50 protein-coding genes (1 of these 50 running past the window's edge) are annotated in these 57,671 nt (G+C 40.8%); 19 read left to right on the top strand and 31 right to left on the bottom strand.

The window, feature by feature from the left end; genetic code table 11:
• Positions 1-113 precede the first annotated feature (113 nt).
• Together GLIP_RS13955 and GLIP_RS13960 are read right to left on the bottom strand one after the other, a co-directional pair.
• Positions 114-3,242 (bottom strand): efflux RND transporter permease subunit, encoded by a 3,129-nt coding sequence (locus GLIP_RS13955; protein WP_008845295.1) that lies wholly within the window; start codon positions 3,240-3,242, stop codon positions 114-116.
• Positions 3,243-3,249: 7 nt separating this feature from the next.
• Positions 3,250-4,416 (bottom strand): efflux RND transporter periplasmic adaptor subunit, encoded by a 1,167-nt coding sequence (locus tag GLIP_RS13960; protein WP_008845296.1) that lies wholly within the window; start codon positions 4,414-4,416, stop codon positions 3,250-3,252.
• A 360-nt stretch (positions 4,417-4,776) separates the two neighbouring features.
• Here GLIP_RS13960 and GLIP_RS13965 point away from each other — a divergent pair, with 360 nt between their 5' ends.
• From GLIP_RS13965 to GLIP_RS13975, 3 genes are all read left to right on the top strand, one after another.
• Positions 4,777-5,310, top strand: a complete 534-nt coding sequence (locus tag GLIP_RS13965; protein WP_008845298.1) for a DsrE family protein — start codon at positions 4,777-4,779, stop codon at positions 5,308-5,310.
• Positions 5,311-5,445: 135 nt separating this feature from the next.
• Positions 5,446-6,381, top strand: a complete 936-nt coding sequence (locus GLIP_RS13970) for a hypothetical protein (protein WP_008845299.1) — start codon at positions 5,446-5,448, stop codon at positions 6,379-6,381.
• 131 nt (positions 6,382-6,512) lie between these two features.
• Positions 6,513-7,385, top strand: a complete 873-nt coding sequence (locus GLIP_RS13975; RefSeq protein WP_008845300.1) for an ATP-grasp domain-containing protein — start codon at positions 6,513-6,515, stop codon at positions 7,383-7,385.
• 33 nt (positions 7,386-7,418) lie between these two features.
• On the opposite strand, the gene GLIP_RS13980 is transcribed toward GLIP_RS13975, so the two are convergent.
• Positions 7,419-7,868, bottom strand: coding sequence for an Lrp/AsnC family transcriptional regulator (locus tag GLIP_RS13980; RefSeq protein ID WP_008845301.1), 450 nt, complete (start codon positions 7,866-7,868; stop codon positions 7,419-7,421).
• 143 nt (positions 7,869-8,011) lie between these two features.
• On the opposite strand from GLIP_RS13980, the gene GLIP_RS13985 reads away from it, so the two are divergent.
• Together GLIP_RS13985 and GLIP_RS13990 are read left to right on the top strand one after the other, a co-directional pair.
• Complete coding sequence (locus GLIP_RS13985) at positions 8,012-8,764, top strand: tryptophan 2,3-dioxygenase family protein (protein WP_008845302.1); 753 nt, start codon at positions 8,012-8,014, stop codon at positions 8,762-8,764.
• Positions 8,761-9,897, top strand: coding sequence for an aminotransferase class V-fold PLP-dependent enzyme (locus GLIP_RS13990; protein WP_008845303.1), 1,137 nt, complete (start codon positions 8,761-8,763; stop codon positions 9,895-9,897). Before GLIP_RS13985 ends, GLIP_RS13990 begins: the two co-directional genes overlap by 4 nt.
• 76 nt (positions 9,898-9,973) lie before the next feature.
• Here the strand turns inward: GLIP_RS13990 and GLIP_RS13995 are convergent, their stop codons facing one another.
• From GLIP_RS13995 to GLIP_RS14020, 6 genes are all read right to left on the bottom strand, one after another.
• Positions 9,974-11,617 carry a response regulator gene (locus GLIP_RS13995; RefSeq protein ID WP_008845304.1) on the bottom strand — a complete coding sequence of 548 codons (1,644 nt, stop codon included), beginning with the start codon at positions 11,615-11,617 and terminating at the stop codon, positions 9,974-9,976.
• A 371-nt stretch (positions 11,618-11,988) separates the two neighbouring features.
• Positions 11,989-13,455 (bottom strand): DUF3300 domain-containing protein, encoded by a 1,467-nt coding sequence (locus GLIP_RS14000; RefSeq protein ID WP_008845305.1) that lies wholly within the window; start codon positions 13,453-13,455, stop codon positions 11,989-11,991.
• Between the two features lie 134 nt (positions 13,456-13,589).
• The gene (ribA, locus tag GLIP_RS14005) at positions 13,590-14,228 is read right to left on the bottom strand and encodes a GTP cyclohydrolase II (protein ID WP_008845306.1); all 639 of its coding nucleotides are present in this window, start codon (positions 14,226-14,228) and stop codon (positions 13,590-13,592) included.
• A gap of 70 nt (positions 14,229-14,298) precedes the next feature.
• Entirely contained in the window at positions 14,299-17,109 is a 2,811-nt protein-coding gene (locus GLIP_RS14010; RefSeq protein ID WP_008845307.1) for an EAL domain-containing protein, read from the bottom strand.
• 135 nt (positions 17,110-17,244) lie between these two features.
• Positions 17,245-17,547, bottom strand: coding sequence for a DUF3630 family protein (locus GLIP_RS14015; protein ID WP_008845308.1), 303 nt, complete (start codon positions 17,545-17,547; stop codon positions 17,245-17,247).
• Entirely contained in the window at positions 17,535-18,971 is a 1,437-nt protein-coding gene (locus tag GLIP_RS14020; RefSeq protein ID WP_008845309.1) for a protein adenylyltransferase SelO, read from the bottom strand. Before GLIP_RS14020 ends, GLIP_RS14015 begins: the two co-directional genes overlap by 13 nt.
• Positions 18,972-19,088: 117 nt before the next feature.
• Here GLIP_RS14020 and GLIP_RS14025 point away from each other — a divergent pair, with 117 nt between their 5' ends.
• Both GLIP_RS14025 and GLIP_RS14030 read left to right on the top strand, forming a co-directional pair.
• Positions 19,089-19,409 carry a c-type cytochrome gene (locus GLIP_RS14025; protein ID WP_008845310.1) on the top strand — a complete coding sequence of 107 codons (321 nt, stop codon included), beginning with the start codon at positions 19,089-19,091 and terminating at the stop codon, positions 19,407-19,409.
• 123 nt (positions 19,410-19,532) lie between these two features.
• A complete protein-coding gene (locus GLIP_RS14030) occupies positions 19,533-20,195 on the top strand; it encodes a glutathione S-transferase (protein WP_008845311.1) in 663 nt (220 codons plus the stop codon).
• Between the two features lie 14 nt (positions 20,196-20,209).
• On the opposite strand, the gene recQ is transcribed toward GLIP_RS14030, so the two are convergent.
• A complete protein-coding gene (gene recQ, locus GLIP_RS14035) occupies positions 20,210-22,039 on the bottom strand; it encodes a DNA helicase RecQ (RefSeq protein ID WP_008845312.1) in 1,830 nt (609 codons plus the stop codon).
• Between the two features lie 124 nt (positions 22,040-22,163).
• On the opposite strand from recQ, the gene GLIP_RS14040 reads away from it, so the two are divergent.
• Positions 22,164-22,637, top strand: a complete 474-nt coding sequence (locus GLIP_RS14040; RefSeq protein ID WP_040523044.1) for a thioesterase family protein — start codon at positions 22,164-22,166, stop codon at positions 22,635-22,637.
• A gap of 354 nt (positions 22,638-22,991) precedes the next feature.
• On the opposite strand, the gene GLIP_RS14045 is transcribed toward GLIP_RS14040, so the two are convergent.
• From GLIP_RS14045 to GLIP_RS14060, 4 genes are all read right to left on the bottom strand, one after another.
• A complete protein-coding gene (locus tag GLIP_RS14045; RefSeq protein WP_008845314.1) occupies positions 22,992-23,945 on the bottom strand; it encodes a transposase in 954 nt (317 codons plus the stop codon).
• Between the two features lie 195 nt (positions 23,946-24,140).
• Positions 24,141-25,190, bottom strand: a complete 1,050-nt coding sequence (locus GLIP_RS14050) for a mechanosensitive ion channel family protein (protein ID WP_008845315.1) — start codon at positions 25,188-25,190, stop codon at positions 24,141-24,143.
• 13 nt (positions 25,191-25,203) lie between these two features.
• On the bottom strand, positions 25,204-26,541 hold the full coding sequence (locus GLIP_RS14055; protein WP_008845316.1) for an ABC1 kinase family protein: 1,338 nt from the start codon (positions 26,539-26,541) through the stop codon (positions 25,204-25,206).
• A gap of 4 nt (positions 26,542-26,545) precedes the next feature.
• Positions 26,546-26,920 carry a hypothetical protein gene (locus tag GLIP_RS14060; protein WP_040523026.1) on the bottom strand — a complete coding sequence of 125 codons (375 nt, stop codon included), beginning with the start codon at positions 26,918-26,920 and terminating at the stop codon, positions 26,546-26,548.
• 402 nt (positions 26,921-27,322) lie between these two features.
• On the opposite strand from GLIP_RS14060, the gene GLIP_RS14065 reads away from it, so the two are divergent.
• Positions 27,323-27,778 (top strand): DUF3010 family protein, encoded by a 456-nt coding sequence (locus tag GLIP_RS14065; RefSeq protein ID WP_008845317.1) that lies wholly within the window; start codon positions 27,323-27,325, stop codon positions 27,776-27,778.
• Between the two features lie 203 nt (positions 27,779-27,981).
• Entirely contained in the window at positions 27,982-28,881 is a 900-nt protein-coding gene (gene rarD, locus GLIP_RS14070; protein WP_008845318.1) for an EamA family transporter RarD, read from the top strand.
• A gap of 14 nt (positions 28,882-28,895) precedes the next feature.
• Here rarD and GLIP_RS14075 read toward each other — a convergent pair whose 3' ends face one another.
• Together GLIP_RS14075 and uvrD are read right to left on the bottom strand one after the other, a co-directional pair.
• The gene (locus tag GLIP_RS14075; RefSeq protein ID WP_008845319.1) at positions 28,896-30,161 is read right to left on the bottom strand and encodes a diguanylate cyclase; all 1,266 of its coding nucleotides are present in this window, start codon (positions 30,159-30,161) and stop codon (positions 28,896-28,898) included.
• A gap of 14 nt (positions 30,162-30,175) precedes the next feature.
• Entirely contained in the window at positions 30,176-32,344 is a 2,169-nt protein-coding gene (gene uvrD / locus GLIP_RS14080) for a DNA helicase II (protein ID WP_008845320.1), read from the bottom strand.
• A 211-nt stretch (positions 32,345-32,555) separates the two neighbouring features.
• On the opposite strand from uvrD, the gene cysE reads away from it, so the two are divergent.
• The gene (gene cysE / locus GLIP_RS14085) at positions 32,556-33,338 is read left to right on the top strand and encodes a serine O-acetyltransferase (RefSeq protein WP_008845321.1); all 783 of its coding nucleotides are present in this window, start codon (positions 32,556-32,558) and stop codon (positions 33,336-33,338) included.
• A 49-nt stretch (positions 33,339-33,387) separates the two neighbouring features.
• Here cysE and GLIP_RS14090 read toward each other — a convergent pair whose 3' ends face one another.
• The 8 genes from GLIP_RS14090 to GLIP_RS14120 form a co-directional block, all read right to left on the bottom strand.
• Positions 33,388-34,110, bottom strand: a complete 723-nt coding sequence (locus GLIP_RS14090; protein WP_008845322.1) for an HAD-IA family hydrolase — start codon at positions 34,108-34,110, stop codon at positions 33,388-33,390.
• Positions 34,111-34,164: 54 nt separating this feature from the next.
• Complete coding sequence (gene xerC, locus GLIP_RS14095; RefSeq protein ID WP_008845323.1) at positions 34,165-35,061, bottom strand: tyrosine recombinase XerC; 897 nt, start codon at positions 35,059-35,061, stop codon at positions 34,165-34,167.
• Between the two features lie 2 nt (positions 35,062-35,063).
• Positions 35,064-35,762, bottom strand: coding sequence for a DUF484 family protein (locus GLIP_RS14100; RefSeq protein WP_008845324.1), 699 nt, complete (start codon positions 35,760-35,762; stop codon positions 35,064-35,066).
• Positions 35,759-36,589 carry a diaminopimelate epimerase gene (dapF, locus tag GLIP_RS14105; protein WP_008845325.1) on the bottom strand — a complete coding sequence of 277 codons (831 nt, stop codon included), beginning with the start codon at positions 36,587-36,589 and terminating at the stop codon, positions 35,759-35,761. Before dapF ends, GLIP_RS14100 begins: the two co-directional genes overlap by 4 nt.
• A gap of 131 nt (positions 36,590-36,720) precedes the next feature.
• Positions 36,721-37,971 carry a diaminopimelate decarboxylase gene (lysA, locus tag GLIP_RS14110; protein WP_008845326.1) on the bottom strand — a complete coding sequence of 417 codons (1,251 nt, stop codon included), beginning with the start codon at positions 37,969-37,971 and terminating at the stop codon, positions 36,721-36,723.
• Entirely contained in the window at positions 37,972-38,130 is a 159-nt protein-coding gene (gene lptM / locus GLIP_RS21955) for an LPS translocon maturation chaperone LptM (protein WP_008845327.1), read from the bottom strand. It lies immediately after the preceding gene.
• A gap of 762 nt (positions 38,131-38,892) precedes the next feature.
• A complete protein-coding gene (locus tag GLIP_RS14115; RefSeq protein WP_008845328.1) occupies positions 38,893-39,957 on the bottom strand; it encodes an MJ1255/VC2487 family glycosyltransferase in 1,065 nt (354 codons plus the stop codon).
• A 9-nt stretch (positions 39,958-39,966) separates the two neighbouring features.
• Entirely contained in the window at positions 39,967-40,479 is a 513-nt protein-coding gene (locus GLIP_RS14120) for a phosphatase PAP2 family protein (protein WP_008845329.1), read from the bottom strand.
• Between the two features lie 196 nt (positions 40,480-40,675).
• Here GLIP_RS14120 and rraA point away from each other — a divergent pair, with 196 nt between their 5' ends.
• The gene (gene rraA / locus GLIP_RS14125; RefSeq protein WP_008845330.1) at positions 40,676-41,161 is read left to right on the top strand and encodes a ribonuclease E activity regulator RraA; all 486 of its coding nucleotides are present in this window, start codon (positions 40,676-40,678) and stop codon (positions 41,159-41,161) included.
• A gap of 78 nt (positions 41,162-41,239) precedes the next feature.
• On the opposite strand, the gene GLIP_RS14130 is transcribed toward rraA, so the two are convergent.
• The 3 genes from GLIP_RS14130 to mpl are packed head-to-tail and all read right to left on the bottom strand — an operon-like array spanning position 41,240 to position 44,016.
• The gene (locus GLIP_RS14130; protein ID WP_008845331.1) at positions 41,240-42,037 is read right to left on the bottom strand and encodes a S1/P1 nuclease; all 798 of its coding nucleotides are present in this window, start codon (positions 42,035-42,037) and stop codon (positions 41,240-41,242) included.
• Positions 42,038-42,056: 19 nt separating this feature from the next.
• Positions 42,057-42,671 carry a flavin prenyltransferase UbiX gene (locus GLIP_RS14135; protein ID WP_008845332.1) on the bottom strand — a complete coding sequence of 205 codons (615 nt, stop codon included), beginning with the start codon at positions 42,669-42,671 and terminating at the stop codon, positions 42,057-42,059.
• Positions 42,661-44,016 (bottom strand): UDP-N-acetylmuramate:L-alanyl-gamma-D-glutamyl-meso-diaminopimelate ligase, encoded by a 1,356-nt coding sequence (mpl, locus tag GLIP_RS14140; RefSeq protein WP_008845333.1) that lies wholly within the window; start codon positions 44,014-44,016, stop codon positions 42,661-42,663. Before mpl ends, GLIP_RS14135 begins: the two co-directional genes overlap by 11 nt.
• Positions 44,017-44,219: 203 nt before the next feature.
• Here mpl and GLIP_RS14145 point away from each other — a divergent pair, with 203 nt between their 5' ends.
• Positions 44,220-45,188 (top strand): class 1 fructose-bisphosphatase, encoded by a 969-nt coding sequence (locus GLIP_RS14145; RefSeq protein ID WP_008845334.1) that lies wholly within the window; start codon positions 44,220-44,222, stop codon positions 45,186-45,188.
• A gap of 545 nt (positions 45,189-45,733) precedes the next feature.
• Here the strand turns inward: GLIP_RS14145 and GLIP_RS14150 are convergent.
• Positions 45,734-47,737 carry a sodium-translocating pyrophosphatase gene (locus GLIP_RS14150; protein ID WP_008845335.1) on the bottom strand — a complete coding sequence of 668 codons (2,004 nt, stop codon included), beginning with the start codon at positions 47,735-47,737 and terminating at the stop codon, positions 45,734-45,736.
• Positions 47,738-48,072: 335 nt separating this feature from the next.
• On the opposite strand from GLIP_RS14150, the gene ppa reads away from it, so the two are divergent.
• From ppa to GLIP_RS14165, 3 genes are all read left to right on the top strand, one after another.
• Positions 48,073-48,621, top strand: a complete 549-nt coding sequence (gene ppa, locus GLIP_RS14155; RefSeq protein ID WP_008845336.1) for an inorganic diphosphatase — start codon at positions 48,073-48,075, stop codon at positions 48,619-48,621.
• Positions 48,622-48,772: 151 nt separating this feature from the next.
• Complete coding sequence (locus tag GLIP_RS14160; RefSeq protein WP_008845337.1) at positions 48,773-50,017, top strand: MFS transporter; 1,245 nt, start codon at positions 48,773-48,775, stop codon at positions 50,015-50,017.
• Between the two features lie 13 nt (positions 50,018-50,030).
• A complete protein-coding gene (locus tag GLIP_RS14165) occupies positions 50,031-50,489 on the top strand; it encodes a DUF3299 domain-containing protein (RefSeq protein ID WP_008845338.1) in 459 nt (152 codons plus the stop codon).
• A gap of 10 nt (positions 50,490-50,499) precedes the next feature.
• On the opposite strand, the gene GLIP_RS14170 is transcribed toward GLIP_RS14165, so the two are convergent.
• The 3 genes from GLIP_RS14170 to uvrA are packed head-to-tail and all read right to left on the bottom strand — an operon-like array spanning position 50,500 to position 54,454.
• Positions 50,500-51,195 carry a 2OG-Fe(II) oxygenase gene (locus tag GLIP_RS14170; RefSeq protein ID WP_008845339.1) on the bottom strand — a complete coding sequence of 232 codons (696 nt, stop codon included), beginning with the start codon at positions 51,193-51,195 and terminating at the stop codon, positions 50,500-50,502.
• Entirely contained in the window at positions 51,192-51,602 is a 411-nt protein-coding gene (locus GLIP_RS14175; protein ID WP_008845340.1) for an acyl-CoA thioesterase, read from the bottom strand. Before GLIP_RS14175 ends, GLIP_RS14170 begins: the two co-directional genes overlap by 4 nt.
• Positions 51,603-51,619: 17 nt before the next feature.
• Positions 51,620-54,454 carry an excinuclease ABC subunit UvrA gene (gene uvrA, locus GLIP_RS14180; RefSeq protein WP_008845341.1) on the bottom strand — a complete coding sequence of 945 codons (2,835 nt, stop codon included), beginning with the start codon at positions 54,452-54,454 and terminating at the stop codon, positions 51,620-51,622.
• A 269-nt stretch (positions 54,455-54,723) separates the two neighbouring features.
• Between uvrA and GLIP_RS14185 the strand changes: the two genes are divergently transcribed.
• The 3 genes from GLIP_RS14185 to ssb all read left to right on the top strand — a co-directional run.
• Positions 54,724-56,064, top strand: a complete 1,341-nt coding sequence (locus GLIP_RS14185; protein WP_040523030.1) for an MFS transporter — start codon at positions 54,724-54,726, stop codon at positions 56,062-56,064.
• 91 nt (positions 56,065-56,155) lie between these two features.
• Positions 56,156-57,028 (top strand): HpcH/HpaI aldolase/citrate lyase family protein, encoded by an 873-nt coding sequence (locus GLIP_RS14190; protein WP_008845344.1) that lies wholly within the window; start codon positions 56,156-56,158, stop codon positions 57,026-57,028.
• Between the two features lie 303 nt (positions 57,029-57,331).
• Positions 57,332-57,671, top strand: the 5' portion of a protein-coding gene (ssb, locus tag GLIP_RS14195; protein ID WP_008845346.1) for a single-stranded DNA-binding protein. It continues 230 nt past the right edge of the window; the window shows 340 of its 570 coding nt (coding positions 1-340); it begins with the start codon at positions 57,332-57,334; its stop codon lies beyond the right edge, outside the window.

The raw sequence follows: 57,671 nt of genomic DNA on the forward strand, positions 1-57,671 counted from the left end.
GTTGTCATTTTGGGATTTTGTAGCACGGGATTTATCCCGTGGAGGGTATCGTGGTCCTCAGGGGTAAAGCCCCTGCTACAGGTGATGTTATTCGGGGTTTTGTAGCACGGGATTTATCCCGTGGAGTGTTCTACTTCTGCTCTGAACAACCGTGTTTTTAGCCATCTAAAAGGCACTCTTATATCTTCTAAAATAAGATACATACAAGGAATCAATATTAAGGTTACTACGGTGGCATACAAAACCGCGTAGCCAAGAGCAATCGCCATGGGTATGACAGAGCGTGCCTGAGTACTGGTTTCAAACATGATCGGCAAAACACCTACAAATGTCGTAATAGAAGTTAGGGTGATAGCTCTGAATCGAGCACAACCTGCATCTAAAACAGCTTGTTTTAGATGGATACCTTCTTTGCGTCGGGAGTTAATAAAGTCTGTCATTAACAATGAGTCATTGATTACCACACCTGCGGCTGCGATTAACCCAAATGTAGACATAGTGCTCAAGTCGACCCCATATATAAAGTGGCCCCAAATTGCACCTGTAAAGCTAAAGGGGATAACCAGCAATATCATAAATGGTTGCATATAGCTCTTTAGTGGCACAGCGAGCAATATATACATCATGATGAGTCCAGCAATAAAAAACAGGACTTGTTCATTTTGCTGAGCTTGCGTTTCCTCGATCGAGCCACCTAATTGTGTTTTCACTGATGGATAGCTCTTTTGAATCTCTGGAAGTAAGCTTTCAGCAATTCTGCTCACCACTTCATTGGGTTCAACCGCTTCTTCATCAATGTTGCCAAACACGTAAACGCTACGGTATCCGCCTTCTCGTCTAATATAGCTAATTCCGGGTTTCTCGGTTAACTCAACAACGTCTCCAAGCATGACTTCTTTTCCTGCTGGCGTGGTGATCACCGCATATTTTAGCTCGGCAAATCGTTCCCTCGTCAACCTAGGGTAACGCACCATTACGCGTACTTCTTCACCGTCGCGAATTACCCGCTGCGCTTCGCCGCCGTAAAAGCTAGCGCCTACTTGTGAGGCTATCGTTGAGAGGTTCAAGCCTAAGTCATATGCCACCGGCAACAAGGTCATTTGAATCTCTTTGCCTGCAGGATCTATAGTTGAACTGATATCAAACAAGCCCTTTTCTTGTTGTAAAAGTTCGATAAACTTTCGACCTGCGGCATTTAACGTTTCAATGTCAGGCCCAAACAGTAAATAACCAAAATCACCGTCATTTCCCCCTGTCATGGGTTCATCACGAACGGTAAACGATTTCATTCCGGGAATTTCAGGAATTTCTGCACGCCATCTCCGCGCTAACTCGAAGGTATCGAAGTGTCGTTCTTCTTCAGGCACAAGGGCTATTAAAATCCGTCCTTCAGTGCGGCCTTGGTTAAATGACAATAAATCCCGAATTAAGCCTGTGCCATACTCCTTGGTCACTTCATTTTCAATTTTATAAATAACCTTTTCGATTAGTTGTAAAGCTTCAATGGTGGCTGAATCTGATACGGTTTCATTCATTTCGATTTGAATGCTTGGAAAGTCATGGGGTACCTTGGGAGAAGGCACCATGCGTACGAAGTTGCCTAACACTAAACCAATACTTATCATCAAAAAGGCGATAAACGTACCTAAAACTGCCCAACGGAAACGCGTGCACACTTCTACAAAATTGCGATAGGGGCCATTCACAAAACCGAAAAAACGTGTGTTAAATCTATCTCGCCAGCTACCCACTTTGATAGGTTTGAAGTTGGTATGTGCCAGGTGAGCAGGTAAAATCAGTTTTGATTCGATTAAACTAAAGGCTAAGCAAAATATGGCAACACCGGCGACATTCCACATCATTGTGCCTTGGAAACCACTTCCTTGAGTGAAAGGTAAAAAGACCGCTATGGTGGTTAATACGCCAAATGTTGCAGGCGTGGCAACACGCTTAGCACCTTTAACCACATTCTCTACGCCACCGCCATATTTTTCGATTTCAGTATAGGCACTTTCACCTATGACAATGGCGTCATCCACCACAATCCCTAACACCATAATAAAAGCGAACAATGACAATATGTTCACGGTGATACCGAACATACTCATTGATAAAATAGCGCCTAGAAAACACACGGGCAGCCCGATCATAACCCATAGTGCTAATCGAAATCGTAGGAATAAAGTCAACATAAACGCAACTAAAATTGAGCCTTGAAATAAGTTGCTTAGCATCATGTTCAGGCGGTCAGTCACGTACATCGTCATATCGATTAGGATCTCTAATCTGATCCCCTCTGGCATGGTTTTGTTGCGCTCTTCAACATATGCTTTTACCGATTCGGCAACTGGGATCATATTTTGGTCTTTAGTTGCATTTACTGACATGTAAATTGCATTTTCGCCAGAAAACTTAAAGTAACGCTCTCCTTCGGTGAACCCATCCTCAATTATGGCCACGTCTTCAAGCAGCACTTGTGCGCCATTAGCGCCAATTTTGATTGGTATGCGACGGAATTCTTCGCCTTTGTAAAATTGGTTTTCAACCCGCACGGAAATAATGCCGGAGTCGGTACGCAATTGCCCAGCCGAGTAATTGGCTGAAAAACGCCGAATTGCCATTCGCACATCATCAAGGGTAATGTTGTATTTACGTAATTCGTCGGGTTGGATTTCAACGGCAATTTCGTCATCGGGTGCATACAAATCAACCAGAGAAACATTATTCAATTGCAGTAATTCGTCTTCTACTTTCTTCGCCATCGGCTTCAAGTCACCCAGTGGGAAATCACCCACTACTGCCATTTCGATAACGTCTTGATTAAACTCTTCTTGGTAAACTGTGACTGGCTCCATTCCGGCAGGGAAGGTCGCTATACCATCAACTCGCAGTTTTACTTTGTCGAGCACATAGGCCAGATCTTCATCGGGATCGATTTCCAGAGTGACACTGCCGCTATTTCTGAATGCTCTGGAGATACTGCGCTTGATTTCAGTCACATCTTTAAGCGCTTCATCAATTTTTATCAGAATGCCTTCTTCAATTTCTTGTGGAGAGGCACCGGGATAATTTGCTTGAATGGTGATGTAGTTAATTTCTAAACTTGGGAACATCTGTCGAGGTAAAGAGGTATAACTTACAGCTCCCATGACCGCGATAAAAATCATCAGTAAGTTAGCGGCAACAGAATTATTCGCAAAATAGGCGATCAAACCAGTTTGTTTGGTTTCATTAGTCATCATATTTAGCCTACAGGTTAGTCTGTTGAACGACTAAATCGTCTTCTTTGTGTTCGCTGGATAAGCGTACTTCCATATTTTTCTGGGGATATTCAGGAACTGTTGTTACGACACGATCATTTTCTTGAAGACCACTTTTGACGATAAAGAAAGTGCCTTCTTCACGAATGATTTCAACCGGCTTAGGTTGCAATTTGTTGTATTTGTCTACTACCCAAACCTGCCTATTAGTCACCAAATCTTGCGGCAATCGATACACATTTTGCAATGTTTGACCTGAAATATTTACTTCTACGTAGCTACCAAATTTGAGCGCTGGAACTTGGCTTTTTAGGCCATAAGGATCGGTTATGCGCACCACTATATGACTCATTCGTGTTGATTGATCAATAACACCCGTGTCACGCGCTATTTTACCAACACGGGAAAAGGTTTTAACCCCTTTATTTATCACGATTGCTTCTTGGTTTTCTAACCGGGAGGGTAAAAACGCGCTGTCGAAACCTGCGATGGGGAATAAAACTTCGGCATATTCGATACTGTTAAGTCTACCGGCGACCATTCCACTGTTAACGAAATCACCAAGACCAATAGAGCGTTCAATTACTAAAGCGTCATAAGGTGCTGTAATGTCGCAATTATTCAGATCTCGTTGGGCGATTTTTATTCTAGCCTGAGCTGATTTAACGGAAGCTTGTGCACTTAACAATTGCGGTTTACGTAAATACAAATCACTAACTTGACTAGACGGCAGATTTTTTGCCTCCCGCTTTGCAACTTCGGCGCGAGCTTGTTCTTCTATTAAGGATGCTTGCGCTTGTGTTAGCTCGGCTTCAGCTTGCAATAGAGCGGCTTCATAAGCATCTTTTTCGATGCTGAATAGGGTTTCACCTCGTTTTATCAATCCCCCAGCGACAAATTTGGGATTCCAACTAACCACTTCACCGGAAACTTGTGCAGCTAAATTGGTGCTTTCTAAAGGCGTAACTTCGCCAAAGCTATGAATGAGTACCTGATAATTAATTGATTCGGCGGGAACTATTTTGACCAGCGGTCGCGTATCTATTATTTCGTTTTCTGTTTCTTCTTGGCCAGAAGCGCTGATGGTCATCATTGCGCCTATTCCCAAGACAATAATCACTACAAAAAGTAGCGCCTTTATCCATGGATTGTTCATACTAACTCACATCTTATTATTATATTTCATTGGTATTTTTTGCGGTTTACAGCGTTTGCTATGCAATACACGAGCATAAATTTGGCTCACTGATATTCCATTTCTTAGTTGAACCCATTCGAAGGAATAAACACGATAGCCTAAAATACCTACCACATTGTCTAATGTTACCTGTTCTAATTCGAATAAAGAAGATTTAACATTTTTTAGTTTGTTAAATAAGCAACTTTATTTCCTCAAGTCAGTTAGATAGGTGATATACAAACACATATTTTCGCGATTGATTGTTTAAATTGAGATTCATAAAACTGCATATAATAAGTTAGAATCCGGTAAGTGGGTTTTTCTGGGAAAAGTGCAATGAAAAAGCAATTTTATACTTTGGTTTTAATAATGGTCAGTTTGCAATGTTTTGGTAATGATGTATTTAAGTCAGGCCCTGTTATTCAAGAATTTGGCAAGCATGCAAAAGTTCAACTAGACCAAGAAGTTAGTAGCGATACTGAATTTAAAGTGGTATTTGATGTAAGTAAAATCAGTGGTGAAAAGACCCTCAACAGGCACATTGAAAGCTTAGCTAGATTTATGAATATGCTGGTGGCAAACGGTGTTGAGCAAGAAAATATACACTTGGCACTTGTCGTTCATGGTAAAGCGGGGAGTGATTTACTTAATCAAAAGGCGTATCAAGCGCGTTTCGCTACAGATAACCCTAATCACGCTATGCTAAATGCATTATTACAAAACAATGTACAAATCTTTTTATGTGGACAATCAGCGGCATACGACAAAATTGCAAACCAAGATTTAATCGGTGGAGTGCAGATGGCCTTATCCGCGATGACAGCACATGCGCTTTTGAGCCAACAAGGATATAGCCTTAATCCATTTTAACCCACGTTTTTTGCTGCAAATTAAGGTATATTTGCTGCCCGCGTTATCTCCGATAATTGTTTTTTGATTCGTTAGTGGTTATTTGTGACTCATATTTTTAGCATAAATTACAAGTGGTCTTGGTTTGCAGTTTGTATGTCTGTTTGCCTTATCGTTTTAAATTATTGGAATGGATTGATAGTAAGCCTTAACTTCGATTTGCATGAGACACAGGTAAGAGATCTAGGCGCTGCATTTGGTTTACCCATAATTGGCGGATTTACCTATTTTATTTTGCCGCATATTATTGCTATCGCGCATCAAGAAACACAGAAAAACGCTCTTAGTTGCGGATTAACTTCCGATGAATCTAGCCAAATTACAAAAAGAATCTGTGAAATTCCCATCTTAATTTTGGTTTTTAGTTTAGTCGCTGGTTTTTTAGTGACGTTTAGCTATTTGTACACCGAAGGGCTATTTTACGTGGAAGACTTGGGCCCCGAAGCCAATTTAAGGCGGACTCCTTTGGTGTTACAAGCGTGGTGGATGTGGACAGGCATTTGTTTAAGTATTGCGATTATTTTGCGTAATACGAAAATAATCGATGAATTTATCGTCAAACACTTAACCATAGAATTGTTTAAAAGCGCGCACGTTTTACCTTTTACTAATGCAATTTTCAGGAATGCATTATTTATTTCAATCGGATTGTCCTTAGTACCCATTTTATGGATAGGTGGGGAGCCTCAATTCAAAGACTGCATTTTTGCAATCGCTGTACTGTTAATTTTCATTAACTTGACGTTTTACCCGTTACTCAGAATGAAGCAAATTAAAAGTAGCACTATTGAAAGTGTTCAAGCTGTTAATCATTTTGAGTGGCCATTGCCAAATCCAGCAGTGAGTGACGGTTTTGAGAAACTAACCATGCAGGATCGTGAGTTGATCTTGAGCGATGCGAAAAGAATGCAAAAACAAACCTCAAAAAATTGGTCTAACGGCTTTCAATTTCTCACTCGCATCACCATATTAATATCTATTCCATTATTGACCTGGTCCGGTTTTCAATTATTGAATAATTCCCTTATTTAGACCGGTCTAGGCCGTCTGGATTCCAAAGAGTAAATTAACAAAATATTCACAACTCTGGTTTAGTGTTAAATTGTTCGTTATTCTTAATTTCAAAACTATTTTTACTATAGTGTTATCAGGAGAATAATCAGATGCGCAAGTTAGCGATTTTATCGACTGACGATTTAGAAGATTTCTTCGTTTATGATCATTTAGCGTACGAGCCTTTATTGAAGCTAGGTTGGCAGGCCGATGAAGTATCTTGGCATGCAGATAATATTGATTGGAATGACTATGAAGTGGTGGTCATCCGCAGCACTTGGGACTATCAATCTAAAGCCGATGAATTCGTTGAAGTGTTAGAGAAAATACACAGCAGCACAGCAAAATTAGAAAATAGTCTTGCATTGGTAAAGTGGAACATCAATAAAGATTACTTAAGAGATCTGAATGACAAAGGCGTCGGAATAGTACCAACAAAATGGTGTTATACCTTTGATTTTGAAGAGATTAAAGGTGCGTTCGAGTATTTTGGCTGCCGTGAAATTGTTATCAAGCCGCTTGTTAGTGCCAATGCCGATTACACTTATCGCTTAACCTTAGATGCAGTATTGGCTGAGGAGCAAGGACTTTCAGAAGTTTTTTCGACCCGTGGATATATGATCCAACCCTTTATTAAAAGCGTGGTTAATGAAGGCGAATACTCATTATTTTATTTCAACGGGAAATTTAGTCATTGTATTGTCAAAGTGCCAAAACATAATGACTTCAGAGTGCAAGAAGAACATGGTGGTCAACTAAGAAGTGTGGAAGCGGAAGAACCTTTGTTAGAAACGGCCAACGAAGTTGTTGCAGCTTTACCAGAGCTACCACTGTATGCACGCATTGACTTGGTTAAATACAAAGATAGATATGTGACCATGGAAGTTGAGTTAATCGAGCCTTCGTTATATTTCAACATGGATGCAAGCTCAGCTGAGCGTTTTGCTCAGGAGTTCGTAAGTCGATATGGTTTAGGTAAATAATGTTGAGCTACACGCTACATTAAGCGACTTGGATTACAGCATCTTACTGTAGGGGCCATTTTGTTTAATCATGCGTGTAGTTATTGACGTATTAAATCTTAAAACACCGGGCAGCCGCGATAGATCAACTCGCAACAATTCATCAAAATGATTGATGTCTTTGGCTAACACTTCCAGAACATAATCAAATTCGCCGGTAACCGCATGACATGAGCGCACCGAGACGTGATTTATTATCGATTGTTCAAATTTTTGGTGCTGCTCGATATTTATTACCACGTGCACCAAAGCACGTATATTCAAACCCAACGCCTGCGGTGAAATGTCTGCGGAAAACCCGGTTATTACATGGTTCTTCTGCAAGGTTTTAACCCGATTCCAGCACGGTGTTTTACTTAACCCAATTGACTCCCCTAAGGTTGCAAATGAAAGGCGGCCATCCTGTTCAAGTCTGGATATTATTTGTTTATCTTTATCATTCATAGATATTGCTAGGGTATCGTTCTTTATTAGGTTCGGTATTCTTAACTTTGTTCTAAAAAGTGATAAATATCAAGTTTTTGAGGAACAATGTTCATGGGCTAATCAATTAACATGTTGTTCGAATTAACTATTTGGACAGCAGCATGTACCGACAAAAATATAGCAGTATGTTAGAGAATCCAGAAATCCTTGATTACGGCGCATATTTGCAATGCGATACTTTATTACAATGTCAAAAGCCATTAAATAAACTGTGCAATTCTGATGAGTTACAATTTCAGATCGTCCATCAGGTAGAAGAGTTGTGGATGAAATTGATGATTTATACGCTAATTGATGTGTTGGAATATATGCAGGCTGAGCAAAGTCATCGAGTGATTACGGCCATGAAACGGGTTCATATGTTGCAAAAGATGATGATTGAACAAATGGACTTATTAGAAACCATGTCGCCCAAAGAGTACCAACAAATTCGTTTGCAATTGGGTAATGGCAGTGGGCAAGAATCACCGGGGTTTCGCATTCTAGTGAAGATTCCCACTGATTTGTGGGCTGTTTTTCATAAACAATATGTAGAAATGCGTAACACCAGTATCGAAGCTATTTACGACAGTGAATATCAACATGATGATAGTTACGTGATTGCTGAGAGCTTAGTCGAATTCGATGAGTTGTTGCAGAAGTTTCGTTGGCAGCACCTATTCCTGATTCAGCGTTCTATCGGTATTGGTTCACACTCACTTAAGGGACGTCCAGTGGATATGTTAAAGTCTGGCGCTAAACATCAATTCTTTCCGGAGCTTTGGCAAATTCGCGATCAGATGACTGATGCATGGGGACAGTCATATGGTCGAGTTCGAGATTCTATTGTGGAAAAAAAGGCTGTTAGCGAGTGAGCGCGGCTTCGTTATTTAATCTCCCTGAAGGTCACTATTTTCTTAGTCATTCAGTAGGGTGCTTGCCCAAAAAAGCAGAAACGAGTTTGGCAGAAAACTTTCTAACCCCTTGGAAAATGTCAGGAGGAGATGCCTGGCCTATCTGGTTAGACACGGTTGATGCGTTTTGTGCGTCTTTAGGTCAGTTATTGCATGGACAGGCATCGGATTTTTGCCCACAAAGTAATCTTTCTAGCGGTTTTACAAAGTGGTTGATGTCGTTACCGGAAACGCAATCGATTAAGACAGCCACAAAACGCAAAATTTTAATTCACCAAACTGCGTTTCCATCTATGGGATTTGTCTGCAATGCTATGCAGAAGATGGGATTTGAATTGGTGTTTATTCCAGCTTCGGAACCTGTCTCGAATAAAGAAACCTGGGAACAAGCTATCAATAAAGATGTTTTTTGTGTCTTGGCCACCCATGTGCATTCCAATACTGGAACGGTCGCTCCTATCGAACATATCGCAATGCTTTGTGATAAATACAATAGTTACTTTGCAGTTGATATAGCGCAGTCTGCAGGCATCTTGCCTATTAATTTAACTTCATGGAATGCCGATGCAGTATTTGGATCTTGTGTTAAATGGTTATGTGGCGGGCCGGGAGCAGGCTTCATGTGGGTTAATCCGCAAACAACCGAAATGTTGTCACCTATCGATGTAGGTTGGTTTTCCCATCAAAATCCGTTTGAAATGGACATTAATCATTTTCAATATGCGCAGGACGCAAAACGATTTTGGGGAGGGACACCCAACGTTGCTCCTTTTGCATTAGCCAAGGGAAGTGTGGAAACCTTGTTAGAAATCGGTCAGCAGAATATATTTGCGCATAACCGCCGGTTGGCTAATGAATTGTTGATAAACATTGAAGATTGTTTGCAGGCTTCTATCGACTTAGAAAATAATGGTGGGACTTTGTGTATTGAATTGCCTGATGCAAATATAAATATGCTTGAAAGTGAACTGCAACGGCAACATTGTTATTTTGATGTTCGTGGCAATGTCATGCGTTTTTCTTTTCACATTTATAATACGTTACCGCAGATTGAGTTATTAACAGAAGCAATTAGAACCTCAGCAACACGTTGAATTAAAACGTTGCTGACTCCGCATTCCGACTCGTTGGGTGAAATCAAACAGTTCCAATTGTAGTAACCTGTGTTGATTACGCTGAGGTTAGCTGCTGCTCGATGACGGCTAAGTATTCATCCATTTTTTTCTGTTGGTTAGGGGATAACGCAATGCTGTCTAACGTGTTTTTGCACTTCTTTAAACATGCTAGATGATTTTTATCAAAACTAACTTCGTCAACCAACTTAGCCATCACTTTCAAGATACTTAACGCCATATTCGGGTTTCTTGGTGCTAAAGTGAAAGCCTGTAAAAGTAATTCATATGCAGGTTCATAGCGTTTGTTTTTATAGTGGGAAGAAGCCATTTCACCTAGCTCTTTTGGAGAATAGCGAATATCGGTGCGCTCTTTGCTTTCTTGATCTAAGTATTCGTTGATAACCTGCCCCAAGAAGCTATCAGATTCAATTTTTGACTTTATTGAATCTAGCAGACGAATTGATTCTTCCCAGTAGCCCATTTCATGAAAGGCTTTTACTTTGTCCAAACTGTCTTCTACGGAGCTAGTTGATTGAGTGTGCATATGGTTTTTAATGATTTCTTCAGCACCTTTCTTGTCACTTTTAAGGTTCAGCATGCGCGCATTAATAATTGCTAATTGTTCTTTTAATTGGCTGTCATGTCCGAATTCCTGCACAAAAAAGGTAATGTCTCTTTCAGTTTTTGTAATAAGTTTGGCTGCATCTTCTCCGGTTAACGATGCGGCTAAATCAATTGCTGAGCGAATAACGTTGAGATTTAAATCTGGTGAATCATGGATAGAGTTCTTCGCAAACTTAGCCATATTCATAGTTGCAATGTATTGCCCTTTTTTATCGTGATTTAGTCGGGCTAAATTCCACGATTTTTTATTCCGGTCTAAGTTTCGTGGCGCTAATTTGGTAGCTTCTTGGATAATTTCATATCCTTTAGCATAGTCTTCTTTTTCAATATAATATTCAGCCAAAGCGTCGTAGGTGCTAAAGCGTGTATCGTCTCTTTCAAGTAATTGATCTGTTAATGCTAGCGCTTCGGTCATTTTGTCTTGTTTCAATAAGCTTCTAGCTAAGTTGACTTGCACCCAACCGTATTTATATCGCTCCCCCAGTTCTTTGTAGAAATGTTCTGCTTGAGAATATTCTTTTAGGTTTATAAGGCTTTCACCAATTAACCGGTTGATCATTGGGTAATACTGACTGAGCGAAGGGTCTTTTAACTGTCGTTCAGCAAAATAGATGGCCGTAGGATATTCGCCCTTATCGATACAATAAGACAACTTATAAAGTTTTTCTTTTATGCCGAAAAGATATGTAAAACGCTTCTCCATCTTTTTGCGGTCTAGTGGTTTCACCCAAAAGTCACTGGGTTGCAGCTCAACCACACAATTTACCAGTTCCATTGATGTATCAGCGCTTAAGAAAATAACCATTGTGGTTTTGCTGATATGACCTTTTAAGCGCAACTCTTCGAGTAAATTGAAGCCATCTTTATCACTACGGATATCAAAAGATATGAGGACGACATCAAACTTCGTTTCCTCACATAAACGCAAGGCATAAAATGCATTCTCTGCACTTTTACAGGTACTAATGCCTATTTCAGTTAATGCAGATTTAATCGTATCTGTAACCAAAGACTGACCGTCTATGACCAGCACATTGAGTTTATTTAGCGGTTTTTGTGGAGGTATCTGAATCAATTACAAAGTTCCATTGCTTCTAATTCTAGTTAGGAAGGTCGACTACAACTAATACCTTTTTCCCTTAGATAAGTGTTTTCTCGATAGTATGCGCGGTATTTTTTATGCCCAAAGCATTGTTTAGGTTAGATCCGATCTAGTGGTATCAACGCAGTTAAAATCCGATTCGCATATTGTTCGACCGAGGTTTAGGTTTTTATCTTCCCGTTTATCTTATGGAGTTGGTTAAAATTGACCACTAAACCGTATAATTGCCTATGCTGCATGGATTAGCAAGTGTCATCGAGGAACTTTGAAGGATTGGCTGCCGGTCCAATTAGAGTAGACCGGCAGAGGGGTAGGTTCGTTGAACGTTCTTAAACCGTTGCTGATTATCGCTCTCGTCTATTTCCCTTGTTAATCTGGCGATTTTGGTTCCTGTTTACTGTTCTTTGTACATTGCTCCGATTAGGAGAGTAACTTTTAACGTTTCGTTGCGTGCTATGTACTTTTTGATTCGAATAACGTTGCTTCGAACTCGTATTAACATTTGACTGTGACCGATTTGTATTTTGTACTTTCACGTCAGACGAATTGTAGTTGTTACGTTGCACTCGCTCTCTATTCGGTTCTCTTTGTTGCACATTGTCTTGAGAGCGATTTACTACGTTATTGCGAGACTGAGCTGGCACTTGACGAATGTTTTCACGTTTATTGTTATCTCTTTCGACACGCTGTCGCTGAGTCGTCTTGTTATTTTTATCAATATATTCGTTTCGTCTATTTGCTTGGCTCTGTAATTTTTGTTGAGTTCGCAAGGCACGATTGTCGCTTTTAATGTCTTTTTCTCTTTGTCTAACCTGTACCGGTCTCGATTTATCAAGGATGCGCGCTTTTCCTTCGCTAACATTAACCCGTCTATTATCGTGGCGATCTTGTACACGATACACAACTTTAGGAGTATGAGCGTTATATCTAACGCCTCTTCTATGATTAGGGTTATGTTGCCAGCGTTGATATTCATTAGAGTTCACTCTACGCACGCCATCGTCACGACGGTAGTTGCGATGTGAATAGTGATTATTAACGACTATGTAGCGATTACCCCAGTTGAAGCCGCCCCAAAATACACTGTGTCGAACATACACTCGTGGGCTCCAATAAAAACCTGCATGTCGGTAATAATGAGCGGGTCTATGCCAATAAATTGGAGGGTAGTTATGCCACCACCAATTACCGTAAACAATGCGTGTATCGTAGTAAGGCACATACACTACTTCTGTTTTCGTTGACTGAATAACAATGTCGTTGTCTTCTTCAACGACTTCAATGTATTCGCTATTTTCTAAACTGCCTTGAGCGTATGCTTTGTGGCGAAGGCCTTGAACACTGGATAGTACTTGTTCTTCATTAATTAAGAAGGCATCGCCCAAATCCTGTAGCCAATTCAGATCTTCGGTAATTTGCTGTAATAATTCATGAAATGGTACTAATGCTTTTACGCTAGGATCCCAATCCTGTTCAGCAATCGCTTCCATCACTTCTTCTTCATTGAGTGATTGGTTTTTGTCACGCCATCTGGCTGCTTGAACGACTTCCAGTGGGTAAGTTGAAGCAACTAAAATATGAGAAAGCACTGAATCGGGATACAGGGCTATAGGAGCGAGCATTTGGTCTAGCTCGGCTTGATCAAGTTCGTAATTAAACTCTTGTTCAGACTCATTTGTATTTTGATTCGATTGAGAATCAACAACTACAACGTCTTTAGACTCTTGCGCTTGTGCAAGATTAATGGCTAACAGTGCCGTTACGGTTAACACCGTCAGATACACCAAAGCGTATTTTGTTCTACTCTTCATAGTATTCTCCTCAAATATAGAATACTTATAGAATGACTGGCCTTAACCTTAGCTGAATCAAACATTAAAATCAGCGTAATTTAACGTGCTTTTAATTAAGTACAACTTGCCGCAGCGTGCAATAATTTGAGGGGTTACTTGTGGGGACCGTTATTTAATAAATGTAAATCGAATTGGTGACCTAACTTTTCCGTTTTAGTGCGCAAATACTTTCGGTTATCTTCGGTTAATCCATGATCTATAGGTGTGCGAGATACCACGTTAATGCCCATTTGAGTCAATGCGACTTGTTTTTTAGGGTTGTTGGTCATTAGCGCGACATTTTTCACTTTCAACGTTTCAAGCATTAACTTACAGATGGCGTAATCGCGCAAATCAGCATCAAAACCTAAATGTTCATTTGCTTCAACTGTATCAAGACCGCTATCTTGTAATTTGTAGGCGCGAATTTTATTGAGTAAGCCTATTCCTCGCCCTTCTTGGCGCAGATAGAGTAATACGCCACTACCATGTTCCACGATATTTTGAAGCCCCTTTTGCAACTGAGCACCACAATCACATCGGGTACTGAATAAGGCATCACCAGTAAGACATTCTGAATGAATTCTAATCGGTACAGTGTCCCCTTCCTGCCATTGACCATAGGAAAGCGCGACATGTTCTTGTTGTGTTTCAACTTCTACAAAGCCGTGAATTGTGAATAATCCAAATTGGGTTGGAAGGGCTGCAGAACTCACAAATTCAAATTTGTTTTTCGGGGTACTAGTCACCACAAAGGGCCTTTAAAAATATAAATCATGTATTAATTCACCAATATGGGCACGAATAATTCGATTGCAACCTTTAGTCGATAGTTTTACAAGGTGTAAATTCATCAAGTGCGGCAGGTTTTGCCACGCCGTAGCCTTGGGCAAAATCGACACCTATCTTACCTAATTCAACCATCACGTCTTTTGATTCAACAAATTCAGCGACTGTGCTCATTGACATCGCTTTTGCGACGTCTTTCATGGAACAGACCATGGCCATATCTACTGGATCCACAAGCAGATCCTTTACAAAACTTCCATCGATTTTGACGCAGTTAACTGGCAAGTTCTTTAAATAACTATAAGACGAAAATCCGCTGCCAAAATCGTCTAGTGCGAAAGTACAGCCAAGTCGTCTAAATGCAGTGATGAAGCGTAACGTCTCCTCCATCTTAACTATCGCCATACTTTCAGTGATCTCAAAGCAAATTTTATCGTGGGGAATTTCATAAGTTTCAAATGCTTGTATAACGTGGCGCTTGAGATCATTATCAGCAAGTGAATGGCCACTTAAATTGATATTGCAACGTTTCAATTGAGATAAGTGTTCAGGGTGTTGCGCTAGCCATTTGAACGTATGTAGGATCACCCATTTATCGATTTCAATGGTCAAATTATATCGTTCAGCTGCGGGTAAAAACGCTGCTGGTGGCACAATCTGACCATTTTCATCATGCATTCTTAAAAGAATTTCATAATAGTGACCGTCAGCAACTTTAGAAAGCGGGAAATAATGTTGGTAATAGAGTTGGAATTTATTTTGTTCCAGCGCCGTATTTATTTGAGACACCCACTTTAATTCAGATTCGTAGCGCTGCATTTTTAGATCTTCGCTCGAATACACATGTATTTGATTACGTCCATGTTCTTTGGCGACGTAACATGCGGCATCAGCCATGCTCATGAGTTGTTCTGGGGTTTCGATGTTTTCTTGCCATTTGGCTAACCCAATTCTCATGCCCATAGCAAAAATGCGGTTGTCCCAAATAAATCTAAACTCTTTCACGATTGCCAGTAATTTTTCAGCAATCTGAATAGCATCTAAGGCGTTTTCAGACTCTAGGATGACGCCAAATTCATCACCGCCCAGTCTGGCTAACATGCCTTTGTTCATGACTACATCATTCAACAATTGAGATAACTGTTTTATTAGGGCATCCCCAGCTTTATGGCCGCAGGTGTCGTTAACGACTTTGAATTGATCTAGGTCCATGTACAGAAGCGTTAATGCTTGTTTTAATTGTTTTGAACGGCGGATCCCCTCGCGTAGCTTTTGTTCAAACTGGCGGCGGTTATAAACTCCGGTTAATGAGTCATGGGTGGCTAAGTATTCCAAACTAATTGTCGATTGTTTCTTTTCGGTAATATCAAAAATAGAACCGAAAAAATATTTTTCATCGTCGTTGCCTGTGAGTTGTATTGAGATACAAAACCAAAACTCACTGCCATCTCTACGTACACCTTTTACTTCTTTACCGAGCGCCACACCTGCTTGATAAATTTCTTCCAATAATAGGTCTCGTTCATGGGGGTTAGCGTAAAGTAATGAAGTGTCTTTTACCTCCGACAACATCTGTGTTTCGTCTTTATATCCAAATAATTGGCACATTGCAGGATTTGTGGTTACTAACTTACCTTCAGGGGTTGATGTGTAGAGCCCTTCTGCTGAATTTCGGAAAAGATCGTAAAACTGGTGCAGGTTGTCAATCGCATTTTGCTGTTGGATTTGTTTTTCAAAAGCGACCGCTTTTTCATGACTTTCTATAGCAACGGCTATTAATAGCGCACCAGACATAATCACTAACGACATTAACAGTTCTAAATCGGTATTACTGACCCTTCCTGACAAGTAAAAGTGGACCTCTATTACCACTGTGGCGCTGATAATTAACCAACCAAAAGCGTACAGGCGATTTGAAATACTATATTGGCGATTATGATATATGACCGCTAACAACAAATGTAGCAGCACTGCTGCCGCGGCGAATGAGGCAGCACTTATAATTTGATAATAGCTATTCAGTAATGGTGCGATGATGATTAATGAGAGTGCCATCAAATATGAGAGGAAGCGCAAATAAATAGGCACTCTTGATAACATTGCATGGCAAACTTTTGCGGCTGCGAATATCAATATTGCTACGGTAACACTATTGATTTCAGACGTGTATGAACCTAGTGCAGCGAACTGACTGACAATACCCTGAATATTCAGGAACAATAGCAGCAAGCCTGCATTGGCGACGGCAAACCAAAATCTGATGGGGCTCCTCAGTAATACATAGGTTACTAAAAAGTAGAAAAACAAGATGGCTAACCCACCACCAATAACCCCTATGAATGCCAAGTTAAATTGTTCATCAGCAACAAATGCTGGCCCTTTCCATACATTCAAATTGTATACCGTGGGGCCTTCATCTTGAATGCGCAAATAAATATTAACTGTCTGATAGGGAGCAAGTGAAATAGGTAGTACAAAATTTCGATGATTGAAAGGGCGCGTTTCAAGGTCGCGTTTTGCACCTACTAAATAGGTTTCTAAAAGACGATTTTTATCGTCTAAAACATAGGCATCAAGGTAATCTATTGAAGGGTTGTTGATGGTCAGCAAAAACTGTTGATCGACGTTATCTTGATAGCTCAGCGAAAAGCGCTGCCATAGTGCTTGATCTTTGTTTAGAGGAATGTTGTTGGTTTGTTGTGACCAACCTTCCAATGCTTGAACTTGGGAAAGTTGGTTTCTAGAGTGTGTACGCAATAATTGAGCACTTGCATTAATATTTACCTGCGAAACTGTTTCATTAATTGCAATGATTGGAATTTGATCTGAATGTTGTGCATTCACACAGCTCACGAAACTCAGAAAAAGAAGACTCAGGAGACTGTATAATTTCACATCAAGTAACCATTTAACCAGTTTACACATACGCTTTCATCTGAACAATTTAAGTGCATACGCTCAGTAAAATAAAAGGGTATATTATTGAATTGTATCCAATTTAGCTAATAAATTTGAACAAGTGGTCGAATCAGCTTGTCCCGTCACTTCAATCCATAGAGCTTCGCAAGTGCCATCGAAACAAAATATAAAAGTGTCGAGCCCAGACATAAACTGGATTTGCGCACGATCAGCACCGAGACTAATATCAGAAATTCGGCAATCAATCTGGGTTAACCATTTTTTTGCAATATCTATTGCTCTCTCTTGTGACGGGAAGTGTTGACACTTCAATTCAATCGTCGCGTGATTCATCTGCCAATGATATTTGCCTAACTCGAACATGATATTTCCATAGATTGCCCCCAATCGGGCGGTGTTTGCGCATAATGTTGATATTCGTGCTGTTCTTCGAAAGGGTTTTGTAGCACTTTTAGTAAGCGCTTACATTCTTCAAAGCTACCGCCCTCTGCTTGCTGAATCGCATTTTGCGCCAAATAGTTACGCAGTATATATTTAGGATTAGCTTCGCGCATCATAATCAATCGTTCATTTTTAGGTAGAGACTCTTTGGCTATTCTTGCGAGATAAAGTTGATGCCATTGTGTCACGTTAGTTCGGTCAATAAAATGGTCGGCGAGCTTTTGAGTTGATAAATGTTCGTCACATAAGAGTCGGAAGCTCTGGGTGTAATCCCGCTTGTCCTGGCTTAACAAATTCAGCCATCCATTGACGAGTTGCATGTCGTCGCTGTTGATTTTTTTGAAGCCGAATTTTTGTCCCATAAGCGTCGCAAATTGGCTTTGTAATTGAATTTCGTATTGACCTAAAGCTTGTTTTATCAATTCAATGGACAGGTATGGCGTGAACGCATGCGCCAACGCATTCAAATTCCATAATGCTACACCTGGTTGTTGATCAAAGGCATAACGTCCGCCATGGTCAGAATGATTACAGATATATTCTGGATCATAAGCATCTAGAAATGCATAAGGTCCAAAATCAAAGGTGATTCCGTGGATGGACATGTTATCTGTATTCATCACACCATGACAAAAACCGAAGGCTTGCCATTTCGCAATCAAATCAGCTGTTTGCAATACGATGTGTTCTAACAGGGAGTAGTGTGGGTTTTGACTGTCCATAAACTGCGGATAGTGATTGTGAAATGTATAGTTGAACAATTTTTCCAATTTATCTAATTGTTTACTATGGAAGAAATATTCGAAGTGGCCAAATCTAATGTGGCTTTGACACGCTCTTATTAACATAGCGCCGGTTTCGGGTTTTTCTCGATAAACGGTTTCATTACTTGCAATCAAGCATAAGGCACGTGATGTTGGAATGCCGAGGTGATGTAGTGCTTCACTTGCAAGATATTCGCGAATGGTTGATCTGAGTACTGCACGTCCATCACCAAAACGCGAGTAAGGTGTTTTTCCTGCTCCTTTTAAATGCAAATCCCAACGCTGCTTTTTAGTCGTTTCTATTTCTGCTAGCAAAAGACCACGACCGTCGCCTAAATCTGGATTCCAACCTCCGAATTGGTGGCCACCATATTTTTGCGCTATGGCATGTTGGTTTAACTTCCCTTCGGCCTCGAATAATTCAGCAAATAAAGCGTGCTGTTGATGTAATTCTTTTGGGAATTCTATTTCATCTGCAAGCTTTTGATTAAATAATGCTAATTCAGGTTGAAGCAATGGTGTAATTTGGATCGGACTCGCCAAGTCAGATAATTGTTGAGCGTATGAATGATCGAAATACACGTTTGCACCTTATTAGTATTAAATTAAAGTATAGTTTATCCTGACAATGGGTTTGCTAGATACACTAGTTTGAAAAAACAGTATTAAAGCATTTGTGAATGTATATGAGGTTAAAATATGAAATTTAAAACAGTAACGTCAATTGCAACATTAATTATTGGCGCCTTTCTTTCTTGTTCTGCGGTTGCTGGTGATGCTGAAAAAGGGAAGTCGAAATCAGCAACTTGTGCAGCGTGTCACGGTGCAAATGGTATATCGATGATTCCAATGTATCCAAATCTAGCGGGTCAAAAAGAACAATATTTGATTTTACAAATGAAAGCCTTTCGTAGTGGAGACCGTCAAAATATGGTGATGGCACCAATGGCCAAAGGTTTGTCCGATGAAGATATTAATGATTTATCAGCATATTATGCGGGTCTTAATCCTGGTGGTTAAGCTGGTTTTTAGGTAAAGAGCAGCAGATATTTGGTATTTCTGAACTGTTGTTATATTGGGTTTCAGGAAAGATCTTTTTCTTTGTTCCAACGTACAAGACAAACCAACTTCTAGGAACCTAATATGATTATTTTACACCACTTAAATAACTCACGCTCGCAACGTATTTTATGGCTGCTTGAAGAGCTAAATCTTGACTATGAAATTAAGCATTACAAACGTGATGCTAAGACAAATCTAGCGCCTTCCACTTTAAAATTGATTCATCCTTTGGGGAAATCACCGGTTATCACGGATGGCGACGTCACTGTTGCGGAATCAGGGGCAATAATAGAATATTTGATCGAACAGTATGGAGAACATCTGAAGCCAGCGGCTAATTCCGAGGCACTGAGACAATATCAATACTGGCTGCATTTTGCGGAAGGATCTTTGATGCCCCCGATGGTAGCTAAATTGGTTTTTGATAAGGTTCGAGCAAATGCAAAACCATTTTTTATTAAAATGGTAGCTAATAAAATTGCAGATAAAGTAATGGAAGGCTATTACATGCCGATTATTACCAATAATTTATCGTACGTGAATGCTCACTTACAAAATTCCCCATGGTTTGCTGGAGAGGAATTGACGGGGGCAGATTTTCAAATGAGCTTTCCATTAGAAGCTAGCTTTTCAAGAGGCGGTGGTAAACAGTACCCTGCGATTGAGGCATATGTTAAAAAGATCCATCATCGCGAGGCTTACAAAAGGGCATTAGAAAAAGGCGGAGAATACGCCTACGCTTAAGCGCTGTGTATTTTTTAAAGTGTTTCAAGATGCTGGCTAATGAGTGCTAAAAAGCGCTCGCCATAGCGCTCTAACTTTGTTTTACCTACACCACTAATTTGTAAAAATTGTGACGAATTATTAGGTAGATACTCTGCCATGTCTGCAAGGCTGGCGTCACTAAATACAACAAAGGGGGGCACATCATCTTGCTCAGAAATTGATTTACGTAGATGTTTTAGTTTGGCGAACAGAACCCTATCATAATGTCGTTTATCATTTTTACCGCGTTTGGATGTTTCTAGCGCTAGACGCGGAACCGCAAGTGTTACTTGCACTTCAGACTTTAACACCGGACGGGCAGCTTCAGTTAGCTTTAACGTTGCATTTTGAGTGATATCAATTCTGATTAAACCTTGGTGAATAAGCTGGCTAATTACATTGTGCCAATGTGCCTCGGATTGGTCTTTACCTGCACCATGGGTTGGCAACTTGTCATGTTGTTGTTCAACTATACGTTTATGACTTTTCCCTCGTAATACGTCGATAACGTATTGAGTCGCAGCATTTTGTTCTAAACGGTAGATACAGGAGAGGACTTTCTGAGCTTGAATAGTTCCGTCGAATCTCTTGGGAGGGTTGACGCAGATATCGCAGTTGCCGCAGTGGGCTCCACTGTACTCCGAAAAATAGTTTAGCAAAACCTGTCGTCTACACGTTTGAGCGTCGGCGAATGCCTCCATCGCCGCGAACTTTTGCAATTCTACATCATGACGTTCAGTATTTTCTCCCATTGCAATCCATTGTCGAATGCGTGCAGCATCTTTTTCATCATAGAGCAAAAGTGCTTCTGCTGGCATGCCATCGCGTCCAGCCCGTCCCGTTTCTTGGTAGTATGATTCTATGCTACGAGGTAAATCGAAATGCACTACATAACGGACGTTAGATTTATTTATGCCCATGCCAAATGCAACGGTTGCAACGATGACATCAACGTTGTCTTGAATAAAGTCACGCTGAATTTTCTCTCTTATTTCTGGCTCAAGGCCTGCATGGTAGCCGGCACTATTTATCCCTTGTTTAGCCAACTTAAAACTGAGCTCATCCACTTTTGCTCGACTATTACAGTAAACAATTCCGCTACCTTCTTGTCCTTTTACATAGTGAATTAATTGATCAACGGCTTTGTATTTGGATAGCAGGTTATACCGAATGTTTGGCCGGTCGAAACTACTTCGAAAAACATAAGGAGTTTGTAAGTTCAATTGCTGAGTAATATCTGCTCGTGTGGCAATGTCAGCTGTAGCAGTTAAGCCCATTACGGGTATGTTTGGAAAATGTGTTTTTAATTGCCCAAGTAATCTGTAGTCTTGTCGAAAATCATGCCCCCAATGAGATACACAATGGGCTTCGTCCACTGCGATTAGGCTTAAATTTAAAGTATGTAAGCGGTCAATAAACTCAAGTTGCATAAGTCTTTCTGGCGCAACGTATAATAATTTAAATTTCCCGTCTTGCAATTGTCGGTAGATATTCAGCAATTGCTCTCGGGGAATAGAAGAATTAATAAAAGTAGCCGCTACTCCAGATGCCGTAAGCGCATCTACTTGGTCTTTCATTAAGGATATTAGAGGAGAAACGACGATAGTTATGCCTGGCAAGATTAGCGCTGGTATTTGGTAGCATAAAGACTTACCACCACCTGTAGGCATCAATACAAGGGCATCTCGTTGACTTAATACTTGTTCAATTACCTGTTGTTGCCCGTCTCTGAAGTGGCTGTAGCCAAACACTTCTTTTAGCACTTCTGCTGGTTTTGTGCTGTTTTCTATTGGGAGCGGTTTTTCTAGAGTCGGGCTAGACAAGTAATTTCCTCATACGAATATAAATTGATGATGGTTTCGAATTGCTTAAGTTGATTTTACTTAAAAAGCGAGTTGGGGTATATGCTATTAGTAATGAAGTTTAACTAATATGACACAAAATAATATGGATACAACTGTACCTTTAAATTCAGATGCACTAGCTGAACTGGTGACGCAAATGTTTAGTCAGCAAATGCCGTTTAATCAATTGCTTGGATTGAAAATTAAAAAACTGGGTTCTGATGAAGTAGAAATAAAACTGCCTTGGGACGATAAGTTAATGGGAAACCCTATTCATAAGATATTGCATGGTGGAGTGACTGCGGCAATTTTAGATACGGTTGGAGGATTGATGGCGATTTTGTATGCGATCAAAGATCTGGGCGAAATTAGTGTTGATGAGTTTCAACGCACTTTGCCAAATGTCGGCACAATAGACATGCGGGTGGACTATCTTCGGCCTGGTAGAGGAAAAGAATTCATCGCTACGGCACAAGTAATTCGCAAAGGCAAAAAGGTAGCTGTCTGCCGCATGGAACTGCATAACGAGACAGGCACACATATCGCTTTCGGGACAGGCACCTATATGATTGGGTAGCAACACTGTGTTCAACCACAGCCAATCAATTAATTAGACAGTCACTTTTCCACAAATTGGACAGTCATTATCAAATTTGTGTTGAATTTGTGTATTCTAGGACAGTCAATTAAATAATTTGTGGGTATGCTTTCTTTAAAAATGTTAATTTTTAGGTGTTTTACGCTACTTTAAGATCGGATTTTATATAAAAGAATATTTTAGGGAACATGGTCGAAATCGAGAGCATAGGAAGATTGAACTAGATATTATTTTTGAAAGTTTTACTTTAATGTATGAGTTGAATTGAAAAATTGAAAACTGTATCACCACTCTAAACATTTTTTGCTTTGAAAGTTCTACAGGTTTCTAAGGTTATGCACTAATACCAATTAGTCGTTTTCTGGATTTTAGTTTAAAGCGTTTAATTGAACCTTTCTCACCAGCAGCAATTCCAAAGTTAGCTTCAAAATGTTGACTTATTTTCTCCCAAAATAGATAAGGTATTGTATGCGTTTGCAGTAATCGCGGAGAAGGTCTTTTGGATTGCATTTTAGTTAAAGTTTTTTGATAACTAAAATATATTAATTCCAAATAATCGTTTAACTTAAATGGCAACCTATTCGTTTGAGGGTCAGAAATATCCTTCTGAAAAGGCATCAACGCTGTTGGCTGTCCTCGTTGATTTAGAGCGTCTATTCGCCGTTTTATGCTAGTGTGTTTAGATTTATCAGGAGTGTCAGCAATATTAGCTCGAACAGGGTTCAAATCCACATATACCATACAGGCGAGCAGCGCTTTTTCATCTAATAAGGCTTGAGATTTAAACCTGCCTTCCCAAAAATGACCAGTACAGTCATCTTCTTTGTTAGCTTGTCGTGCAATAGGTTCATTTAATTCACGCATAAACCAACTGATGTCATATAAACGTTGGCGGTATATTGAAACTGTAGAAGATAATGTAAGCCGATGTGCTTTGCTAAAATTTACAGATGAGTTTTGAATGTATTGCTGGGCCAAGCTAGATGGCCTATGTATTATTTGCCAACGTTTAATTACTTCCTTATCAGACAAAGAGAGCGCTTTGGCTTTATTGACATGTAATACAACATGAACATGATTGCTCATGACGGCATAAGCACATACATCGATGCAAAAAACCGAAGCAAGTAAAATTAGGCGGTCCTCGACCCATTGACGCCGATGTTCATAGTTTTGTCCTGTGTGTTTATCTTTACCACACAAATAAGCTCGTCGAACACACCGTGACACACAATGATAATAAGGGGTATCGACCAGGCTAATTTGACTCTTTCTTGGTAAAGGCATCTATCTCTCCATTCTTACTTTAACAACATAAAGTTTAACGCATGGAATGAAGATGACGGTCTAGTTTTAATGAGAATGTAGTGATGACTGTCTTGTTTATCTTTTATGCCTGTCTAGTTTCTTGGTTTCTTGACAAAGTGACTGTCATTAAAAAACGACTGTCATTAATAAACGTTTGAAGAGATGTATTTGAGACTATTCACCTTGATCTTCGGCTGTAGAAGCAGTGTTTAATGCTTTTATTTTTTTATTTACATTGTCAATTCTGAGCTTGATTGATTCTTTTTCTTTGTTATCTGCCTGATTTAAGTCATCATTTAATTCAATTAGTTGCTTTTGTAATAACTCTTTATGTTGCTCTTTTTGTTCTGCTTCTTCTGCTTTATCAAAAATTACATGATCAACTTCCGCGATTGCTTGATCCACTTCTTCCCGTGGTTTTATAGGAATGATTTTTGAATCATCAGGTAGTTTACGTTGGTTCATGAAGCTTGGAGACATAATTTCTATTTCGTTGCCATGAAGAACATTAAGTACTTCGCGATTAAGTCGAGTTTTCGAACTTATTAAACTTTTGACCTCCTCTAATTTGCCACTAATTTTATACACAACAGAAAAGTCGTCTAACTCAACTATATGAACAAAAGGATCGGACAGTTGACAATTCGTTGCGGCTTCAAGTAGTAAAGATTCGACTCTTGAATGGTGAACGTCATAACCCAAGGATAAAGAAGTGGAAATTATTGTGCCTGAAGTGCGTGTAACCGTTATGGGGTGAGTGATCATGAATGTATTTGGTAGCGCGACTAAATCTCTAACTTCTGTTTGCACCTCAGTATCAAGTAACCCTCGCTCTACTACTCGACCGAAAAACTCACCTACTTGCACAAAGTCGCCTGTTCGAAAAGGCTTGGTGATCCTAAGCATTATTCCGGCGAGCAAATTAGCAAAAATTGTACTCGATGAAAAAGCGAATACACCGGATATCACTAAACCGATTAGCCCAATTATTTGATTCCGCGAGCTTTCACTTATAGGTAATGCAAAAATAATGGCTAACAGAGCAACAAGTGTCAGACCTAACATTATTAGCTGTCGAGAAAATAATTTCTCATTACCTGCGTCGGCGTGTTTATTAATTAGCCAATGATGGGCTACTGAAAGGATTACAAAAACCATAATTAGCGTAATGAGCAAAGGTATGAACGACATGGTTTGTTGTAACAGTGAATCTATTGATGGCACAAACTGCTCCAATTTATTTAATTAGACGATGTTTTAAATAAGGTTTAAACATCGATCGTAAATCTACTTTTGCTCTTAACTTAGTGGCTAACAAAAATAAGCCTCCTAGCTTCCGATGCAAAAAGATAGTGTCCACGGGTGGCGTGTGCAAATAGTTTTTATCTAAACTCAGTTGTGTGCCTATTATTCTGAGACGTTCTAGCAAATCGCTACTAGCAAAATCATATCCGCCTTCAATGAATAAAGGTTCACATGAGTGGAAACATATTTCTGTTATACTCTCCTGAGTCTGCTCAGAAAGGGCTTCTGTGATTAAACCTAATTGCAATGCATGCTTTTTGATGGACTTTTTATCCCGATTAAAACCTGCTTGCATTAAGTCAAGGTAAGATTGTGCCATTGATTTGGAATATTGTCTTGTCGCTCCAAAGTCGAGTAAAACGACATTATCATCTTTTTCGTCATATAAAAAATTAGCAAAATTGGGGTCTGTTTGAACAAGTTGAAACTCAAATAATTCCTTAAAAAACAATGAAAATAGTCGTTTTACAATGCTATCCCGAATTGCTTGGCTAGAATCCTCTAGATTTTCTATAGGTTCACCATCCAAAAACGTCATTGCTAAAACAGTTTCACTGCTAAGATCAGGTATCCATTCAGGAATCACATAGCCTTTGTCGTTTGTAATTTGGGAAGCGTATTGGGTTAAATGTTGCCCTTCGAGTAAGTAGTTGGCTTCTTCATGTAACTGAGCTTTTGCTTCGGACAAAAGAGGTTTTAAATCAAGCCCTTTGGGTATCAGCCCTGATAGTTTTATTAGACTGGCAACATTATCAACATCGCTATTAATACTTTGTTTTATGCCAGGATATTGCACTTTTATAGCAAGTCGACGTAAATCTTTGTCAATGGCTTTATGTACTTGTCCAATCGATGCTGAAGCAATTGGTTTTAGATGAAACTGAATAAATTTTGATTGCCACCCAGCGCCCCATTGTGAATCTAAAATGGTCATTAACTCTGATTGAGGCATCGATTTAGCATCTGCTCTGAGTCTGGCTAGTAGTTCAGACAACTCTTTAGGCAGAACATCCCCCGCATCCATTGAAATCAATTGACCAACTTTCATAGCGGCACCGCGCATTTGAGCTAGTTGGTCAGAAACTCTTTTGACGTTAGCTGGAGTTAACAGCAAGTCCTTTACCTTAGGTCTATTGCCCTTGGCCAACTCAGACACGCCCTCGCTTATCATATTACCCGCAATTCGTGAGGCTAAACTTCCCATCTTTGCGAAACGAGAAACTCTTCCTTTCGGGATTTTGGCTTCATTTGAAGATGATTTGGTTGTCATACTTTTAATTATTTTGGGTTGGATAGTGACTCGACAGTTCTTTCTCGAAAGATAAGCATGCCGGTGTTTGTCCAGCATTTTGTATTTCGTCGCAACTCAGTTCAGTAATAGAGTCTATGCATGCAATAGCAGACTTTTCGAATTCTCTGTTTCCCTTTACAACATTTGTATTCATCATGTTTTGACACATGTTATCTACCATTCCATCTATCATCATTCGCATTTCAGGAGTTACGTCATCCGTAACTTTCATCTGTTTTGTAACGCACATTTTGATATGTTCACATAACCTTAGAGAGGCACTTTCAATATTTTCTGCATAGGTTTTAAACGACAAAGAAATTATAAATACTGTGAAAAATATAAATAAACGAGACATGTTTGCTCCTACTTAGTTTTATAGGGTGAGTTGTTGGGAAGAGGCTTTAAAAGAGATTGCCCAATCTGAATTTCACAAAAACAATCGATCTGGCTGAAAAACCCTTGTTAACTAAAGTAGACTGTCCACGCTAAGAATTCAATGACTGTCCACATTATGAATTTTATGCCTGTCCACGAAAAGAGCTAATTTTATGCCTGTCCTTTAAATGAGCTTTTAGTCCACGAAACATGCCTGTCCATGATTTGCCTGGTCCATGAATCATGCCTGTCCATAATTTGGAATCTATAATTGGGCATTTAAAATATCTACGCAACCAAGAGGGAAAGGATTTTATTTAGTTGCAATAATTTTATCGAACATGAGATATAATTACGGAAATTAATTTGTTTAGGAGTAGTTATGAGAATTTGCGGTGTGGAAATGAAAGGGAGCGAAGCCAATTTATGTTTGTTGTCTTTGGAAAATGATGTTTTTCATATTCCTGATTGCCGAGCGCGAAAATTGACTTTTCCTAAGAATGACTCTACTGAAGATGTGCGAGAGTTTCAGTTTGCGTTTAAGAAATTAATGGAAGACTACAAGGTTGACGCCGTAGCAATTCGAGAACGCCCTACTAAAGGTAAGTTTGCAGGCAGTGCTGCCGGATTTAAGATGGAAGCAGCCATTCAATTAATTGAAAAACTCAACGTGACTGTCTTAACTCCGACGCATATAAAAGAAATTCTAAAGCGAAACCCTATTCCAGTAGCGTTTTCTGAAACGGGATTAAAAATGTTTCAAGAAGTCGCTTTCAGCACGGCATTTGCCTCTTTGATGAAAGAAAAATACGGTATTGAAGAAGCTCCAACTGAATAACATTAAAGCAGCTAGCAAATAAGCACATAGAAATATATTTGATGTGCTCCCCGTTTATTTCGTGAAAGATTAAAACGAAAGCGTTTTTATCTGCAATTAGCTAAATATACTGAGAGCCTTTAAATAGCGAATTATGTCATTATTTGCATTTCACAATGATCTACCTGACACTGCGTGTCTAATTTTAGAGCCTCAGAATTTCGATGTCCGATAAATCCATTAAAGCTGGCGTTTTGTTTGCCTTAGCCGCATATTCGATGTGGGGTTTTGCCCCCTTATATTTCAAAATGCTAATGATTATGCCAGCTACTGAGATTCTAGTTCACAGAGTGGTATGGTCTACCTTAGTACTGGTTTTTTTGGTGCTCGTTTTTAAACAAAATCAAAAAGTACGTGATGCGCTTAAAAACCCGCGAGTTCTGCAAATATTGTTGGTTTCAGGATTGTTGCTCGCAGCTAATTGGTTGCTTTTCATTTGGGCTGTGAATAATGACCATCTGTTAGATGCGAGCTTAGGCTACTATATCAATCCGCTACTCAATGTATTTCTAGGGCGAATATTCCTTGGTGAGCGGTTACGTAGAATGCAAAAAATAGCCGTTGCTACTGCGCTAGTAGGAGTTGGTATTTTAGTCGTATCTTATGGAGAGCTGCCTTGGATAGCACTGGTGCTTGCTTCCAGCTTTGGTGTTTATGGATTACTTAGAAAGCAAGTCGCTGTAGATTCCCTTCCTGGGTTGTTAATAGAAACCTTAATGATGCTACCTTTTGCAATAGGGTATTGGATATTTTTTGCTACACACATGAGTGACATGTTTACTAATGATGTAGATCTAAATATGTTATTGGTCGGGGCTGGAATCATCACCACAGCGCCCTTATTGTGCTTCACCGCTGCTGCGCGTCGTATACGCTATTCCACATTAGGCTTCTTTCAATATATTGGACCCAGTATCATGTTTTTATTGGCTGTCTACTTATATGACGAACCTTTACATGAAGCTCGATTAGTCACGTTTAGTTTCGTATGGATAGCGTTAGTGATTTTCAGTTTTGACTCTTACCGAGCTTATCGAAAATCGTTAAAAGGCATTGGTGTCTAATATTTAATTATGCGTTATAGATCGCCAACAACCTGATTTCGGCCATTCGCTTTTGCTTTATAAAGATGTTCATCCGCGATGGTTAACATCGATTCGATTTTTTTACTGGGTCGGCTGGTGACACCAATACTGAGTGTACAAGAGTGAGTAATTCCTTTGCTCTTAATTATCTTATTACTAACATCTTCTCGAAACGTATTGAGTAAATCAATCGCTTCTTTTTGTCCTACATTGGCTAGAAAAATGCAAAACTCCTCACCACCAAAACGAGAAAAGTGAAAACGCGAAAAGTGTCGAACAATCATTCGAGACACTTCTTTTAATACGACATCGCCAAAGTCATGCCCATAGGTATCATTGATTGATTTGAAGTTGTCTAAATCTATCAATGCCAACGACATTGATGCCTGTCCACGAATAAGTGTTGATGCCTGTCCACGAATAAGTGTGCTGTTTACTTGGTTAAAAAAGTGGCGGCGATTGGGTAGTCCAGTTAGATAGTCTGAGTTAGCTGCCCGGCGGATAGCGTCAATTTGCTCTATATGCTCAACATTTTGAACTACTCGGCAAAAGAATTCTTCGTGACAATATGGTTTGCGCAAAAAGTCGTTTGCGCCACTTTTTATGAAACGTGCTAGTAAAGAAGAACTATTGCTCGGTGACAAGCCAATGATGCTCAATTGATCTTTGTCATATAATTTTCTAGCTTCAGAGACTAATTCGATGCCCAGCTCATCTGCTAATTCCTCTTCAACTAACATTAATTTAATCAGTGGGTGTCTTTGTAATGTGTGTAGCGCTTGCTCGGAACTTGCAGCTTCGAAAGTGATAAAGTTGTGACGACTTAATAGTGCGCTTTTTTTATTCCGGTTTACTCTAGATTTATCTACCAGCAAGACGCCAATTTGTTTGTTTTTCTCTAAACGAATTAAAAGTCGACTTAGATACTCAAACATTTGCGCATTTTGTTTTGGAATGTAATCAACTACAGGTTTGGCTAGGATTTTTTCCCTTACATCCTCGTCTACTTCATCGGTAATGACGATTGTGGGAATAAACGCATCTATCGTAAAATTGATTGCTTGACCATGTGGTGCATCAGGAAGATTGTAATCCACAACGGCGCATAAATAGAGTTCTGGAGAGGTGGTATTAAAAATAAGCTTTGCTTGGGCAAGCGAATTCGCTACCACAACATCTAGGTTCGCCTTGCCAATTACGCGCTTAAGCACGCGCATACTTGACTCACCATCTTCTATTAACAGCACCTTAAATTTCATTGGCATTCGTTAGTTTAAATTTTCTCCAACTTAGCATAAGCCAACATTAGCCACTTTGTCCCTATATTGTCAAAATTCACTTCCACTCTTGCGTGTTCACCGCTTCCTTCATAATTAAGTACGGTGCCTTCTTGGAATTTACTGTGCTTTACTCGTTGGCCCAACTGAAAACCCGTTGATTCAAACGCCATATGTGAGGTGGCTGGCTGGAAACGATTCTGAACTGGACGGCTCACTGTGGTGCGCAGGCGGACTTCCTCTACACATTCGCTGGGTATTTCTTTTATAAAACGTGAAGGAGTATGATATTTATCTTGACCATATAAACGTCGTGACTCCGCGTATGTCATATATAGTTTTTGCATTGCGCGAGTCATTCCTACATAACAAAGCCGACGTTCTTCTTCCAATCTTCCTGGCTCTTCATGGCTCATTTGGCTAGGAAACATGCCCTCTTCAACACCTGCTAAAAATACCATTGGGAATTCTAGTCCCTTAGCAGAATGAATCGTCATCATTTGTACTGCATCTTGATGAGCATCAGCCTGTGACTCTCCCGCCTCCAATGAAGCGTGAGCTAGAAATGCCGAAAGAGGTGTCATATTTTCAGCTTCTTGCGGTGCTTCAAATTGTTTGCAGGCGGTTACCAACTCTTCCAAGTTTTCAATTCGGGCTTGGGCTTTTTCACCTTTTTCCGCTTGATACATAGCAAATAAGCCAGAATGTTTTATTGCATAATCAGCCTGTTGATCTAATTCGAATGCTTGTACTTCAACTTGCATTTTTAGGATGAGTTCAACAAACCGTTGTAATGCCGTGGCCGCTCGTCCTGAAAAGCGTTTTTCTCGAAGCATATCGTTAGTGGCTTGCCACATGGATAATTCATTACTTCTAGCCGTTTCGCGTATCAGGCTTAATGTCTTTTCGCCAATTCCACGAGTAGGGGTGTTTACTACGCGCTCATATGCAGCATCGTCGATAGGCTGGTTTATTAATCTTAAATAAGCAAGAGCGTCTTTAATTTCCTGACGCTCAAAGAAACGCAATCCGCCATAAATTCGATATGCTACTGATTCTTGCAACAACGCTTCTTCTAACACTCGAGATTGAGCGTTATTTCGATACAAAATTGCGCAATCAGCCAATGCGTCGCCTTTGTCGCTCCACTCTTTAATGCGCGCGACGATAAATCGCGCTTCATCCAATTCATTGAAGCCAGCATATAATGAAATTGCTTCACCTTGCGCATCTTCAGTCCATAAATCTTTTCCTAGTCGCCCCTGATTATTATCGATTACTGCGTTTGCGGCTTTGAGGATATTGCCAGTTGAACGATAATTTTGTTCTAAGCGAATTGTGGATGCGGTATTGAAATCGCGCAAAAAGTGCTGGATATTCTCAACATTTGCACCGCGCCAGCCATAAATTGACTGATCATCGTCGCCCACAATCATCATATTATTTTCATCACAACTTAACATCCGCAGCCAGGCATATTGAATGTTATTGGTATCTTGAAATTCGTCTACCAAGATGGCGCGAAAACGTTTTTGATAATGTTTGAGAACGTCTGGGTTATGTAGCCACAATTCGTGAGCACGTAGCAATAATTCAGCAAAATCAACTAAACCAGAACGATCACAAGTCTGTTGATATGCTTGGTATATATTTTTCATGGTTTGTTTGGTGGGATCACCTTGAGTATCTATGTGCTCAGGGCGTAAACCTTCGTCTTTGTTGCCATTGATGTACCACTGTATTGATTTAGGTTGCCAATTTTTTTCATCCAAATTTAGAGACTTAATAACCCGGCGAACTAAGCGGTATTGGTCATCTGAGTCTAGAATTTGAAAGTTTTCGGGTAGTTTCGCTTCCTTAAAGTGGATTCTTAATAAGCGATGTGCCAAACCGTGGAAAGTACCAATCCACATGGTATGTAGGCCAGACCCCATTAGCCTTTCTACACGACCACGCATCTCCTTGGCGGCTTTATTTGTAAACGTCACCGCTAAGATGCTGAAAGGAGCAAGTTGCTCAACTTCCATCAACCAAGCAATACGATGTACTAATACTCGTGTTTTACCACTCCCCGCACCGGCTAAAACCAACATGTCCGAAGGTGGAGCGGCCACCACTTCACGTTGTTTGTCGTTAAGTTGGTCTAACAGTCGAGATACATCCATAGCAAGCTTATTTTGTTTAATTCATTAATATTTGAAGTATATCAGCTATACTGTGTTTTTATACAACGAAAGGAATGGTTTTCGTGCTTTTTCCACGGTTTGTGGAAAGTAAGCTTGTATTTGAACGTTTTCGCCCGCACATCCGTTCTAATACCACACAATGCATAATGACAGGGCAATCGCGTAAGGTCCTTCACTTTAGGAGAACGACATGCCTATAGACAATTTTTGGAAAAGACTAAAAGCCGAAGCGGAAGAGCTAGTGGAAAGCGAACCCCTCTTAGCCAGCTATGTGCATGCGTGTATTCTTGCCCATCATAATTTTGAGACATCGCTAAGTTTTATCTTGTCGAATAAAATTCAAGATGAAGTGATGCCAGCATTGGCGATTAGAGAAGTGCTGGATGAAGCTTATTTGCTTGATCCTAAAATAGTGGAATCTGCTATTGAAGATATCGAAGCGGTTTTAACTCGAGATCCTGCGGTCGACAAAATTCTCACGGTATTATTGTATTTTAAAGGTTTCCAGGCGATCCAAGCTTATCGACTCTCCCATTATCTATGGGGAAAAAATCGCAAACAATTAGCCCTGTTTGTTCAAAGCCGAAATTCGCAAGTGTTCAGTGTAGATATACATCCTGCTGCAGTAATAGGAAAAGGCGTCATGTTTGATCATGCCACGGGTATTGTCATCGGCGAAACTGCAGTGGTTGAAGATCATGTATCAATACTCCAGTCAGTGACTTTAGGCGGTACAGGTAATGAATCTGGCGATCGTCATCCAAAAGTACGCCAAGGGGTTATGGTAGGCGCTGGTGCGAAGATTTTAGGTAATATTGAAATTGGCGCTGGTGCAAAAGTGGGGGCGGGTAGTGTAGTGCTTAAAAACGTGCCCAAGCATGTAACAGTGGCCGGTGTACCTGCTAAAATTGTTGGCATACCCAGTTGCGCTAATCCCTGCGAAACGATGAATCAAAATATCTATGAAGATTAGGTGTTTAAACCTAACTATAAAGATAGCTAAACTCAAAGCGACAATTCAGTTAATCGTCCACTAACAATCGTAATTCGTCGAGACTATCCAACTGAATATGAGGAAGAACACTTGTTCTTTCTCGTCTCAGATCCATTTTTCGGTTAATCGCATACCAAGCAGATTGCATTCCCGCATTGATTGCACCCATAACATCATTCTTCAGGTTATCGCCAACGTGCAGACAATCTTTCGGCGATAACTGCAGAACGGAACTAGCCTTAGAAAACATTGCATCGTGTGGTTTCATTGGTTGCGATAAATTCGCTTTAAAACAATGAGTGAAATATTCATCGATACCGATTTGTTGTAAATTAACGTTACCATTAGTAATCGCTATTAAAGGTACCTTTTCTGCCAGTGCGGATAATAAAGAACAAATATTCTTATCTACTTTGAAATTGCTGCGATGATAATAAAAGTATTCAAAACAATCTTCTACAGCTGTTGAGAGATGGCGTTCCCGATACCCCACTTTGTGAAGTCCAGTTTGCAGTGTATGTTTACGCAATGCGCCCATGTCAGAGACTAATTGTGGTTGCTGGGTTAAATGTTCGCGTTTGAATGTTTGCCAGTCTTGTTCGGAAAGCCTCGCTGTTTTGGGATAACTAGAGCCCAAATAACGGAACAGTTTGCGTTCCGCTTCCATGATAAAAGGATGGTTATCATAAAGGGTATCATCCAAATCAAAACTAATTGCTTTGACGGGGGAGAATGTTCGGTAAAATTTCATTTGAGAATGCCTATTCTTCTACTTTTTGATGCTTAATATTTTGAATTAATGGAGTTATTTGCTTTTACGCGCTCGAGGGTGTGCAGTGTCATATACTTTGGCTAAATGCTGAAAATCTAAATGTGTATATACTTGCGTTGTAGATAGGTTCGCATGACCCAATAACTCTTGAACTGCACGTAAATCACCACTGGATTCCAACATATGAGTCGCATACGAATGTCGCAACTTGTGTGGATTTACTTTTTGTTCAAGATGTTGTTTTTGCGCCCACAAATCCATGCGTTTCGCAATCTGCCGGTGGCTAATTCGGCGTTTATGCATACTAACAAAAAGTGCGGTTTCATCTGCGGGAGGGGCCATTTGGCTACGTACATCTAACCACTTCTTTAACCAAGTAGCAGCAGTTTTACCTACTGGCAACACTCTCTCCTTGCGGCCTTTACCGATAACCCGAATCTGCCCTTTAGTGACAATATCCTGTAAATCTAAACTAGATAATTCAGCCAAACGTAATCCACAACCATAGGTTAGTTCCATCATCGCGCGGTCACGTATTGCAAGTACTGATTCGGGATCAATTTCCAATAATTGTCCAACCTGATCTACATTCAGGTGTTTTGGTAAAGGTTTACCTAGTTTAGGCGTTTGCACGGCTTTAGCAGGGTTGCTCTTTAGCACGTTTTCAGCTACTAAAAACTGACAAAAAGTGCGCATAGCAGATAATCGCAACGCAATCGAACGTGGTGCGAGGTTTTTGCGTCTAGCCTGACTTAATATCGATTTAATGTGTTGTGGTGTAAGTTGCGACCAACTCTCGATTTCCAACTGTTGACCAACACTGATAAGTTGACGCTGATAATTGTCGAGGGTTTTTGCTGACAGGTTCCTTTCATACTTTAAGTAGGAAAGGAATTTTTCCAGCCAGTGATCTAAGGCTGGAGAATTCATCTTTAATATCCAGCCAAGTTTGGCAAAATAACATTCAAAAACTGCTGTAGCTGCGTAATTAGCAATGTATCCATATCTGGATTGAAGTGGCTGGCGTCTTTACTACCAATTGCCAAAATACCTAAATCCCCTTTATCGCCGAGTAGCATAAGGGCAACAGACTCAACATTGCCATCCGTGAACAACAGTTGCTTTTCGTGCTGACTTAAACGTCCAAAGAAAAAACAGTCGTGTTTGAAACGTTTTTCGATAAACAGTTTACGCTGAATCTCAGGAAGCGCATGCGCGCCCGAAAATGACTTTAGTACTACGGCTGATAGCTTAAGCCTGGGACGCATAAAGTCTTCTAATACGTCTTGTACTTCGCTGAAAAAACGGCAACAAAGTAGTTGCAGGTTTAGATCAGCGTAAATCCGATAGATTTCTTCATTTTGTTTGGCGACTGAAATAAGCTGATTGAGTTTGTGCGACAACAAACGGTTTTTCTTACGCAATTGCTCAGATTGTAATTCAACCAGAGACACACTGCCTTTTTGTTGATGAGGTATGGCGAGTTTTTCTGCCAACTCAGGATATTCAACAAAAAACTCAGGGTTGTCTAACAAGTAGTCTTTTACGTCTTTAGCGCTAATGACGTTCGCTACTTCATCAAAATCAGTTAGCATATCCCTATTAACCTGTTGTTGTGCTGTATCACTCATATTATGAGGGTTCCATCAAAAATATGTTCCGCAGGACCGGTCATTTTCAATACGTTGTCTTTACCTTGCCAGCGTATTTTCAACGAACCACCGGGTAGATCTACTAGTACATCTTTGCTTAGTTTACCTTGAATTTGACCAATTGCCACTGCCGCACATGCACCACTTCCACAGGCCAAGGTTTCACCCGAACCGCGCTCATGTACTCGCAATTTAATATGGTTTTCGTTGACGATTTGCATGAACCCAACATTCACTGCTTCTGGGAAGCGTTCGTGAGTCTCAAGTAATGGTCCGATATTTTCTACATCAGCAGTTTGCACATCGTCAACTTCAAGCACACAGTGGGGATTGCCCATAGATACAGAACCCACCATAAAGGTTTGATCTTGTGCTCGAATCAAATAAATATTTTCTTCTTTATTGGCTTTTAACGGTATTTTTGCAGGTTCGAATATAGGTCTTCCCATATTCACTGTTACTTGACCGTCTTTCTCAAGATACAACACCATCTTGCCAGATTTTGTACTAACAACCACTTTATTTCGGTTGGTTAGGCCTTTAATTTTTACAAATTTGGCAAAACATCTAGCGCCATTTCCACATTGGGAAACTTCTGAACCATCGGCATTAAAAATTCGATAGTGAAAATCTTGCTCAGGATCGTATGGCGGCTCAACCAACAATAGTTGGTCAAATCCGATCCCAAAATTTCTGTCAGCCAATTGCTGAATTTTGTCTTTTGAAAAAAACACATTTTGGGTGACATTATCGATAACGACAAAGTCGTTGCCAAGCCCATGCATTTTAGAAAATTGAATTTGCATTATTACTACTAAAAGTTTTATTACAGTTATATTAACCTACATATGCGACGACCAAAATAGCTATTTTGCAGTCAATTTGCGACATATTTAAAAAACCATAACATTTTGCCCGAGCAGACTAGGTTCTAATGCTATTCAATTATATGCTCGCCTTTCCATAGGTCGCTTAACACTTCACGTTCACGGACAAGGTGCAGACTGCTTTTGTCGACGATAATTTCTGCTGGACGGCAGCGGCTATTGTAGTTAGACGCCATAACAAAACCATATGCACCAGCACTTCGTACTACTAAAAGGTCATCTGGCGCGATTTCTAATTCACGGTCTTTACCAATAAAATCGCCTGTTTCGCAGATAGGGCCAACAATGTCATACGTCGCTTTTGGATTGTTTGTAGATATTTCAGCAGGAATGATATTTTGCCAAGCCGAATACAACGCTGGTCGAATTAAGTCGTTCATCGCTGCATCTACGATAGCAAAGTTTTTTTCTTCGCCATGTTTTATGAATTCTACTTTGGTAATGAGAATCCCTGCGTTGGCCATGATTGCGCGGCCGGGTTCGAATATTAATTTTAGTTCAGGGCGCGTTTTCATACGCGTCATTAGCGCTTCAACATAGGTGTCTGGATGCGGAGGCGTTTCGTCTTTATAAGCGACACCTAAACCACCGCCAACATCCAAATGGCTAATGGCTATTCCCATATCTGCTAATTCATCAATTAGCAGCAACAATCGATCTAATGCATCAACAAAAGGCACAATATCGGTTAACTGTGAACCGATGTGACAATCCATTCCTTTGATTTCCAAATGTTCGTAACTGGCGGCAAGTTTATAGATAGCAACCGCGTTTTCTCTAGGTATGCCAAATTTGTTTGCTTTCAAACCCGTTGAAATATAAGGGTGTGTTTTTGCATCGACATCCGGGTTAACGCGGATGGAAATGGGGGCTTTAACATCAAGTTGTGAGGCGACTTTATTGATACGCTCAAGTTCTGGCGCAGACTCTACATTAAAACACAGAATGTTTTTCGATAGCGCAAATTCGATTTCTTGTTCGGTTTTTCCAACACCAGAAAATACCACTTTGGATGGATCGCCACCGGCCTCTATCACACGTGACAATTCACCGCCTGAGACTATGTCAAAACCAGAGCCTAATTTTGCCATCACCGACAAAACCCCTAAATTTGAGTTCGCTTTAACAGCGTAACAAATCAAATGAGGGTGTTTACCCGCGGCATTATCAAATGCGTGCCAATGACGCTCAATGGTGGCTCGGGAATACACATAGCAGGGTGTACCATATTGCTCAGCAATCTGCTGTACAGGGACGTTTTCGGCGAAAAGGGTCGTATCTTGATATTGAAAATAATCCAACTAGGATTGCTCCTCTGAGTCGTCTGATGTTTGTTCTGTGTTGGGCGTGTTTTGGTCTGATGGAAGGGTAAGATCCCCTTTTACACCACAGCCTGTAGTGATAAAAATGGCCAGCAAAAAGGAAAATATGCGAAGCACAGAAAGCAGTTTGTTGAACACTCATTTCACCTAACAATATTGAAAGGCTATATCATCTCATCAAAAGCGAAAAAAACAAGCATTGCTGTCGGCTGTTTTGCAATATGACATGCAATAAACTGCTAACTGAGTTAAAAGCAAAAACAATCTTTATTATTAAGACATATTTAATTTTGTAAGATTAAGCCTCGATTACAGTGCTAAAACAACGGAATAAATCCCGTCCTACACTGTAGTCGGTGGCTTTAGCCCCGATAGCAGGAATGTAAATTCTCAACGGGATAAATCCCGTCCTACACTGTAGTCGGTGGCTTTAGCCCCGATAGCTGGAATGTAAAACCCCAACGGGATAAATCCCGTCCTACGCTGTAGTCGGTGGCTTTAGCCCCGATAGCTGGAACTTCAAATCCCAACGGGATAAATCGCGTTTTACAATGTAGTCGGTGACTTTAGCCCCGATAGCTGGAATGTAAAACCCCAACGAGATAAATCGCGTTTTACAATGCAGTCGGTGGCTTTAGCCCCGATAGCTGGAATGTAAATTCTCAACAGGATAAATCCCGTCCTACACTGTATTCGGTGGCTTTAGCCCCGAGAGCTGGAATGTAAAACCTCAACGTGATAAATCCCGTCCTACACCGTAGTCGGTGGCTTTAGCCCCGAAAGCTGGAATGTAAAACCCCGACGGGATAAATCCCGCCCTATGCTGTAGTCGGTGGCTTTAGCCCCGATAGCTTGAATGTAAATTCTCAACGGGGTAAGTCCCGTCTTACATGCAATATATTATGTCCCGCTGGCTAGTGATAGGCGCACAGACTCGGGAAAGCGGGTAATTTTCCATAGCTGCTCACACAAACTTTTCGTGTCTATGTAGTCACCTTCGAGTAGCCAATCAATCAGTACATCTGGTGAGTTTGGATAATTTATTGGTTCCGGTGAAGGCGATTTTAGCCAACTTGCCACAACGTCTGCATCTAAACTATCCATACTATAGCAACGATCCATACGTTCTAACGTAATGCGATTGGAAGATTGTTCATATTGGTTTTTTAGTGGTTTAACTAAGATCTTTTTACCTAATTGCAAACATTCACTAGATAGTTCAAAACCGCCATTCGCTATCACGCCAGCACATTCGAATAGTGCCTGTTGAAAAGTCGACTTAGATAATGGACGCCATTGGGTATTTTCAGTGTTATAAGCTTGCTCTATATCTGGGTGATAACAAAGAAACTTCTCATTTGGAAACTTCTTCAGCAATAATTTTATCGCATCGATATTTTCAAACGGTAAATACACTAAAACATGCTCGCCCAAGGTCGCTTTATCAAAAGACTCTTCAATAAACGGTGGAATGATTGGAAAGCCAAAATGGTACCAATGAACACCTAAGTTGATATCACAAGGTGCAAACATGCGCATCAATAGCCGGTCTGTCCAGGCTTCACCTTGTTTAGGTACATTGTGTTTAAATGCCGCTTGATGACTGATTGAAATAGATGATAGATCTTTCCATTTAGACGCCCATGCAGTGACCGGTTCGAAATCGTTTAGTAATACATCGTACTTGGCAACGTTTAACTGCTTTACATCACGAATAAACTCTCTGATATTGGCTTGCTTTAGGGTTTTCCATCTGTTTACTTCGCCGTTTTCGGTAATAAACGTCAATCCCGAAACAGTACGATAGTTACCAAATACTTCCATGTCGAAATATTTAGCGGGATCACGACCACTGAATATAAAGTCAACTTCGATGTCTTCGCGTTTTGCGAATGCTTTAGCCATTATTCGAGCACGCGCAATGTGTCCATTACCCGTGCCTTGCACGCCATACAATATTTTCATTAAAACTACTTAAACTAGGATACTAAGACTCAACATTGAAATAGTGATACCCAACAATGCACCTGCAACAATGTCACTAGGGTAGTGAACCCCGAGCATAACTCTCGATAAACCGATTAAGCTTGCCCAAATATAGACCAAAATTGCCACGCTAGGGTAGAAATGGGCCAATAAGGATGCCATCAAAAATGCTGCTGCTGTGTGCCCTGAAGGTAGACTAAACTTGTCAGATGGAGTGATGTGAGAACGGAAGTTGTAGATTAGGTCGCAAGGACGTTGACGCTTAAACAATTTTTTTAGAATGACATATATAGGTAATTCCAATGCATAAGCCAACAAAGATGTGTACAAAAAGATTGTCCCGTCTTTGGGATCAAAGGCGCATAACAACACTCCTAAGATCAAGTAAACATGTCCGTCACCGCTTTTGGAGATATATTTAATGATTCGGCAATCGCGACCAGCGGTTACACCGAAAATCCAACGAAATATATGTGTATCTGCTCTGCCGAATGCATTCATCTTAAGGTACTCTTGCTTATTGTACTCATCGAGAACAAAAATAACCAAAATGTGTGAAGGCTATTTGACATTATTGCGAAACCTTTGTGACAGTAATGCTTCAGTAATGTGACAATGAAGAAAACTGATCATAGGGTTTTACAAAGCAGCTCGTAACCTCTAATCTAGAACTTTATAGCTCGCGCTGGATTTTCTCATGGAATATAACACCTCTGAACTATGTGATTTGTTTGCGGATAGCGTTGATGTCGTCGATCCTTTATTTGTAAATTACGGTGGTAGATTGTCTTATGGTGGCGAAATTACCACAATAAAATGCCATGAAGATAAAGGCTTGATAGATAAAATATTATCTCAATCAGGCAAAGGCAAGGTGCTACTTATTGATGGCGGAGGCTCTACCCGCCGAGCACTAATTGATGTGAATACCGCTCAAATTGCAATTGAAAACGATTGGGAAGGCATTGTTTGTTATGGCAGTGTGCGTGAAGTTGATCAACTTGAAGAGCTAGATATAGGAATTCATGCTGTCGCATCAATTCCAGTGAATGCTGCTTATGAACAAATTGGTGAAGTGGATGTGGCCGTTAATTTTGGCGGTGTAACGTTTTTACCAGAAGACCATCTTTATGCAGATAGCACTGGTATTATTTTGTCGCCTGAACCATTGGATATTGATTAATACAGTCGCGAAGTGTTTTATTATCAAAGGCTGCCCTTTAAATACGGCAGCCTTTTTGTGTTTTGAAGCGTCTAACCATCACAAAATGGAATCTAAATAGGCAGCAATTCTAACGCCTGCCATCTGTAGTCTTAGCTTTATTTCAGGTAAATGTTGGTGTTGGTAGCTCCAGCTTAGCTTATCTTCTTGCGGATATATTGTTTTGCGTAATTCGATACTTTCTTTAATCCACACTTTTGGATCAGTAGTTCTCCAAGTTTTAGCCATATCTGGTGTGATTTTACGACTCAACCAATCCGTCCATTCACTATATGATAATTTTTGATTATCAATTATACCGCTATCCCAAACTCTGTGGAGATTCGAATCTTGCCAAAAGAATTCTAATTTTACATCGTTACCACCGCGATCTGTGCCGTCACCGTTATGTAGCGGCTGATGTAAATCACCGATAATATGCACAATAAAATGCAGTGCTAGCTGCTTTTCTTGAATACTCGCTTCTTCATTTTTCAGTGTGGCAGAGAATGAAAGTAATGCAGTGTATGCATCGCCAACATCGGGGGCATGTTGTTCTGCATGATAATCAGTTCCATGTTTAACTGTTACATAATGCCAAGGAGATGAAGTTTTCTGCCAAAACTCAGAAGGGTCCGAACGCATTTCATCAGCAAAAGTTGAAATCTCCGCTAATGAGCTATTTGGAAAGATTGCATCAATTTTTGCTTTTGTTTCTGCAGATAAATAAAGCTCGGCTATTTCGCCAGACACGCGGTGTCCAATTTGTCCCCAAGCATACGCGTGAGTTGCTTGTAATAAACATACTAATGGGAGCGCTATTTTAAACAGTGTGGACAGTTTCAATTTGTGCAACATAAATTGTGTTCTCATAATTTTATTTTTGATAGCCCCAGCGTGGCATTAGCTTTTGATCTATTTCCAAATGGTCAAGTATCCGCGCGACCACAAAATCTACTAGGTCTTCTATATTTTTAGGCTGATGATAGAAACCAGGAGCAGCAGGCATAATAGTGACCCCCATTTGTGACAATTTGAGCATATTTTCAAGGTGAATTGTCGAAAGTGGCATTTCTCTGGGAACCAAAATAAGTTGCCCTTTTTCTTTTATCACTACATCTGCACCACGTTCAATTAAGTTGTCACTTTTTCCCGTTGCGATAGCGCTCAATGAACCCGTGGAGCATGGGCATACCACCATTTGTTTGGGAGCGGCAGAACCTGACGCGACAGGTGAAAACCACTCATCTTTACCAAACACGGTTATCTGCTCAGGCTTAGCATCAAATCGTTGTGTAAAAAACTCACTACAAGACTGAGGATTTGCCGGTATCTTTAATTCCTCTTCAGTGGCTAGTACCACTCTGGCTGCTGAAGATATCAATAGATAGACTTGATAATTCGCAGCAACTAAGGTTTCTAACAAGCGCATGCCGTAAGGCGCACCAGATGCGCCAGTAAAGGCTAATGTGATTCTTTTTTCAAAACTCATGTTCGGCTAGTTGCTCCAGTAAGCGTGCATGGATGCCACCAAAACCGCCATTGCTCATGACCAAAATATGGTCGCCCGGCTTTGCGGCTTTCACTAAGGCTTCAACAATGTCGTCAACACTATCATAAACCCGTGTTGGAACATCAGATTCTGCGCTAAGTTGCGACAATGACCAGTCTAAATTTTCTGGTTGAAACAGTAAAACTTGATCCGCCTTGGACCAAGACTTTGCTAATGTAGTTTGATGAACGCCCATTTTCATTGTTGCTGAACGGGGCTCTAAAACCGCAAAAATGCGCGCACTTTTTACTCTATTGCGCAGACCTTCGAGCGTAGTTGCAATCGCTGTAGGATGATGGGCAAAATCGTCATAAACAGTGATGTTATTAACAACGCCGCGTGTTTCCATTCTTCTTTTAGCATTCACAAATTCCGCCAACGCTTGGATGGCGACATCTGGCTTCACCCCAGCATGGCGTGCAGCAGCTATTGCCATAATGGCATTATGAATATTGTGCTGACCAATTAAAGACCAACGCACACGTCCAAGGTTTTCTTGTTGCAAAAAGACGTCAAATTCACTTCCATCTGCAGTTTGGTTTTTGGCTTGCCAGTCACTTCCAATATATTGAACAGGACTCCAACATCCTTTTCCGAGAACTTGCTCAATATTGACGTCGTCAGCGGGCGCTAAGGCTAAGCCTGTACTTGGCAGAATTCTAATCAAATGATGAAACTGTTTTTGAATGGCAGCTAAATCTTCGAAGATATCTGCGTGGTCAAATTCTAAATTGTTGAGTATTAAGGTGCGTGGATGATAGTGCACAAACTTAGAGCGTTTATCAAAAAATGCGCTGTCATATTCGTCAGCTTCGATCACAAAAAAGGGGGATTCACCTAATCTCGCTGAAATAGAAAAGTTTTCTGGTACACCGCCAATCAAGAAACCGGGTTGTAAGCCCGCATATTCTAGAATCCAAGCTACCATACTGGCGGTAGATGTTTTACCGTGAGTGCCTGATGCGGCAATTACCCAACGTTGTTTTAATACATTTTCTGACAGCCATTGCGGCCCACTAATGTAATTTAAGTTGCGGTTTAATACGGTCTCTACACAGGGATTTCCCCGCGACATTGCGTTGCCGATAATGACGACATCTGGCTCAGGATCCAATTGAGATGGATCAAACCCTTGGGTGAGAGTGATACCTAAAGATTCTAGTTGTGTGCTCATTGGCGGATAAACATTGGTATCGGAACCGCTTACATGGTGTCCCATTGATTTGGCGATAGCAGCAATTCCGCCCATAAAGGTGCCGCAAATCCCTAAAATATGAATATGCATAACTTCGATTTTCTGAAAAACTTCAGCTAAGGTTAACAGACTATCGAAAGTCCACAAATGGATATTAAATTAACTTGTTGATTTTTTTGGCTGAGTTTTATGATTAATAAAGGTACACTTTGTTAACGTGGAAAAGAAGATTACTATCAAGTAATTAAAAGACACAATTCCCTAAGACAATCTAATAATAGGCTTTCACAAGAATGAAACGACTCAATTCACAACTGCAAGAAGACGGTGCTCCAATGGAGCTGATTTTGTTGATCCGTACATTATTGGCGGGCTGCAAAGAAATATCTTTCCGTGTAAGTCAAGGGGCTTTGGCTGGCGTGCTAGGTTCCTTGTTAAGTGAAAACGTACAAGGTGAGACGCAGAAAAAACTGGATGTTATTTCAAATCAGATTTTAAAAGATATTTTAAAAGAGTCTGGTTACGTGAAAGCCATTTCTTCTGAAGAAGAAGATGATGTAGTTGGTTGTCATCCTGAGGGTAAATATTTGGTAAGCTTCGACCCTCTGGACGGTTCATCAAATACCGATATTAATAGCCTTATTGGTACTATTTTCTCCATTACTCATGCACCTCAATGGATGGAACCAGATGATCCATCAGCATTTTTGCAACCTGGAACACAGATAGTCGCAGCTGGATATGTGCTTTATGGTCCTTCAACGATGCTCGCCATGAGTACAGGTCGCGGAACTCATTTGTATACGTTAGATAAAACCCATGGTGGTTTTTTATTGACTAAAGCCAATGTGACAGTTCCTGACCAGACTAAAGAATTTTCAATAAACAGTTCTAATCAGCGTCATTGGGAACAACCAATGCAGGATTATATTAATGATCTGTTGGCTGGCGATGAAGGCCCACGAGGTAAAAACTTCAATATGCGTTGGGTTGGCGCGATGGTAGGCGATATTCATCGTATTCTATCTCGTGGCGGTATTTTTGCGTATCCATTTGATAAACGTAATCCTAAAATTCCAGGCAAGCTTCGCTTATTGTATGAAGCAAACCCAATGTCATTCTTAATCGAACAAGCCGGTGGTGCAGCAACCACAGGTGAGCGTCGAATTTTAGAGGTGATGCCGCATGAAATTCATCAGCGTGTACCTGTGATTATGGGGTCTAAAGAAGAAGTCGAAACTTGTATGACCTATTACGAGTAATTGGCCACCAATTTTATATCCAACGAATTTTCTAATTTTATCTCACGGGGCTAAAGCCCCTGTCGCACGGGATTTTTCCAGTGTGTCGCTTGATGTTTTAATTTGATTCTACCTCACGGGGCTAAAGCCCCGCCTACAGGTGTAGCACGGGATTTTTCCAGTGTGTCGCTTGATGTTTTAATTTGATTCTACCTCACGGGGCTAAAGCCCCGCCTACAGGTGTCGCACGGGATTCATCCCGTGGATTGCTTGATGTTTTAGTTCGATTTAACCTCTCGAGGCTAAAGCGCGCCTACAGGTGTAGCACGGGATTTTTCCCGTGAGTCGTTTGATTTTAGCTTAATCTAACCTCGCGAGGCTAAAGCCCCGCCTGCAGGTGTAGCACGGGATTCATCCCGTGAGTCGTTTGATTTTAGCTTAATCTAACCTCGCGAGGCTAAAGCCCCGCCTACAGGTGTAGCACGGGATTTTTCCCGTGGATTGCTTGATGTTTTAGCTTGATTTTACCTTGCGGGGCTATAAAGCCCCGTCTACAGGTTTATTGTTTATGATGTGGTGAGCAGAGGTGCAATCACCAAGCTCACGATAGCCATAACATTGATTAGTATGTTCATCGCTGGGCCTGAGGTGTCTTTGAATGGGTCGCCGACAGTATCACCAACTACAACCGCGGCATGTGTTTCCGATCCTTTTCCACCCAAATTGCCTTTTTCAACGTATTTTTTGGCGTTGTCCCAAGCTCCACCTGCATTTGCCATCATCAAAGCAAGCAACACGCAGCCTAACAATGCTCCACCTAACATCCCGCCTAAGGCGTGTGCTCCCAACCCAAATCCAACAATTGGGGGAACAGCTACTGCAATCGCGCCGGGTAAAATCATTTTTTTCAACGCAGCTGTAGTTGCAATATCGACACAACGACCGGTATCTGGTTCGGCTTCGCCTTCCATCAAGCCTTTAATTTCTCTGAATTGACGGCGGATCTCCTTAATCATTTCAAAGGCAGCATCACCGACTGCGGTCATGGTAATAGAGGCAATTAAAAATGGAAGAACACCACCGATAAACAATCCAATTAACACCATAGGATCGCCCAAGTGAAGGGTGAAGTTGTCGAACTTGGCTGATAGGGTTTCAACAAATGCGGCGATAATTGCCAAAGCCGCCAGTGCTGCTGCGCCGATGGCGAAACCTTTTCCTATGGCAGCCGTGGTATTGCCTAATTCATCAAGCGAATCAGTAATTTCTCTGGTTTCTTTGCCCAAACCTCCCATTTCAGCAATTCCACCGGCGTTATCTGCTACTGGACCATAAGCGTCGATAGCCATGGTGATACCCACAGTGGCTAACATACCCACTGCCGCTATTCCTACGCCATATAAACCAGACAGTGACGTTGAAACATAGATAATCCCGCAAATGGTCAGCACAGGAATAACCACCGATTGCATCCCAACCGAAAGCCCTGTAATCATTACCGTGGCTGCGCCAGTTTCACCAGATTTGGCAATCTTACGAATTGGAGAGGCCGCAGTGTAATATTCAGTCACTAAACCGATAATAATCCCACCTACAGCTCCGGATACCACCGACCACCAGACATGATTATCTACACCGATTTTTTGAATAACAAAATAAGCTACTGCGATAAACAGAAATGCCGCGCCCATTGTGCCGGCGCGTAATGCCACTTCAGGCTTAGATGAAGACATGAGTTTAACCAAGGCGATACCACCAACAGAACATAGTAGCCCGGCTGACGCTAGCGCTAAAGGTAAGAACATGAGAGATTCTTTATTGCCTAAATCACTCATGACCATAGTTGAAGCGATGGCAATGGTGGCAATCATTGAACCACAGTAGGACTCAAATATATCTGAGCCCATGCCGGCGACATCACCTACGTTGTCGCCCACGTTGTCGGCAATTACCCCTGGGTTACGAGGATCATCTTCTGGAATACCCGCTTCGATTTTGCCAACCAAATCTGCGCCAACATCTGCACTTTTAGTAAATATACCACCACCGACTCGTGAAAATAGTGCCACTATCGAAGCACCCATACCAAATCCATGTATCGCATGTGCGGATTCCGGATCACCACCAAAATACCAATATAAGGTGCCTAGGCCTAACAATCCCATAGAAGCAACGCAAAGCCCCATCACCGAGCCACCTAAAAAGGCCACCGTTAAGGCTTCAGAAGCGCCCTTATCATGGGCTGCTTGGGTGGTTCTTACGTTTGCCTTGGTTGCTGTAAACATACCAATGTAACCGGCAAAAGCTGAGCAGATAGCACCCGCCGTAAAGGCAATGGTTGTATTTGCGCCTAATGAAAAGTACAACGCGGTGCCCACTACCAAGGCGAATATAAATAGCATTTTGTACTCGCGATGCATAAATACCATCGCTCCAAGATGGATCATATCGGCAATTTTGACGATGGCAGCATTTGTCGCTGGATATTTTTTGATAACAAAATAAATAACGAGCGCGAAAAAAAGTCCTAGGACGCCAAGAGCTGGTGGTATGTAAAATAACTCGGTCATAATTTCCCCAAATTGAGTGGCTATGACACAAAGTGAGACTGCAACCCACACGTTTATCGATACGTTACTTCAGGCACACGCTTTGCGATGTTTTATTGTCTATCGTCTAACCTAATTTTAATTAGAAAAGAAGATACCTTTTTGTTTGTTAACATAATTTTTACATTAAGTGTTGAATATAACTAGCTATTGTACAAAAGTTCAAGCTTTTGCTACTTATTTAAGCATAATACTTTAAAACATTCCTAATAAGACTAAGGTTGCGATTTCATCTTGCTCTAGAAGTCTTTATAATCTTGAACATTCCCGTTAAAACAACTTAAAGGTATCAACCAATGAGCTTAAATGCTGTCCCAGCAGGTAAAAACCTGCCTGATGAAGTTAACGTTATCATCGAAATTCCAGCCCACGCTGATCCGGTAAAATATGAAGTAGATAAAGAATCCGGTGCAATTTTTGTTGACCGATTTATGGCCACTTGTATGCACTATCCAACAAACTACGGGTACGTACCTCATACGCTTTCTCTTGATGGTGACCCAGTTGACGTATTAGTTATCACGCCATTTCCATTGATGGCAGGTTCAGTTATTCGTTGCAGACCAGTCGGTGTATTAAAAATGACTGATGAATCTGGTGAAGATGCGAAAGTTTTGGCAGTGCCAGCAGATAAGCTTTCAACTATTTATCGTGGCATTTCAGAAATCGATCAAATTCCTGAACTAACTAAACAGCAAATTGAACATTTCTTTGCTCACTATAAAGATCTAGAGCCAAACAAATGGGTGAAAATTGAAGGCTGGGGCAATCGCGAAGAAGCTAAAGCTGAAATTGTTGATAGTGTAAAGCGTTACGAAGATGCGGAAGAAAAGCCTAAGTTCTAAACGTATTATTTGATTCTTTAGGGCTAGCATTATGTTAGCCCTTTTTTTTGCCATGAAATATTTGCGTTATGCGCTGAAAGACAATTAACCTTGATTTCAGGTAAACTGTCATTTGACTTCACTTTCCCTAAATAGAACCTGACCCTAAACCATGCGATTGACAGCCACTCGAAATAATCCAATGTTGCTATTGTTAGCGATGGCTTTTGTACTGCCTTTAGTTTTTTCAGTGTGGAATGCACTACTTAATAATTTTGTCGTAGAGAAAGCCCAGTTTACCGGTGCAGAAATAGGCATGCTACAAAGCTTACGCGAAGTCCCAGGTTTTTTAGCCTTTTCTGCGGTGTTCTTATTGCTTGTTATTAAAGAACAAACCTTTGCAATGGTGTCCTTGGCTATCATGAGTATTGGTGTTGCGCTAACCGGCTTTTTCCCATTTGAAATTGGCCTATATTGTACCACCGTGATTATGTCCGTTGGATTCCACTATTTTGAAACCATCAATCAATCGTTAACTTTACAATGGGTGGCGAAAGAGAGCGCCGCCAACTTCATGGGCCAACAATTAGCAGTTAAAAGCTTTGCCTCTCTTTTTGCATACGGCAGTATTTGGTTACTAATGGATGTGGTTGGTATTCATTACCAAACCATGTATATGCTCGCTGGTGGCTTAGGTTTGGTTATTGTATTGTTTTTGTGGGGATTTTTTGCTCAGTTTAAGCAGCCGTCTATTCAGCATAAACAGTTGTTTTTGCGCAAACGCTATTGGCTGTATTACTGCTTAACTTTCTTTAGTGGGGCCCGTAGACAAATTTTTATGGTATTTGCCTCATTCATGATGGTCGAAAAGTTTGGCTATAGTGTAGGCGAGATCAGTTTACTATTTATAATCAACTACATATTTAATTTGTTTTTCGCGGCTAAAATTGGCAGTTGGATTGCAAAAGTAGGAGAGCGCACAGCGTTAACTGTTGAATACATCGGTTTGCTAGTTGTATTTATCAGCTATGCAATAGTGACGAATCCACAACTTGCGGCCGCTTTGTATGTCATCGATCATTTATTTTTCGCTATGGCGATTGCCATGAAAACCTATTTTCAAAAGATTGCCGATCCAAAAGATATTGCGTCAACCGCGGGTGTTAGCTTTACTATAAATCATATCGCCGCAGTGGTTATTCCTGCACTATTGGGAATTGTCTGGCTAACCTCACCCAGTTTAGTTTTTTATATAGGTGCTGCTTTTGCGTTTTGCTCACTGTTATTGGCATTGAACATTCCTGACTCCCCTAATTCAGGCAATGAAGTTAGGAAAAATCCATTCATGTGGGCAAATAAACCACAAACTGCCTCTGAAACCGAAAGTTCAGCAGTCGCTATCAAACCTGTTGTATAAGGAATAAAAAGTTATGCGTTTTTTTGTTTTCGCTTTTATTTTGTTAAGCAATGTCGCTTATAGCAAGCTAACAGAAGTATTTTGGGAAGATCTTGTTCCCGAAGGTTATATCGCACCGCCTGTCGATATTGATCATAGTTTATCTACAGGACAACAAAACTTGTCTGCGCCAGTGGTGAATAAATTTAACAATATGGAAGTGAAAATTCCTGGTTTTGTCGTTCCTTTGGAAGGTGATCAGGAAAAAATAACCGAGTTTTTATTGGTACCTTTTTTCGGTGCCTGCATACACGTTCCACCACCGCCACCAAATCAAATCGTGCACGTCACTATTCCAGAGGGAGTACCTGCGGTTGCGTTAACTGATGTGATTTGGGTAGTGGGTATACTTACCACTGAGGCATGGAGTGGGGACATTGCGACTGTTGGTTACAGTCTCAAAGGGACAAGTATCATGCCGTATGACGGGTAGATCCGCTGATCTACCCTGTATAAATTCGTTCAGCAGGGTTAAACAATACCCACGAAGTTAGTATATATTTGTCATTAGACACCGGCACGCACCCTCTATGGGTGTGGGTAAAGTAAGCAGGCGCTATTACCATTCTGCCGGCTTTGGGGCTGACAGTTTTATCTTGGTAATAGAAATCTGTGGTGCCACCTTCTTCCACATCATTCAAATAAAACATAAATAGCAAAATGCGGTGCAGAGCTTCATTGTTTCCCGCTTGAGGATAAACCTCAGAATGCCAATACGGATACCCGCCTTTTTTGACTTGGTACTTTTGTGCGTTTATATCGCCAATACGAAATAAATATTGCACGAGATTTGGTAGGTTCGGTTTACCGACTCTTTCGAAGTTTTCTTGGGTTAACTTAATTGGTTGCCCATTTGCAGGATCTTGCACGGTCAAGCCAATGGGTCCAATCAACGCAAAAAAATACTTTTCGAAATAACTCATCAGTTGTGCGGAAAGTAGCGGCAACATTGCCTGATATTCAGTTTGAAATTCAGGATTTTGTACTATCGACACATCCTTACTAATCTTTTTATCGGTGTCGACACCGCCACCAGTACGGCCTTGATAAGTATTTTTGCTAGCATCAAAGCGTTGTATAAACCCTTTGCATAAATTTTCTGGTAATACGTTATCGATTACTTCAATAAAATCTGTCATTTGGCAGATTCCTGTTGTGGATAAAAATGCTCTTGAAGCTGCGATTTTATTTCCGCTTCAATGGGCACCGCTTTGTTGGAAGAAAAATCAAATCGTACCAAAGTTGTATTACCTGATGCGACTTTTTGGTTTTGTTGCCAAATTTCCTGATAAGTTTCGAACGAACTATTCCCAATTCTGCTCACGTAAGTGCGGACTTCAACAGGTTTGCCGTAAAATATTTGCAGATGAAAATCAATTTTGTAACTGGCTAAAATCAGAGGCCAATTTCGCAGATCTAAGTTTGGACTAAATAATTTGAAAATAGGCTCTCTGCCTGATTCAAACCAGCCCGCAACAACTGTGTTACTGACATGGGCCAGCGCATCTGTTTCATAAAATCTGACATTAAATTGTTCGCTAAACATACTTCAGTCCGTTTTATTTATTTGGCATTTTCCAAAATAGGCTTGAGGAAATGCGCAGTGTGAGATTTTGCCACTTTGCAGACATCTTCTGGTGTACCTTGGGCGATAATATTGCCGCCACCAGATCCTCCTTCTGGGCCTAGGTCTACAATCCAATCTGCGGTTTTAATTACATCTAGGTTGTGCTCAATAACCACCACGGTATTCCCGTGATCGCGTAATCTATGCAGTACTTCCAGTAGTTGTTTAATATCGTGAAAGTGTAGTCCTGTTGTAGGCTCATCTAAAATATACAGGGTTTGTCCGGTATCGCGTTTAGACAATTCCTTGGCCAATTTGACACGCTGCGCTTCCCCGCCTGACAGAGTCGTTGCAGATTGGCCTAGACGAATATACGACAATCCAACATCCATGAGCGTTTGCAGTTTGCGAGCTATAGCCGGGATTGCATCAAAAAACTCCCGTGCCTCTTCAACTGTCATGTTCAATACTTGATTGATATTTTGACCTTTGTAGGTAATTTCCAGCGTCTCTCGGTTGTAGCGTTTACTCTTGCACACGTCACAAGGGACATACACATCAGGTAGAAAATGCATCTCTACTTTGATTAAACCATCACCTTGGCAGGCTTCACATCGTCCGCCTTTCACATTAAAGCTAAATCGTCCCGGTTTGTACCCGCGTGATCGTGCTTCTTGGGTTGCAGCGAACATTTCACGAATTGGCGTAAAAATACCCGCGTAGGTGGCTGGGTTCGAGCGTGGAGTACGACCGATGGGGCTCTGATCTATGTCGACTACTTTGTCTAACTGATCAAGCCCTGTTATGTCTTTATATGGCGCCGCTTCACCTGTAGTTGCACCATTTAAGGCATGATGAGCTAGCTTGTAAAATGTATCGTTTACTAAGGTAGACTTTCCAGAACCTGATACCCCTGTAACACAGGTCATCAGGCCAACAGGTATGTGTAAATCAACTGCTTGTAGGTTATTTCCAGTCGCCCCAGTTAACTTCACCCATTTATCGTCTTTAACTGGATTGCGTTTTTTAGGTATCTCTATTCTTTCTCTACCAGATAAATATTTACCAGTAAGTGAGTCTTCACTTTCTAATATGTCTTTTAAGCTGCCTTCGGCGACAATTTGGCCACCATGCACACCTGCACCAGGGCCAATATCAACAATATAATCTGCTTCTTTAATGGCATCTTCATCATGTTCAACCACGATCACTGTATTCCCTAAGTCACGCAGATGACGTAGAGTTTTCAACAGGCGTTCATTGTCTCGTTGATGCAAGCCGATGGAAGGTTCGTCCAAAACATACATAACTCCCACTAAACCAGCACCGATTTGACTAGCTAAACGAATACGTTGAGCTTCGCCACCCGACAAGGTATCGGCACTTCTAGACATGGAAAGGTAGTTCAAACCAACGTTAACTAAAAAGCTAAGACGATCATTAATTTCTTTTAGTATTTTTTCAGCGATTTGTGCGCGTTGGCCGGTTAGGTTTAAGCCATTGAAAAAATCCAAAGCGTCTGAAATAGACATTTCAGTAATACTAGGTAATGCCGTTTCGCCAATAAATACGTTTCTGGCTTCTAATCGCAATCGTGCTCCACCACAACTATTACAATGCTGTTGGCTGAGATACTTAGAGAGTTCCTCACGTACCGCATTAGATTCTGTTTCGCGGTAGCGGCGATCCATATTCGGAATAATGCCTTCAAATGGATGCTTACGCTCCATAATATCGCCACGGTCATTGATGTATTTGAATTTTATGGCTGTCCCTTTGCTGCCATGCAAAATCACTTCTTGGAATTTTGGCTCAAGTTCTACAAATGGCACAGTTAAGCTAAAACCGTAATGATCGGCTACTGCTTGCAGCATTTGGAAATAATAGTAACTGCGTTTGTCCCAACCGCGTATCGCGCCGCCAGATAAGCTCAATTCTTCATTGCTGACAATTTTGCCCGGATCGAAGAATTGTTTATTACCTAATCCGTCACAGGTTGGACAGGCACCGGCAGGATTATTAAAAGAAAATAATCTTGGCTCGAGTTCGGCCATGCTGTATCCGCAATGGGGGCAGGCAAAGTTAGCTGAAAATACCAGCTCTTCTTTTTCAGGCTCGTCCATAAATGCCACTTTTGCGGCACCTGAAGATAATTGCAGTGCCGTTTCAAACGATTCGGATAAGCGCAGGGCTAAATCATCTCGTACTTTAAATCGATCGACTACCACTTCGATGGTGTGTTTTTTATGTAGATCGAGTTCAGGTGGATCGGATAAGTCACATACTTCGCCATCGATACGGGCGCGTATATAACCCTGAGCGGCCAGTCCTTCGAGGGTTTTGATATGTTCGCCTTTCCGCTCTTGTACTACCGGAGCAAGCAACATGAGTTTTGTGCCTTCCTCCATTTCCAATACCCGGTCAACCATCTGACTGACAGTTTGAGCGGCTAATGGAACATCATGAGTAGGACAACGAGGCTCACCAACACGGGCAAATAATAAACGCAAATAATCATAAATTTCAGTAATCGTACCCACCGTAGAACGTGGGTTATGCGATGTTGATTTTTGCTCTATGGAAATAGCGGGAGACAAGCCTTCGATGTGGTCAACATCGGGTTTTTCCATCATCGATAAGAATTGTCTGGCATAGGCGGAAAGAGATTCAACATAACGTCTTTGTCCTTCAGCGTACAAGGTATCAAATGCCAAAGAAGATTTACCCGAACCAGACAAGCCGGTAATAACAATTAGCTTGTCGCGAGGTAGCGTTATATTAATGTTTTTCAGATTGTGGGTGCGTGCACCCCTAACTTCAATTTTATCCATGGATCCAGAATGTTGCCTGACCAAAAGATCAGTATTACATAATTGCCAATTTTGCTCTATTAGGAACTGCCCAATTCGCTAAAAAAAGCCAAACTTTTTTTGCTCAGGCGCTTTTTGTGCTCTCTATCGCCATTTTTAATGCTGTGATAAACTTCGCGGCCAATTAAGCTCTGCGTCACTAAGAAAATCAGCGCCAACGATATCTGAAACTTAGTGGAGCATATTTTCGACTGTCTTATTTAAACTTTTTAACAGCATAGTGATTTGATTTGAACGCAACTGAATTACGCGCAGCACTGTCTCTGGCATTTATCTACGTCCTAAGAATGTTAGGACTATTTATGGTTATGCCAGTGCTTGCCATCTTAGCCAAAGACTTTCCTGATTATTCGGTGTTAATGGTTGGCGTAGCGATTGGCGGCTACGGGCTAACACAAGCTTTTTTGCAAATTCCCATGGGCATGTTTTCAGACAAATTTGGCCGAAAACCTATTATTATCGTCGGGTTGTTGATGTTTTGCGCTGGAAGCTTAATTGCCGGATTCGCTGAAAATATGTGGATGCTAGTACTGGGCCGAATTCTTCAAGGGACAGGCGCAATTGCTGGCGCAATAATGGCGTTAGCTGCAGACGTTAGCCGCGAAAATCAACGTCCAAAAGTGATGGCGATTATAGGTATTGCGATAGGGTTTTCATTTTATCTTGCCTTACTCATTGGCCCTATGATTGCCAACTTGTGGGGGCTGTCAGGGATATTTTTCGTAACAGCGATATTGGCCTTTGTATGTATATTTATTGTTGCTTACCTTGTACCGTCTCAGCAAAGCAGCGCACCCACAGGTGACACACTTCCTTCTTGGATTGATGTGCGAAACTTATTTCATGATAAACAGATTCGAAAACTGAACATCAGCGTGTGTTTGTTGCACATGATGATTACGTTATTTTTTATGCAACTACCGGTGATGTTACAGCAGATGGGGTTGTTAATTGACGCACAATGGCAGTTATATTTGCCGGTTCTGTTGAGTTCTATCGTTGGCTTAACGATTTTGATGGGGCTCAATCGTAAGTACTCTCAAAAGTCACTTATGTTGGTGTCTATCGTATTATTAATTATTGCTTGCGCGGGCCTGTCGCTGTCAGCGACTCTAATTACATTAGCTATTTTTGCCGTGGTGTTCTTTACCGGGTTTAATTATTTAGAGGCTAATTTACCGGCTTGGGTGTCTAGCATCGCGCCGGCAGGTAAAAAAGGTTCTGCGATGGGGATGTATGCAAGCTTTCAATTTTTTGGTGCATTTCTAGGCGGTATTTTAGCGGGCTTTTTGAACCAATACTTTTCCCCCGAACAGGTTTTATTGTTTGCCATTGGCATTTTATTGTTATGGACAGGCATAGTAATGCGCCTTAAAACGGTAGATAAATATAGACGTTATACGTTAACTGGAATTGGTAAAACCGCGAACGTTGAGTTAGTGAAGAATCAACTCATCAATATGCCGGGGGTGGTAGATTTTGCCGTGGCGGTGGATGATGACAGTATCTATTTAAAAGCAACAAGTGAATTTGATCTGAGAAAAGCCCAACAGATTATTCAATCTAAATAAGCTAATCTTGGCATTGTTTAATGTTACGGTTCCAAAATCGTTCAAATGCTTTTAACTTAAACCTTAAGCACTAATTTTTATTGGAGTGAGCATGGCAGAATTAACCCTTTGGCGTTCGTTATTATTTCTGCCTGCAAACAACCAAAAATTCATTGAAAAAGCGCATACTCGCGGTGCCGACGGGTATATTTTAGATTTGGAAGATAGCGTTCCAAATGAGCATAAAGTCTCAGCTCGTGCGAACATAATCGATGCAGTAAAAGTGGTAGCCCAAGATGGCGCGGATGCGTTAGTGAGAATAAATGCCTCATTAAGGCTAGCGGTTAGCGACTTAGAAGCGGTGATTCATCCGCAATTCAGCGCCATAATTCTGCCCAAAGTAACCAGCGCTGCACAGGTGCAACTTATCGCAGAAGCCATCGATGAACTGGAATTCGAACGGCAGATGCCAGTTGGCCATACTCATCTTATCGCACAAATTGAACATGTTAATGCTATGCCTTATCTGGATGAAATAGCCAAAAGTTCTTCGCGGATGGTAGCAATGACTATGGGGACTGAAGATTTTTCTCTGTCAATGGGAATGGAGCCTGTTGTTGAAGCGCTGATGGGACCTTGCCAACAGTTAATAATGGCCTGTCGTCGCGCTAATATTTTGCCAATGGGGTTTCCTAGTTCTATAGCAGATTTTAGTGATCCGGTTGAATTCCGTAGCACGATTGAATTGGCAAAAAATATAGGCTTTGCTGGAGCGCCATGCGTACATCCATTGCAGGTGGATATACTTAACCAAGTTTATATGCCTACCGAAAAACAGATACTCGAAGCACAAGAACTGATTCAATCCTTTAAAATGCAATATGAGCAAGGTATAGGCGCGACTAACTATGCCAGCAAAATGGTTGATTTACCCGTGGTGTTGCGTGCAGAAAACCTATTAAAACGTGTCAAACCCCAAAACTAGACTCCCTTGCTGCGCAAAATCAGATATAGTGAAGATGTCGTATTTAATCTAAATTTAGTGCAGATTTTGTCGGGATAAAACTGAGTAATCGGGTTACAATACCGCAGATAATAATGAAACATTGATGCCAAGTTTTTAATCTATATTGGCAACGAACATACCTCAACAACCATAATATTTGGGTAAGTTTCTGATTTTCATAACCAATTTAGAAATATCAACTTGGACGCTTTTTCGGTTTGAGCCTTGGCCATTAGCAAATGCTAAAACCAGACCGCAAAGCAAAGAATAATAGGAGTAATCATGGCAACTAAAGGTGTCAATAAAGTCATTCTAGTCGGCAACATTGGGCAAGATCCAGAAGTAAGATACATGCCAAATGGCAACGCAGTAGCAAACTTGAGTTTAGCAACCAGTGAAAGCTGGAAAGATCAAAGTGGCCAAATGCAAGAACGTACAGAATGGCACAGACTAACTATGTATCGTCGTTTGGCAGAAATCGCTGGTGAATATTTGCGTAAAGGTTCGCAAATATATGTAGAAGGCAAACTACAGACGCGTAAGTGGCAAGATCAAAGTGGCCAAGACAAGTACACGACTGAGATTATCGTTGATCAAATGCAAATGTTAGGTGGTCGCACAG

Source organism: Aliiglaciecola lipolytica E3 (genome assembly GCF_000314975.1).
Lineage (GTDB): Bacteria > Pseudomonadota > Gammaproteobacteria > Enterobacterales > Alteromonadaceae > Aliiglaciecola > Aliiglaciecola lipolytica.

What these genes read in the sequence shown, in the direction of transcription:
- mpl (WP_008845333.1), bottom strand. Translation starts at nt 44,016, where the DNA reads ATGCATATTCATATTTTAGGGATTTGCGGCACCTTTATGGGCGGAATT.
- GLIP_RS14030 (WP_008845311.1), top strand. Translation starts at nt 19,533, where the DNA reads ATGATTATTTTACACCACTTAAATAACTCACGCTCGCAACGTATTTTA.
- GLIP_RS14100 (WP_008845324.1), bottom strand. Translation starts at nt 35,762, where the DNA reads ATGAGTGATACAGCACAACAACAGGTTAATAGGGATATGCTAACTGAT.
- GLIP_RS14025 (WP_008845310.1), top strand. Translation starts at nt 19,089, where the DNA reads ATGAAATTTAAAACAGTAACGTCAATTGCAACATTAATTATTGGCGCC.
- GLIP_RS13980 (WP_008845301.1), bottom strand. Translation starts at nt 7,868, where the DNA reads ATGAATGATAAAGATAAACAAATAATATCCAGACTTGAACAGGATGGC.
- GLIP_RS14075 (WP_008845319.1), bottom strand. Translation starts at nt 30,161, where the DNA reads ATGAAATTTAAGGTGCTGTTAATAGAAGATGGTGAGTCAAGTATGCGC.
- GLIP_RS14090 (WP_008845322.1), bottom strand. Translation starts at nt 34,110, where the DNA reads ATGAAATTTTACCGAACATTCTCCCCCGTCAAAGCAATTAGTTTTGAT.
- GLIP_RS14065 (WP_008845317.1), top strand. Translation starts at nt 27,323, where the DNA reads ATGAGAATTTGCGGTGTGGAAATGAAAGGGAGCGAAGCCAATTTATGT.
- GLIP_RS14170 (WP_008845339.1), bottom strand. Translation starts at nt 51,195, where the DNA reads ATGACAGATTTTATTGAAGTAATCGATAACGTATTACCAGAAAATTTA.
- GLIP_RS13975 (WP_008845300.1), top strand. Translation starts at nt 6,513, where the DNA reads ATGCGCAAGTTAGCGATTTTATCGACTGACGATTTAGAAGATTTCTTC.
- GLIP_RS14115 (WP_008845328.1), bottom strand. Translation starts at nt 39,957, where the DNA reads ATGAAAATATTGTATGGCGTGCAAGGCACGGGTAATGGACACATTGCG.
- GLIP_RS14160 (WP_008845337.1), top strand. Translation starts at nt 48,773, where the DNA reads ATGCGATTGACAGCCACTCGAAATAATCCAATGTTGCTATTGTTAGCG.
- uvrA (WP_008845341.1), bottom strand. Translation starts at nt 54,454, where the DNA reads ATGGATAAAATTGAAGTTAGGGGTGCACGCACCCACAATCTGAAAAAC.
- GLIP_RS14150 (WP_008845335.1), bottom strand. Translation starts at nt 47,737, where the DNA reads ATGACCGAGTTATTTTACATACCACCAGCTCTTGGCGTCCTAGGACTT.
- GLIP_RS14190 (WP_008845344.1), top strand. Translation starts at nt 56,156, where the DNA reads ATGGCAGAATTAACCCTTTGGCGTTCGTTATTATTTCTGCCTGCAAAC.
- GLIP_RS14130 (WP_008845331.1), bottom strand. Translation starts at nt 42,037, where the DNA reads ATGTTGCACAAATTGAAACTGTCCACACTGTTTAAAATAGCGCTCCCA.
- GLIP_RS13965 (WP_008845298.1), top strand. Translation starts at nt 4,777, where the DNA reads ATGAAAAAGCAATTTTATACTTTGGTTTTAATAATGGTCAGTTTGCAA.
- rarD (WP_008845318.1), top strand. Translation starts at nt 27,982, where the DNA reads ATGTCCGATAAATCCATTAAAGCTGGCGTTTTGTTTGCCTTAGCCGCA.
- uvrD (WP_008845320.1), bottom strand. Translation starts at nt 32,344, where the DNA reads ATGGATGTATCTCGACTGTTAGACCAACTTAACGACAAACAACGTGAA.
- ppa (WP_008845336.1), top strand. Translation starts at nt 48,073, where the DNA reads ATGAGCTTAAATGCTGTCCCAGCAGGTAAAAACCTGCCTGATGAAGTT.
- GLIP_RS14000 (WP_008845305.1), bottom strand. Translation starts at nt 13,455, where the DNA reads ATGAAGAGTAGAACAAAATACGCTTTGGTGTATCTGACGGTGTTAACC.
- GLIP_RS13970 (WP_008845299.1), top strand. Translation starts at nt 5,446, where the DNA reads ATGTCTGTTTGCCTTATCGTTTTAAATTATTGGAATGGATTGATAGTA.
- GLIP_RS14040 (WP_040523044.1), top strand. Translation starts at nt 22,164, where the DNA reads ATGGATACAACTGTACCTTTAAATTCAGATGCACTAGCTGAACTGGTG.
- GLIP_RS14135 (WP_008845332.1), bottom strand. Translation starts at nt 42,671, where the DNA reads ATGAGTTTTGAAAAAAGAATCACATTAGCCTTTACTGGCGCATCTGGT.
- GLIP_RS13985 (WP_008845302.1), top strand. Translation starts at nt 8,012, where the DNA reads ATGTACCGACAAAAATATAGCAGTATGTTAGAGAATCCAGAAATCCTT.
- rraA (WP_008845330.1), top strand. Translation starts at nt 40,676, where the DNA reads ATGGAATATAACACCTCTGAACTATGTGATTTGTTTGCGGATAGCGTT.
- GLIP_RS14060 (WP_040523026.1), bottom strand. Translation starts at nt 26,920, where the DNA reads ATGTCTCGTTTATTTATATTTTTCACAGTATTTATAATTTCTTTGTCG.
- GLIP_RS13955 (WP_008845295.1), bottom strand. Translation starts at nt 3,242, where the DNA reads ATGATGACTAATGAAACCAAACAAACTGGTTTGATCGCCTATTTTGCG.
- dapF (WP_008845325.1), bottom strand. Translation starts at nt 36,589, where the DNA reads ATGCAAATTCAATTTTCTAAAATGCATGGGCTTGGCAACGACTTTGTC.
- GLIP_RS13960 (WP_008845296.1), bottom strand. Translation starts at nt 4,416, where the DNA reads ATGAACAATCCATGGATAAAGGCGCTACTTTTTGTAGTGATTATTGTC.
- GLIP_RS14120 (WP_008845329.1), bottom strand. Translation starts at nt 40,479, where the DNA reads ATGAATGCATTCGGCAGAGCAGATACACATATATTTCGTTGGATTTTC.
- GLIP_RS14045 (WP_008845314.1), bottom strand. Translation starts at nt 23,945, where the DNA reads ATGCCTTTACCAAGAAAGAGTCAAATTAGCCTGGTCGATACCCCTTAT.
- GLIP_RS14145 (WP_008845334.1), top strand. Translation starts at nt 44,220, where the DNA reads ATGAAACGACTCAATTCACAACTGCAAGAAGACGGTGCTCCAATGGAG.
- xerC (WP_008845323.1), bottom strand. Translation starts at nt 35,061, where the DNA reads ATGAATTCTCCAGCCTTAGATCACTGGCTGGAAAAATTCCTTTCCTAC.
- GLIP_RS14175 (WP_008845340.1), bottom strand. Translation starts at nt 51,602, where the DNA reads ATGTTTAGCGAACAATTTAATGTCAGATTTTATGAAACAGATGCGCTG.
- GLIP_RS14015 (WP_008845308.1), bottom strand. Translation starts at nt 17,547, where the DNA reads ATGTTCGAGTTAGGCAAATATCATTGGCAGATGAATCACGCGACGATT.
- GLIP_RS14055 (WP_008845316.1), bottom strand. Translation starts at nt 26,541, where the DNA reads ATGACAACCAAATCATCTTCAAATGAAGCCAAAATCCCGAAAGGAAGA.
- cysE (WP_008845321.1), top strand. Translation starts at nt 32,556, where the DNA reads ATGCCTATAGACAATTTTTGGAAAAGACTAAAAGCCGAAGCGGAAGAG.
- GLIP_RS14165 (WP_008845338.1), top strand. Translation starts at nt 50,031, where the DNA reads ATGCGTTTTTTTGTTTTCGCTTTTATTTTGTTAAGCAATGTCGCTTAT.